At 59.4% G+C, this 53662-nt stretch carries 57 protein-coding genes; 18 read left to right on the top strand and 39 right to left on the bottom strand.

Features of this window, described 5'->3' with window-relative positions; genetic code table 11:
• Nucleotides 1-212: 212 nt before the first annotated feature.
• The 5 genes from AD949_RS03090 to gmk form a co-directional block, all read right to left on the bottom strand.
• Entirely contained in the window at nt 213-1160 is a 948-nt protein-coding gene (locus tag AD949_RS03090; protein ID WP_048836862.1) for a hypothetical protein, read from the bottom strand.
• Between the two features lie 311 nt (nt 1161-1471).
• A complete protein-coding gene (locus tag AD949_RS03095) occupies nt 1472-2986 on the bottom strand; it encodes a replicative DNA helicase (protein WP_048836861.1) in 1515 nt (504 codons plus the stop codon).
• A gap of 134 nt (nt 2987-3120) precedes the next feature.
• On the bottom strand, nt 3121-4341 hold the full coding sequence (locus tag AD949_RS03100; RefSeq protein ID WP_052944600.1) for an AGE family epimerase/isomerase: 1221 nt from the start codon (nt 4339-4341) through the stop codon (nt 3121-3123).
• Nucleotides 4338-5771 (bottom strand): D-glycero-beta-D-manno-heptose-7-phosphate kinase, encoded by a 1434-nt coding sequence (gene rfaE1 / locus AD949_RS03105; RefSeq protein ID WP_048836860.1) that lies wholly within the window; start codon nt 5769-5771, stop codon nt 4338-4340. Before rfaE1 ends, AD949_RS03100 begins: the two co-directional genes overlap by 4 nt.
• A 5-nt stretch (nt 5772-5776) precedes the next feature.
• The gene (gmk, locus tag AD949_RS03110; protein WP_048836859.1) at nt 5777-6427 is read right to left on the bottom strand and encodes a guanylate kinase; all 651 of its coding nucleotides are present in this window, start codon (nt 6425-6427) and stop codon (nt 5777-5779) included.
• A 120-nt stretch (nt 6428-6547) separates the two neighbouring features.
• Between gmk and AD949_RS03115 the strand changes: the two genes are divergently transcribed.
• Nucleotides 6548-7366, top strand: coding sequence for an SDR family NAD(P)-dependent oxidoreductase (locus AD949_RS03115; protein WP_048836858.1), 819 nt, complete (start codon nt 6548-6550; stop codon nt 7364-7366).
• Between the two features lie 175 nt (nt 7367-7541).
• Nucleotides 7542-8852 (top strand): purine-cytosine permease family protein, encoded by a 1311-nt coding sequence (locus AD949_RS03120; RefSeq protein ID WP_048836863.1) that lies wholly within the window; start codon nt 7542-7544, stop codon nt 8850-8852.
• Here AD949_RS03120 and rlmB read toward each other — a convergent pair.
• On the bottom strand, nt 8786-9622 hold the full coding sequence (gene rlmB, locus AD949_RS03125) for a 23S rRNA (guanosine(2251)-2'-O)-methyltransferase RlmB (RefSeq protein ID WP_048836857.1): 837 nt from the start codon (nt 9620-9622) through the stop codon (nt 8786-8788). The genes AD949_RS03120 and rlmB overlap by 67 nt on opposite strands.
• A gap of 210 nt (nt 9623-9832) precedes the next feature.
• On the opposite strand from rlmB, the gene AD949_RS03130 reads away from it, so the two are divergent.
• From AD949_RS03130 to lptB, 7 genes are all read left to right on the top strand, one after another.
• Nucleotides 9833-10339 carry a YaiI/YqxD family protein gene (locus AD949_RS03130; protein WP_048836856.1) on the top strand — a complete coding sequence of 169 codons (507 nt, stop codon included), beginning with the start codon at nt 9833-9835 and terminating at the stop codon, nt 10337-10339.
• A gap of 256 nt (nt 10340-10595) precedes the next feature.
• Nucleotides 10596-11159, top strand: a complete 564-nt coding sequence (locus AD949_RS03135; RefSeq protein ID WP_244463449.1) for a DedA family protein — start codon at nt 10596-10598, stop codon at nt 11157-11159.
• Nucleotides 11160-11349: 190 nt separating this feature from the next.
• Nucleotides 11350-12009, top strand: a complete 660-nt coding sequence (locus tag AD949_RS03140; RefSeq protein ID WP_048836854.1) for a ribonuclease D — start codon at nt 11350-11352, stop codon at nt 12007-12009.
• A gap of 27 nt (nt 12010-12036) precedes the next feature.
• Nucleotides 12037-13044, top strand: coding sequence for a KpsF/GutQ family sugar-phosphate isomerase (locus tag AD949_RS03145; protein ID WP_048836853.1), 1008 nt, complete (start codon nt 12037-12039; stop codon nt 13042-13044).
• Nucleotides 13041-13775 (top strand): LPS export ABC transporter periplasmic protein LptC, encoded by a 735-nt coding sequence (gene lptC / locus AD949_RS03150; protein ID WP_061504624.1) that lies wholly within the window; start codon nt 13041-13043, stop codon nt 13773-13775. The genes AD949_RS03145 and lptC overlap by 4 nt, the downstream gene beginning before the upstream one ends.
• Nucleotide 13776: 1 nt before the next feature.
• The gene (locus tag AD949_RS03155; RefSeq protein WP_082064721.1) at nt 13777-14964 is read left to right on the top strand and encodes an LptA/OstA family protein; all 1188 of its coding nucleotides are present in this window, start codon (nt 13777-13779) and stop codon (nt 14962-14964) included.
• Nucleotides 14965-14967: 3 nt separating this feature from the next.
• On the top strand, nt 14968-15789 hold the full coding sequence (gene lptB, locus AD949_RS03160) for an LPS export ABC transporter ATP-binding protein (protein ID WP_096430334.1): 822 nt from the start codon (nt 14968-14970) through the stop codon (nt 15787-15789).
• 200 nt (nt 15790-15989) lie between these two features.
• Here lptB and AD949_RS03165 read toward each other — a convergent pair whose 3' ends face one another.
• Nucleotides 15990-16274 (bottom strand): hypothetical protein, encoded by a 285-nt coding sequence (locus AD949_RS03165; RefSeq protein WP_141325346.1) that lies wholly within the window; start codon nt 16272-16274, stop codon nt 15990-15992.
• A gap of 325 nt (nt 16275-16599) precedes the next feature.
• Between AD949_RS03165 and hpf the strand changes: the two genes are divergently transcribed.
• Nucleotides 16600-17211: a ribosome hibernation-promoting factor, HPF/YfiA family gene (hpf, locus tag AD949_RS03170; RefSeq protein WP_048835795.1), complete on the top strand. Its 612-nt coding sequence runs from the start codon at nt 16600-16602 to the stop codon at nt 17209-17211.
• A 162-nt stretch (nt 17212-17373) separates the two neighbouring features.
• Here the strand turns inward: hpf and AD949_RS03175 are convergent, their stop codons facing one another.
• Together AD949_RS03175 and AD949_RS03180 are read right to left on the bottom strand one after the other, a co-directional pair.
• Nucleotides 17374-17640 (bottom strand): DUF1150 family protein, encoded by a 267-nt coding sequence (locus tag AD949_RS03175; RefSeq protein ID WP_048835796.1) that lies wholly within the window; start codon nt 17638-17640, stop codon nt 17374-17376.
• A gap of 74 nt (nt 17641-17714) precedes the next feature.
• A complete protein-coding gene (locus AD949_RS03180) occupies nt 17715-18206 on the bottom strand; it encodes an Hsp20 family protein (protein ID WP_048835797.1) in 492 nt (163 codons plus the stop codon).
• Between the two features lie 242 nt (nt 18207-18448).
• Between AD949_RS03180 and def the strand changes: the two genes are divergently transcribed.
• The 3 genes from def to truA are packed head-to-tail and all read left to right on the top strand — an operon-like array spanning nt 18449 to nt 20838.
• The gene (def, locus tag AD949_RS03185; protein WP_174766755.1) at nt 18449-19009 is read left to right on the top strand and encodes a peptide deformylase; all 561 of its coding nucleotides are present in this window, start codon (nt 18449-18451) and stop codon (nt 19007-19009) included.
• Between the two features lie 18 nt (nt 19010-19027).
• Nucleotides 19028-19975 (top strand): methionyl-tRNA formyltransferase, encoded by a 948-nt coding sequence (gene fmt, locus AD949_RS03190; protein ID WP_048835798.1) that lies wholly within the window; start codon nt 19028-19030, stop codon nt 19973-19975.
• Nucleotides 19972-20838, top strand: coding sequence for a tRNA pseudouridine(38-40) synthase TruA (truA, locus tag AD949_RS03195; RefSeq protein ID WP_082064705.1), 867 nt, complete (start codon nt 19972-19974; stop codon nt 20836-20838). The genes fmt and truA overlap by 4 nt, the downstream gene beginning before the upstream one ends.
• Before the next feature lie 32 nt (nt 20839-20870).
• Here the strand turns inward: truA and AD949_RS03200 are convergent, their stop codons facing one another.
• Nucleotides 20871-21965: an NAD(P)H-dependent flavin oxidoreductase gene (locus AD949_RS03200; RefSeq protein ID WP_048835891.1), complete on the bottom strand. Its 1095-nt coding sequence runs from the start codon at nt 21963-21965 to the stop codon at nt 20871-20873.
• Between the two features lie 11 nt (nt 21966-21976).
• The gene (locus AD949_RS03205; protein WP_048835799.1) at nt 21977-22858 is read right to left on the bottom strand and encodes a LysR family transcriptional regulator; all 882 of its coding nucleotides are present in this window, start codon (nt 22856-22858) and stop codon (nt 21977-21979) included.
• Between the two features lie 105 nt (nt 22859-22963).
• Here AD949_RS03205 and AD949_RS03210 point away from each other — a divergent pair, with 105 nt between their 5' ends.
• A complete protein-coding gene (locus AD949_RS03210) occupies nt 22964-24037 on the top strand; it encodes a YeiH family protein (RefSeq protein WP_048835800.1) in 1074 nt (357 codons plus the stop codon).
• A 164-nt stretch (nt 24038-24201) separates the two neighbouring features.
• Here the strand turns inward: AD949_RS03210 and AD949_RS03215 are convergent, their stop codons facing one another.
• The 8 genes from AD949_RS03215 to rpmH all read right to left on the bottom strand — a co-directional run bounded on the left by AD949_RS03215 (nt 24202) and on the right by rpmH (nt 31291).
• On the bottom strand, nt 24202-24834 hold the full coding sequence (locus AD949_RS03215) for a hypothetical protein (protein WP_244463363.1): 633 nt from the start codon (nt 24832-24834) through the stop codon (nt 24202-24204).
• Nucleotides 24831-26027 (bottom strand): succinyl-diaminopimelate desuccinylase, encoded by a 1197-nt coding sequence (dapE, locus tag AD949_RS03220; RefSeq protein WP_082064706.1) that lies wholly within the window; start codon nt 26025-26027, stop codon nt 24831-24833. The genes AD949_RS03215 and dapE overlap by 4 nt, the downstream gene beginning before the upstream one ends.
• A 24-nt stretch (nt 26028-26051) precedes the next feature.
• On the bottom strand, nt 26052-26900 hold the full coding sequence (gene dapD / locus AD949_RS03225; protein WP_048835802.1) for a 2,3,4,5-tetrahydropyridine-2,6-dicarboxylate N-succinyltransferase: 849 nt from the start codon (nt 26898-26900) through the stop codon (nt 26052-26054).
• Between the two features lie 277 nt (nt 26901-27177).
• On the bottom strand, nt 27178-28083 hold the full coding sequence (gene argB, locus AD949_RS03230; RefSeq protein ID WP_048835803.1) for an acetylglutamate kinase: 906 nt from the start codon (nt 28081-28083) through the stop codon (nt 27178-27180).
• Nucleotides 28084-28120: 37 nt separating this feature from the next.
• A complete protein-coding gene (yihA, locus tag AD949_RS03235; RefSeq protein WP_048835804.1) occupies nt 28121-28798 on the bottom strand; it encodes a ribosome biogenesis GTP-binding protein YihA/YsxC in 678 nt (225 codons plus the stop codon).
• Nucleotides 28798-30564, bottom strand: a complete 1767-nt coding sequence (yidC, locus tag AD949_RS03240) for a membrane protein insertase YidC (RefSeq protein WP_048835805.1) — start codon at nt 30562-30564, stop codon at nt 28798-28800. The genes yihA and yidC overlap by 1 nt, the downstream gene beginning before the upstream one ends.
• Nucleotides 30565-30713: 149 nt before the next feature.
• Nucleotides 30714-31133: a ribonuclease P protein component gene (gene rnpA / locus AD949_RS03245; RefSeq protein ID WP_048835806.1), complete on the bottom strand. Its 420-nt coding sequence runs from the start codon at nt 31131-31133 to the stop codon at nt 30714-30716.
• 23 nt (nt 31134-31156) lie between these two features.
• Nucleotides 31157-31291, bottom strand: a complete 135-nt coding sequence (rpmH, locus tag AD949_RS03250) for a 50S ribosomal protein L34 (RefSeq protein ID WP_025829074.1) — start codon at nt 31289-31291, stop codon at nt 31157-31159.
• A 151-nt stretch (nt 31292-31442) separates the two neighbouring features.
• On the opposite strand from rpmH, the gene AD949_RS03255 reads away from it, so the two are divergent.
• Nucleotides 31443-31970, top strand: a complete 528-nt coding sequence (locus tag AD949_RS03255) for a hypothetical protein (RefSeq protein WP_048835807.1) — start codon at nt 31443-31445, stop codon at nt 31968-31970.
• A 50-nt stretch (nt 31971-32020) separates the two neighbouring features.
• On the opposite strand, the gene gloA is transcribed toward AD949_RS03255, so the two are convergent.
• The 20 genes from gloA to folK all read right to left on the bottom strand — a co-directional run bounded on the left by gloA (nt 32021) and on the right by folK (nt 51125).
• Nucleotides 32021-32413: a lactoylglutathione lyase gene (gloA, locus tag AD949_RS03260; protein WP_048835808.1), complete on the bottom strand. Its 393-nt coding sequence runs from the start codon at nt 32411-32413 to the stop codon at nt 32021-32023.
• 31 nt (nt 32414-32444) lie between these two features.
• Nucleotides 32445-33287, bottom strand: coding sequence for an LpxI family protein (locus AD949_RS03265; protein ID WP_048835809.1), 843 nt, complete (start codon nt 33285-33287; stop codon nt 32445-32447).
• Nucleotides 33284-34141 (bottom strand): acyl-ACP--UDP-N-acetylglucosamine O-acyltransferase, encoded by an 858-nt coding sequence (gene lpxA / locus AD949_RS03270; protein ID WP_048835893.1) that lies wholly within the window; start codon nt 34139-34141, stop codon nt 33284-33286. The genes AD949_RS03265 and lpxA overlap by 4 nt, the downstream gene beginning before the upstream one ends.
• A gap of 135 nt (nt 34142-34276) precedes the next feature.
• Complete coding sequence (fabZ, locus tag AD949_RS03275) at nt 34277-34714, bottom strand: 3-hydroxyacyl-ACP dehydratase FabZ (RefSeq protein WP_306308936.1); 438 nt, start codon at nt 34712-34714, stop codon at nt 34277-34279.
• 85 nt (nt 34715-34799) lie between these two features.
• Nucleotides 34800-35885, bottom strand: a complete 1086-nt coding sequence (gene lpxD, locus AD949_RS03280; RefSeq protein WP_048835810.1) for a UDP-3-O-(3-hydroxymyristoyl)glucosamine N-acyltransferase — start codon at nt 35883-35885, stop codon at nt 34800-34802.
• Between the two features lie 2 nt (nt 35886-35887).
• Nucleotides 35888-36772: an OmpH family outer membrane protein gene (locus tag AD949_RS03285; protein WP_082064708.1), complete on the bottom strand. Its 885-nt coding sequence runs from the start codon at nt 36770-36772 to the stop codon at nt 35888-35890.
• 4 nt (nt 36773-36776) lie between these two features.
• Nucleotides 36777-39218 carry an outer membrane protein assembly factor BamA gene (gene bamA, locus AD949_RS03290; protein WP_048835812.1) on the bottom strand — a complete coding sequence of 814 codons (2442 nt, stop codon included), beginning with the start codon at nt 39216-39218 and terminating at the stop codon, nt 36777-36779.
• Between the two features lie 129 nt (nt 39219-39347).
• On the bottom strand, nt 39348-40460 hold the full coding sequence (gene rseP / locus AD949_RS03295; RefSeq protein ID WP_174766758.1) for an RIP metalloprotease RseP: 1113 nt from the start codon (nt 40458-40460) through the stop codon (nt 39348-39350).
• Nucleotides 40461-40491: 31 nt separating this feature from the next.
• On the bottom strand, nt 40492-41649 hold the full coding sequence (gene dxr / locus AD949_RS03300; protein WP_048835896.1) for a 1-deoxy-D-xylulose-5-phosphate reductoisomerase: 1158 nt from the start codon (nt 41647-41649) through the stop codon (nt 40492-40494).
• A 63-nt stretch (nt 41650-41712) separates the two neighbouring features.
• Entirely contained in the window at nt 41713-42543 is an 831-nt protein-coding gene (locus AD949_RS03305) for a phosphatidate cytidylyltransferase (protein ID WP_048835813.1), read from the bottom strand.
• Nucleotides 42540-43220: a polyprenyl diphosphate synthase gene (gene uppS / locus AD949_RS03310; RefSeq protein ID WP_209421656.1), complete on the bottom strand. Its 681-nt coding sequence runs from the start codon at nt 43218-43220 to the stop codon at nt 42540-42542. Before uppS ends, AD949_RS03305 begins: the two co-directional genes overlap by 4 nt.
• Nucleotides 43221-43333: 113 nt before the next feature.
• Complete coding sequence (frr, locus tag AD949_RS03315) at nt 43334-43855, bottom strand: ribosome recycling factor (RefSeq protein WP_048835898.1); 522 nt, start codon at nt 43853-43855, stop codon at nt 43334-43336.
• A gap of 144 nt (nt 43856-43999) precedes the next feature.
• Entirely contained in the window at nt 44000-44737 is a 738-nt protein-coding gene (gene pyrH / locus AD949_RS03320) for a UMP kinase (protein WP_048835814.1), read from the bottom strand.
• 113 nt (nt 44738-44850) lie between these two features.
• Entirely contained in the window at nt 44851-45750 is a 900-nt protein-coding gene (gene era, locus AD949_RS03325) for a GTPase Era (protein ID WP_048835815.1), read from the bottom strand.
• Nucleotides 45743-46489, bottom strand: a complete 747-nt coding sequence (gene rnc / locus AD949_RS03330) for a ribonuclease III (protein WP_048835816.1) — start codon at nt 46487-46489, stop codon at nt 45743-45745. Before rnc ends, era begins: the two co-directional genes overlap by 8 nt.
• A complete protein-coding gene (lepB, locus tag AD949_RS03335) occupies nt 46486-47295 on the bottom strand; it encodes a signal peptidase I (RefSeq protein ID WP_048835817.1) in 810 nt (269 codons plus the stop codon). Before lepB ends, rnc begins: the two co-directional genes overlap by 4 nt.
• Before the next feature lie 76 nt (nt 47296-47371).
• A complete protein-coding gene (gene acpS, locus AD949_RS03340) occupies nt 47372-47779 on the bottom strand; it encodes a holo-ACP synthase (protein WP_048835818.1) in 408 nt (135 codons plus the stop codon).
• Nucleotides 47776-50094, bottom strand: coding sequence for a RelA/SpoT family protein (locus tag AD949_RS03345; protein WP_371277363.1), 2319 nt, complete (start codon nt 50092-50094; stop codon nt 47776-47778). The genes acpS and AD949_RS03345 overlap by 4 nt, the downstream gene beginning before the upstream one ends.
• 45 nt (nt 50095-50139) lie before the next feature.
• On the bottom strand, nt 50140-50511 hold the full coding sequence (gene rpoZ, locus AD949_RS03350) for a DNA-directed RNA polymerase subunit omega (protein WP_048835819.1): 372 nt from the start codon (nt 50509-50511) through the stop codon (nt 50140-50142).
• A 77-nt stretch (nt 50512-50588) separates the two neighbouring features.
• Entirely contained in the window at nt 50589-51125 is a 537-nt protein-coding gene (gene folK / locus AD949_RS03355; RefSeq protein ID WP_048835820.1) for a 2-amino-4-hydroxy-6-hydroxymethyldihydropteridine diphosphokinase, read from the bottom strand.
• A 126-nt stretch (nt 51126-51251) separates the two neighbouring features.
• On the opposite strand from folK, the gene AD949_RS03360 reads away from it, so the two are divergent.
• The 3 genes from AD949_RS03360 to AD949_RS03375 form a co-directional block, all read left to right on the top strand.
• Nucleotides 51252-51887, top strand: coding sequence for a LabA-like NYN domain-containing protein (locus AD949_RS03360; RefSeq protein ID WP_048835821.1), 636 nt, complete (start codon nt 51252-51254; stop codon nt 51885-51887).
• A 272-nt stretch (nt 51888-52159) separates the two neighbouring features.
• Nucleotides 52160-52843 carry a carbonic anhydrase gene (locus AD949_RS03370; protein ID WP_048835823.1) on the top strand — a complete coding sequence of 228 codons (684 nt, stop codon included), beginning with the start codon at nt 52160-52162 and terminating at the stop codon, nt 52841-52843.
• Nucleotides 52844-52865: 22 nt separating this feature from the next.
• Nucleotides 52866-53662, top strand: a 797-nt coding sequence (locus AD949_RS03375) for an endonuclease/exonuclease/phosphatase family protein (protein ID WP_061504625.1), incomplete at its 3' end; no start/stop codon positions are given.

Genomic DNA, 53662 nt, shown 5'->3' on the forward strand with positions numbered 1-53662 from the left:
ACGCTCATCCGTGACTTTTCAAACAGGCTCTAAGGAATATATTTCTCCACTTGAAATTGTAGGATATTAGAAAGGATATTTACGTTTAAATGATAGATATTCAATAAGAATATCAGAACTTTATAAGAAATTTATGAAAATTTTATTAGCCACAAAAATTAATAAAAAAATTCTTATACACCATAAGTATTTATGCCTTATCAAACAATACATTACTTTTCTAGCACACCAAAACGCGCATTTCTCCTAAGATCCAACACAACCGTGGAGTCAAGGAATGCTGCATTGCCGACGATCCCATCCGGCCGCGCTGGATAATCAGACAACGCATGAGGGGCAATCCAGACCTCCCTCCTGTCCCGACGTTGACCGCCTATGGTTACAGAAACGACAGACGGAGCCCCGTAGAGTGTTATTGGTTGACCCCACGCCTTGCCACTCAGGTGTAGAGTAGCCTCCAGCCTACTGGTTTTCCCAGTCAGTCGCTTCCACGTCTCTTCAGGAACAACAAGTTCAAAAAGGCTGGCTCCGGTGTCAAACGCCACAAGTGAGGGGCGCTCACCACCCAGATCAGCCTTAATGAGCAGCCACCCCCCTCTCATTTGTGTGGGTTGCCACTGCACTTTTCCAAATATTCTCTTATTTTTTTGGTCGCGATAAAAACAAATACGCTGGTTCCGATAATCAAGCGTTGTCACAAGACCAGCAAGCAGATTTAAACCCGCAGTTCCATAGACTGATTGCTGTATTGCGGCCTGTCTGCCTTGCGTTAAAAACTTTGCATGATCCCATATCATTCCGCCAATTTGTAACTGATGCTCACTCATTTGAGGCGGAAACTTTGGCGCAGCAACATCACCCTGTTGAAACCTGAGAAATGATTCAGGGGACGCCGTGTCGAGTTGCAGTGCTATTTTCTTACCGTCAAGAAAGCCCGTAAGGATAAGAAATGCTTTATCATCGCGATTATGGGGATTTCCTGCCCAGAAAAAAGCTGTGCATTGCCCGCCAGTTTTTTCAGCCGCAGATGCCTGCGTAAACGCGAAACCAAAGACGGAAATGAAACACAGCAGAAGAGAGAGACTTAATATTCCAGTCGTTGAATACGGGGGTTTCTGCAAAATATTGTCTCTATCACCTTTTTTATTAGCCCTCTTCATAGCTTGAATTTATGTATGAGTTTATTAAATTTATACGAAAAATCACCCAGCTCTACATTCGCAATTTACTGAACGGATCTGGACAGCATCATTCACCAGCAGCCTGTTAGGCGTGAGACGTTAACAGTCGAAATCAACGCTCCCATATACAATCAGCTCTTTGTATAAAAAACATCTCATTGAAAACGTTAGTTCAAAACACAAAGACTGGCGACAGATGACAACCAGACATGACTGACAGGCCTATACATTCATATCTACAACCCATATCATTGCCGCCTTCATCTTCTATCTGAAAAACGGGTCTGCGCTTAATGATGCGGGTCCTCATGCAAGACATCAAGGTCCGCAAAACGTGTGAACTCACCTTCAAAGAACAGATGCACGACACCGGTGGGGCCATGACGCTGTTTTTCCAGAATGAGCTCAGCCTTGTTATGCACAAGGCTCATCTTGCGCTGCCAGTCATCCAATGCTGCGCCGTATTTTTCCATGGAATCAAAGGCCGTTTCCTTGGGCATGCGCTGCTGGAGATAATATTCGTCTCGGTACACAAACATCACGGAATCCGCGTCCTGCTCAATGGAGCCGGATTCACGCAGATCCGAGAGCATGGGCCGTTTATCTTCACGGCTTTCCACCTGACGAGACAACTGGGAAAGGGCAATAACAGGCACTTCCAGTTCTTTCGCAATTGCCTTTAAGCCCTGCGTAATCATGGAAATTTCCAGAACGCGGCTTTCTGGGCGGGTACCGACGGACGGGCGCATCAACTGGAGGTAATCCACCACCACAAGGCTCAACCCTCGCGTCCGCTTCAGGCGGCGGCAGCGCGTCCGCATGGCGGACAGGGAGATGGCCGGTGTATCGTCAATCACCAGTGGCAGACGGGAGAGTTCACGACTGACGCGCACAAAGCGGTCAAACTCTTTCTGGCCAATGTCACCGCGACGGATTTTCTCACCAGACACTTCCGCCTGCTCAGACAGGATACGGGTCGCCAACTGTTCGGCGGACATTTCCAGCGAGAAAATGGCAACGGTGCCTGTGGGTTCTACCCCCGGCCCTTTGTCTTCCGCCTCGATCATCAGCGCACGGGCAGCAGAGAAGGCGATTTTCGTGGCCAGCGCGGTCTTGCCCATGGCAGGACGTCCGGCAAGAATCATCAGATCTGATGGATGCAGACCGCCGGTTTTCTTATCAAGATCCCGCAGGCCGGATGTCAGGCCGGACACATGCCCTTCCCGCCGGAAGGCGAGTTCAGCCGTTTTAATGGCGTCGGTCAGGGCGCGGTCAAACACCACAAAACCGCCATCCTGCCCCTTCTCCGTCGCCAGACGGAACAGGGCTTCTTCCCCCGCGGCAATCTGATCAGGGCCGGAGAGATCAGAGATTGTGCCAAACGCGCTGTTCACCACGGTCTCGCCAATATCAATCAACTGGCGGCGGATCCACGCATCATGAATAGCGCGACCGTAATCCCCGGCGTTGATAATACCCACCATGGAGGTCAGCAGTTTGGCCAGATAGACCATGCCGCCCACATCATTCAGGATACCGGAATTTTCCAGTTCAGCCCGCAGCGTGACAGGATCCGCCAACTGGCCGTTTTCAATCCGGCGAGCAATGGCATCATAAATCCGGCCATTCACCTGATTGGCGAAATGCGCGCCGGTCAGAAAGTCCGAAACGCGGTCATACGCCCGGTTGTTTGTCAGCAGCGCGCCCAGAAGGGCCTGCTCTGCTTCCAGATTGGCAGGAGGATGGCGAAGGGAGAGCGACAGAAGCGTTTCTTCTTCCTGTCGCGCGGGTTGGGTCTGGGTCATACTCACGCCATGGGTTCTATCAGATCTTGATACACACGTCTTGCGGCATTACCGACAAGACGCATGCGCCCCCGCTACATGCGGGAGAGGGTCTGGCAGCAACCAGACCCAGAGTCTCATGCACTCAAACCAGCCTAAAGACCGGAATAAGAGGGTTTTGTAGCCAGATTTGCCGCCTGATTAAGTGAATCAAACGCGGTGATGATGTGGTAGAGCGAACTGGTGGGAATTTTTGTCACCGTAGGCGCGCCCGCCGCATCAAGCTGGTCTACCCATGTGCCGACGGGGCAGCCTGTAAAGTAATCGTCCAACAAATTAGTTGCCAGACGCGCCGCTATGCCGCGACTGTCCTGCTTGTCCTGACACAAGATGCCACGCAGGGCCTCCCCCTGCACCCACAGACGCGAGCCACCCCGAAGGATCGTGCCGTCCCGGCGCAGCACATCCCGCACCCGGCCTGTTTCCGGCACAAGGCCAAAACGTGTGGCAAAGCTGGCAAGCCGCATGGCGGGTTCGGACGTGTCCACCCCGGCCAGACGATGATATTCGCCCAGCAGCCAGACCCATTCAAAGTGATGCCCCGGCTCCACCCACTGCCCGTCCTCACCCGCTACGGGTTGCCAGTCCTTTGTAAAGAACTCGCCGAGCGTGCCCGTAACAGGCTCAAAAAAATGCGTGCGGAACAAGCGGTATAGCGTATGGGCCAAAGCCAGATCAGCCTCATGCTCCGTCGTGACATACAGGGCCAGAACCGCTTCCAGCAGATGCATGTGGGGGTTCTGCTGCCGCGCAGCACCATCATCGGGCAGGCAGTTGAGAAAGCCACCTTCCGGCGTAGACATGTGCTGCTGAATCCAGCCCAGCGTTTCCCGCGCAAGAGCTTCCGCCCGGCCAGAGCCTTCCAGCCGCCCGTACCAAGCTAGCGCGAACACGACAAAAGCGAGGTCATACAGGTCCGCCGTACCATCCAGCACAGCGCCTTCCCGCGTGAGGGTCCGCGCCCAACTGCCGTCCTCCCCATGCGCCCGCTGCATGAAGCGGAAAATACCGTGAGCGCGAGATACACCTTCTTCCCACCCCTGCAACGCGGCCCATGAGAACGCAAACAACTGCCGCGCCTGCACTCGCAACCGCTTGAAGGGCGGCAGAGCGGGAACGCCCGCCAGAGTCAGACATTCCTGTGCGCCGAGGGCCGCCATATCCTGCGCGATGCCATCACACCCCGTTGTGGCCCATAAGGGGAGCGCCTTCTGGAACAGCCAGTTAGAAAATCGGTCCCGTACCGCCACCAGCGGCACCGGCGCGCCGTCTGTCCGCGCATCTGTCAAAGGGGCAGGAGGACGTGTGCTGCTCATGATGCTTGTATCCGTCCAATAGTGGCTGTTGTGGAATGTCCCTGCGCCAGATTAGCAAGCACCAATCGGCCGCCATTGCCCATGACAAGATCCGCCCCCACAACCTGCTCCGGCTTATAATCCGCCCCTTTAATCAGCACATCCGGCATAAGTGCCCGGATAGTTTCCAGAGGTGTGTCTTCATCAAAAGACACGACCGCATCGACATAGCGGATGGCGGCCATGACGCGAGCACGGGATTCCAGGTCATTCACGGGCCGCATCGGGCCTTTCAGGCGGCTGACACTGGCATCCGTATTGAGGGCGACCACCAGCCTGTCACACGCCGCGCGGGCTTCCGCCAGCAGACCGACATGGCCGGGGTGGATAATGTCAAAACACCCGTTGGTAAAACCAACTTTCAGCCCTTGCGCCTGCCAGCGCCGCACCTGTGCGCAGGCGGCGGATAGGGGCAGAAGATGCGGCATGTCATCCGGGCCAGACTGTTCTTCGAGCTCGTGCAGCACTTCCTGAATGTCCGCCGTGGCCGTGCCCAGCTTGCCCACCACGACACCCGCCGCGGCATTGGCCACACGCATGGCCTGCTCGAACGACATCCCGGACCCAACGCCAAGCGCCATGGTGGCGATCACCGTATCGCCCGCACCGGAAACATCGAACACTTCCCGCGCCCGTGCAGGGACGGACAGAGCCGGGGCATCCTGCCGCACCAGCATCATCCCTTTTTCGGACCGGGTGGCGAGAATGGCCGTGGCATCCGCCTGCGCCATAACAGCGCGGGCGGCCAGTTCCGCCTGCGCTTCCGTCCCCACTGGCATACCGGAGGCCAGAGCCAGCTCCTTCGCGTTGGGCGTGATGCAGGTCGCCCCACGATACTGGGTGTAATCCGCAGTTTTGGGGTCCACAAACACCGGAACCCCACGGGCACGGGCTACGGCAAAGATATGCGTCAGCACAGTAGGGTTGCACACGCCCTTGCCGTAATCAGACACCACAACGGCCTGAACCCGCTCAATCTGTGCATCAATCGCGCGGCACAGCGCCTCGGCTTCCTCCGGCTGGAGCGGGCTTCGGCTTTCCTCATCCGCACGCACCACCTGCTGGTTCACGGCAATAAACCGTGTCTTGCAGATGGTGGGGCGCATGGCGGAACAGACGGTTGCGTCTACCACACCAGCCTGATGCACAAGAGCATTGCGCAGTACGGCCCCGGCATCATCCTGCCCCACCAGCCCGACCAGAATGGCGCGGCCACCCAGAGAAATGATGTTATTGGCAACGTTCCCAGCCCCGCCGGGCATTTCCCGCCGAGACTCCAGCAACAGCACTGGCACCGGAGCTTCTGGTGAGATGCGTTCCATGGAACCGTACAGGAAGCGGTCCAGCATCACGTCCCCAAGGCAGAGAACCGAAACTGACGAAAAATCCATAACCTTCAGGCTCCGAATGTGTGCACAAACTCCGCCAGCCCCGTCTGCCGCCGCGTGAGCAGACGTCCGGCTGTCAGCACCGCACGGGCTTCAAAAATCGCGCGGTCCAGTTCTGTATTCACCACCACATGATCAAACTCCCGCCAATGGGAAATTTCATCCCGCGCGGCGGCCATGCGGCGAGCAATTTCATCCGGGTGGTCCGACGCGCGGGAATGCAGGCGGCGCTCCAGTTCAGCCAGAGAAGGCGGAAGCACAAACAGGCTCACCACATCATCCGGCAGGGCCGCGCGAATCTGCTGGTGGCCCTGCCAGTCGATATCAAACACCATATCGTGCCCGGCGTTCAGCGCCTCTTCCACCGGACCGCGCGGCGTGCCGTATCCCCGGCCGAAAACCGTGGCCCATTCCAGCAACTCGTTCTGGGCCGCCATCTCCTCAAATTGTTCCATAGTGCGGAAGTGGTAATGCACACCTTCCTTTTCACCGGGGCGCGGCTGGCGCGTGGTGACGGACACAGAATGCCGCAGCTTGGGTTCGGACGCCCGCAGCGCATTGGCAATAGTGGATTTCCCGGCCCCGGACGGTGCGGAGATTACAAAGCACACCCCCCGCCGCTTGATGGTCTTACCCTGTTCAGCCGCTGCGTCAGACATCCTGCCGTTCCACCCTGTTCACTATTCTCAACTCACACTCCACCCGGCGTCTCTGCCACAAGTGCCGTCTGGGTGCCATAATGGGGAGTTCTTCTAACAGTCTCAGGGTAAGAGGGCGACATGAAACACGATACCGTTCTGATTACCGGCGCGTCATCCGGCCTTGGACGTTCGCTGGCACTCACACTGGCCCGGCCGGGCCGCAGGTTGTTTCTGGGCGGCCGCAACCGAGACCGCCTGACAGAAACAGCCCGCCTATGCATCTCCCGTGGTGCCGCAGCGGATATCCGACTCTGTGACGTAACGGACCGCAACGGCATGGAAGACTGGGTGCACAGCGCCGGCCCGCTGGACATGGTTCTGGCCTGCGCAGGCATTACCGGTGGCACCCGCCGCGCCACCGCGCCCGACGGTGCCCCCTATGAGCCGGATGCACAGGCGCGCCGGATGTTTGCCACCAATGTGGAGGGCGTGCTGAACACCGTGCTGCCTGCACTCCATGTCATGCAGGGCCAGCCGCGCGCGGCGGATGGCCTGCGCGGGCGGATTTGCGCCATTTCCTCCGTCGCGGGCATTGTCTCCTACCCCGGAACACCGTCCTACAGCGCCTCCAAGGCCGCCGTGGACCGCTTTATGGTGGCAACCGGCGGGAACATGAAGCAGGCGGGTATTTTGCTCACCTCCGTTGTCTGCGGGTTTCTCAACACGCCCATGGTGGCGGGTAATCACTTCCCCATGCCGGGGCTGACGGACGTGGATAACGCCAGCCGCCGCATTCTGCGTGGACTCAGGCGGAATGAACGGCGCATTGTGTTCCCACGCTGGCTGGTAGCCGGGTCCCGCTTTATGGACCTCCTGCCCATCCGTCTGGCGGAAGCCTATTACACCAACCAGCCCACCGGGGCAGCGGGCAGCATGCCGGAACCGGACCTGTCCTGAGCCACCGCTGCCCCACACGTAACCGCTCACGCGGATGGTCCGTTTTTTCAGGACACCTCGTTTCAGGACTTTATTCGGCATGACCAAGCCTCCGGCCCCCTCTGGCCAGCCCAGTTCTCCAGACCCCAGCCAACCGGCCTCTGCGCAGGCCCGACGGCGCGCGCCGTCGCGCCTGATGGAAGAGCTTTCCGAAGCCTCTGTGCGGGAGCCTGTGCCTGCCGCGCAGAAAACCATGGCTCTGGACAAGGTGTTCTGGAGCCACTTTTCCCCCAATCTGGGGCCGGGCGGCTGGGTGACGGGAGCGTTGCTGGTCAGTCTGGGGCTGGATTTTAAAACCGGGGTGCTGGCCGTGCTGCTGGGCAATCTGATTGGCGCCCTGCCAGTTGCCCTTGCTGCCTCCATTGGCCCGGCCACGGGCCTGACGCAGATGGAAGCCTCCCGCCGCGCCCTCGGGCGGTTGGGGGTGCGTCCTCCCGCGTTCCTCAACTGGATTTACTGCGTGGGGTGGGACGCGGTGAACAACGTGCCCGCCGCCACTGCCCTGATGGCGCTGTTGATGCTGGCGGGTCTCGCCCTACCCTTCTGGCTGGCGCTGGCGGTTCTGGCCTCCGTGCAAATGGTGGCCTCCATTTACGGGCACCATGTGGTGCAGGCCGTGCAGAAATATCTGGGCGGGTTGCTGCTGGTCGTCTTCATTCTGATGGGCGTGGTGTTTGCCATGCGGGGGGCTGCCCCTCTTGCCGCGCACCACCCGGTCAGCCTGTCCACCTTCCTGCTGGCCATGGGAATTCTGGTTAGTTTCAATTTATCTTGGGCGTCCTATTCCTCGGACTACACGCGCTATCTGCCAGCCGACACCAACCCGAAAAAGGTGGTCTGGCTGGCTCTGGCCGGGTTGCTGAGTTCCGCCATTCCCTTCCAGATTCTGGGGCTGATCAGTGCTGGGAGTGTCGCCAATCCGTCTCCCACCGCCGTCATTGCCTCGCTCCAGCAGGCGATGGGGCCGCTGGGGGCTGTGGCGCTGGCGGCCATTGCGCTCTCCTCCATCACCGGTAATTCATTTAACGATAATACAGCCAGCTACAGCCTGATTTCCGCAGGTCTGCACGTCCCGCGTGTGACGGCCGCCATTCTGACCGCCCTGCTGGGCTACGGTCTGGCCGTGGCGGGTGCGGGGCGTTACGCCTCGCTCTATACGGACTATCTGCTGGTCACGCTGTACTGGATTGCGCCGTGGATCGGCATTGTGCTGGCCGACTGGTATTGCGGCACCCGCCAGCCGCGCCCGGTGCCACCGGGCTGGACCTATGGGGCCACGATTTTTGCCGTGACCTCCGTGCTGACCATCCTGCTGTTTTCAGACAGCCAGCTTTACACCGGCCCCATCGCCCGCTGGCTGGGCGGCGCTGATATCGGCTCTTACGTGGGCTTCTTTGTGGCTGGTGGCTGGTATGTGCTGGGCATGCGTTCCCGCGCCAGTTCATAAAGCCCAACGGCTGCGGCCACAGACACGTTCAGGCTTTCCATTTCGCCGGGCATGTACAGCCCGGCAATCTCGTCACAGCTTTCCCGCGTCAGACGACGCAGGCCCTTGCCTTCCGCCCCCAGCACCAGCGCCACGCGGCGGCCTTTGAAGGACGGACCATCCAGCAGGCCGCCGCCCGCATCCAGCCCGACTGTCCAGCAGCCGCCTTTCTGCAGCGCCTCAATCGCACGGGAGAGATTAACTTCCCGCACCATCGGCACCGTCTCCAGCGCGCCGGAAGCCGCTTTAGCCAACACGGCGGTTTCCTCCGGCGCGTTGCGGTCCTGCACCACAAGACAGGCCGCGCCAAAAGCCGCGGCGGAGCGCAGGATTGCGCCAACATTGCGCGGGTCCGTCACCTGATCCAGCACCAGCACGGGGCCGGGGCGTTCCAGCGCTTCTTCCAGCGTCAGGTTCGGCAGCGCCTTGACCAGAGCCGCAACACCCTGATGCACGGCCTCTGCCCCCAGCAGGTCATCCAGCCGGACGCGCTGCACAATTTCCGGCTCTATGCGGATGACAGCTCCGGCCTCCCTCGCGGCCAGAAGGGCTGGATGTTCAGGCTCCGTCACCATAAGGCGCTGGAACACGCGGTTCGGGTTGGCCAGAGCGGCGGCAACGGCATGTGTGCCAAACAGCCAGCAGGTACCAGCGGCTGCGGCCCCCTCACGCCCTGCGGGAGAAGAGCCACGCGAGCGGCGGGACGGACGGCCAGAACGGGGAGGACGCATGAAAAACCTTGAGCTGTCTTGTTCAGCCCCCTCCCTACCGCAAACTGCCCCCGCCGGGCTATCCCTTTTGCCGTGGCGTTTCACGCCGAAAAGGCAGCGCGGAACAGGTGCCAACACTACCGAGCAGGCGCACCACGCAACATGAGGCAGGCTCACACCGCCCCGCGCCTCCCTTGCCAGCACGTTGTGGCAGGGCCTAGGAGTCAGGCCATGATACGTATTTTTATAGACGCCGACGCCTGCCCCGTGCGGGACGAGACCTATCAGGTGGCCACCCGCCACGGGCTGAAAACCTATGTTGTCTCCAACCGTCTGCTGGCCGCCCCGGCATCTCCTCAGATTGAGCGGATTGTCGTGACAGACGGCATGGATGTGGCGGATGACTGGATTGCCGAACACGTCCAAGCGCATGACATCGTTATCTCCTCCGACATCCCGTTAGCCGCCCGCTGCGTGGCAAAAGGAGCGTGTGTGCTGAACCCCACGGGCCGTATTCTGGATGAAAACGCCATCGGCATGGCGCTGGCCATGCGGAACCTGATGGAAGACCTCCGCTCCACCGGCACCATGACAGGCGGAGGGAAAAGCTTTACCAAAAAAGACCGCTCCGCCTTTCTCTCCGCACTGGATACCGCCGTGGTACGCGGCAAAAAACAGGCCGCCAGCAGTCTTCTGGCCACGCGCCTTGCAGCACCACCGGGTGGCCGGACTCTCTGAAACCGGTCTCTCTGAAAAAGGCACACTTGAGGCAGACCTACCGAAGGACTGCCATGCCGCTGCCTCTCTTCTGAATTGCCCCTGTTTACGGCATGGTCTGCGCTTTGTGGGATCAACTCACGCGCCACGCCCTTTGTGAGCCGATAACCCGGTCAGCCTCCAGCACAAGGATAACAGACCCCTGCTGCACCATCTCGACACGCTGCTTCAGCATTACGGCTACGGCATTGTCACTCTGATCGTCATGATGGAGAGCATGGGCTTACCCGTGCCTGCCGAAACCTGCATCATCACGGCCTCGCTCTACTGCCTGAAAACCCATCACCTCGCCATTGGTTGGGTGGCGGTCGCGGCGATCGCGGGGGCTATTATCGGGGATAATTTCGGCTACCTCATTGGCCGCAAGGTGGGGCTGCCCCTGCTGAAAAAATATGGCCCGCGCGTTGGTCTGACATCCGACCGGATGATTCTGGGGCAATATCTCTTCCACCACCACGGAAGCGCCATTGTCTTCTGTGGGCGGTTTGTTTCCGTAGTGCGGGTGTTTGTCGCCGTGCTGGCCGGAGCCTGCCGGATGCGCTGGCCGCGCTTCATGCTGTTCAACGCGCTGGGGGGCACCTGCTGGGCGGGTGGATACGCACTTGGCACTTACGCGCTGGGCCGCAAGATTTCAGAAGTTTCCGGCCCAGTAGGCATCGTTATTGGCATCACCGCCCTTGCCGGAATGTTCGCTATTGGCCGCTTTTTGAAGAAAAATGAAGCCCATCTGACGCAGCTTGCCTTGCAGGAACACCAGAGCGGCGCACTTCCCGCTTCCTGAAAAACGGTGCCTGCTTTTCCAGATTATTCCGTGCCCCTCTAAGCAGGCGCATCAGGGCTCAAGCCGAATGTGGCGCCCGTGCCGCCCTCACCATCAAATCGCCCGAAAGCTCGGGCAGAGTGTGCGGAATGGACATTCCGCCATCCCGGCTGTATCCGTCTGAGCCTGATCAACAAGGCAGGAGCGGGTCATGAACGCACCCCGGACCTCTTCCGAGGGAAGCATTACTCTTCATCGTAACGACCTGCCCGACGGGCTAACCTTCACCGGGTCCGTTGCCGTGGATACAGAAACCATGGGCCTCAACCCCCATCGGGACCGGCTGTGCCTTGTGCAGCTTTCCGCAGGAGATGGCACGGCGCATCTGGTGCAGATCATCCCGGAATCCCTTGGCGGCAAAGGGTATGACTGCCCGAACCTCAAGCGCCTGATGGCGGACCCCGCCGTGACCAAGATCATGCATTTCGCGCGGTTTGATGTCGCCATTCTCCAGCATGCGCTGGGCATTACCGTCAGCCCCGTGGTTTGCACCAAAATTGCCGCCCGTCTGGTCCGCACCTTTACGGACCGCCACGGTCTGGCCGCCCTGTGCCGCGATATTCTCGGCGTGGAACTGAGCAAACAGCAGCAGACTTCTGACTGGGGGGCTGAAACCCTCAAGCCCGAGCAACTGGCCTATGCCGCGTCGGACGTGCTGTATCTGCATGCGCTGTGGGAAAAAATGGATGCGCTGCTGCTGCGTGAAGGCCGCCGGGAACTGGCGCAGGCCTGCTTCGACTTCCTGCCTGCCCGCGCGCGCCTTGATCTTCTGGGTTATGAAGACCCGGATATTTTCTCTCACCGCGCCTGATCCCGCCCGGACCGGAGCCCGCACCGCATGACAGACCCCGCCACACTGGCCCCGCTCCCCGCTCTGGCGCGGGAAGCCGCAGACGTTATCCAGACCGAACGCGCCGGACTGGATGCGCTGGCCCACGCGCTCCAGAACCCGGAAGGGCTGGGCGGCGCGTTTGCCCGTGCGGTGGATATTCTGTTGAACGTCTCTGGCCGCGTGGTGGTGACGGGCATTGGCAAATCCGGCCATGTGGCGCGGAAAATTCAGGCGACACTCTGCTCCACCGGCACCCCAGCCCTGTTTGTCCACCCGGCTGAAGCATCCCACGGGGATTTAGGCATGGTGCAGCCGGGAGACGCGGTGCTCGCCTTCTCCAATTCTGGTGAGACCACGGAACTGGGTGACATTGCCGCCCACACCCGGAAGGCAAACCTGCCGCTCCTGGCCGTGACCAGCCGGGCTCAGTCCACACTGGCCTGTGCGGCGGATGTGGCCCTGACCCTTCCCGCCATGCCAGAAGCCTGCCCGATGGGGCTGGCACCCACCACCAGCACGCTGATGCAACTGGCGTTTGGCGATGCACTGGCCGTCGTCCTGCTCCAGCAGCGCGGCTTTACCGCCAGTGATTTTGGCACGTACCACCCCGGTGGCCGTCTGGGCAGCAGGCTGCGCACCGTGCAGGACCTGATGCATACCGGCCCGGATATCCCGCTCGGGCGCGAAGATACGCCCATGCGGGACGTGATTATGGAAATGACATGCCGGGCTCTAGGCTGCATTGGCATTCTGGACCATAATGGCCGCTTGGCGGGCCTGATCACGGATGGTGACCTGCGCCGCGCGCTGGACCATGATCTGACGACCACGCAGGCAAAGGATGTCATGAACCGTCACCCTCTGACCATAGGGCCTGACATTTTTGCGGCGGACGCGCTGCGTCTGATGAATGAACGCGACCGCCCCATTACCTCCCTGTTTATTCTGGATGCAGACCGCCGCCCGATGGGCGTTGTGCATGTGCATGATCTGCTGCGGGCTGGCGTGGGATGAGTGACCCCACCGACCGCCCCCCGCAGCGGGATGATTTTGCCCGCTCGGAAGAGACTGTCCGCCAGCAGCGCGAGCGGCTGGCGCCCTCCGCAGCCCGCCGCCTGCCGCCGGATGCGGCGGAACTTGCCCGCAGGCGCACACTCCTACGCTGGGCAAAATGGGTTCTGCCCGCCACGGCGCTGCTGCTGCTCAGCTCCATTGCCGTCTGGCCGGAAGTGGACCGGCTGATTAACGCCAATAAAGCGGCACTTAAGGAGTTTTCCAAGGTCAAGATTGAAAGCGGCAATCTGATTGGCGCCACCTATCGCGGCGTGGATGAGCACAACCGCCCCTTCATGATTACAGCCGACAGCGCCCATCAGGCCAACCCGGAACGGATGGACCTTGATAATCCAGTGGCGGATATCCTCAGTCAGGGTGGAAGCTGGCTTCTGGTCCGATCAGAAAAAGGGGTCTACATGCAGCATGCACAGATTCTTGACCTGACGGGAGAAGTCACCCTGTATCGTGATGATGGCCTTATGATGCGTAGCCCGGTGGCGGATGTGGATATTCACACCGGCATTATTGCCTCCGATTCATGGGTGCGGGCAGAAGGGCCATTTGGCGTGCTTGATGCAAAAGGATATCTGGTGTCTCAGCATGAAGGCATTGCCCAGTTCCGCGGGCCGGGCCGACTGATCCTGAATGATGACCGCGGCAGCCATCCGGCTGATGGGAAAGCCTCCTGATATGTTTTTGAACCTCTCCTCAGCCCCTGTGCCTCCGGCGCGTGCCCGCACACCCCGCCTGCGCCAACCTCTGCCGGGATCCGTGCTCGCACTCGCCGCGCTGCCGCTACTGGCCACCCTGTTCTGTGGCACGGCCCACGCGCAGTCTATCGACCTCTCGCACGGAGGGCAGATTACAGTTACCGCCGCCGGTGGGTTTGACTGGGACCAGAACCAGAAAAAAGTTACCGCTTATGATCAGGCAAAAGCGGTACGGGGTGACGTCACTGTTACGGCTGACAAACTGATTGCCTATTACCGCAAGAAAACCGCGCCAGACGGCGCACCAGCCCCCGCAGAGCAGGACAACGCCGCCGGGCAGCAGGCCGGACAGCAGACAGGCGGCCTGACCAGCACAACCGCCAGCGCCAAACCCGGCACGGACACACAGGCAGCCCCATCCGGCCAGCCTCCGGCTCCGCCAAGCACACCGGCTCCAGCCCCAACAACGCCCCCCGCGCCGACTGATGCCAAAGCGGCAGACAGCAAAGCAGGAAGTGGAGACCCGGATTCCTCCGGCGCGAATGAAATCTACCGGCTGGAAGCTATCGGCCATGTGCATATCTACACCCAGACCGATCAGGGCTGGGGGGATAAAGCCGTGTATGACATGGATCAGGCCGTGCTGGTCATGACCGGCAAAGCCCTGAAGCTGACAACCCCGCAGGATATTCTGACAGCGCGGGATTCTATGGAATATTACTCGCAGCAGCGTATTTCCATCGGGCGTGGCAATGCGACCGTCACCACCAATGATAACCGGCAGATCCGCGCGGATGTGCTCGTTGGCTACAGCGCCCCGCCGGACCAGTCCGCCCCGCCTGCGGACAAGCCTAAAGACGCAAACCAGAACTCTTCAGACCCGCTGGCCAACGGCTCCGGCAAGCTGGAAAAGGTCAATGCGTTCGGGCATGTGTGGGTCCGCACCCAGACGGAAACCGTCACCGGGGACCGCGGTGTGTATGTGCCTGATACAGGGATTGCCCGCGTTGTGGGGAATGTCCACATCACCCGTGGCCCCAACCAGATTCAGGGCGCAGCGGCCATCATCAACATGCATACTGGTCTGGCAACCATGACAGAACGCCCCGGCAGCCGCGTGAGCGGTCTGGTTGTGCCCAACAGTGGCGACGGATCGGACAGGAAATAACAGATGACACAGGAGATCAGCTGGACTTCGGAAGAAACGGTGGAAGATCAGGTCATCGGGCCGGGTCCTGAACCAACCTCTCTGAACGCCCTTCACGCGCCGGGCCACGGCCTGTTTGCCCACGGTATTGGCAAATCCTACAAAAAGCGTGAGGTGGTGAAGAACGTCTCCATCGAAGTACATCGGGGCGAGGCCGTTGGTCTGCTTGGCCCGAACGGAGCCGGGAAAACCACCAGCTTTTACATGATTGTCGGCCTTGTGCAGCCTGATACCGGCTCCATCACACTGGACGGCGCGGATATTACGGAACTCCCCATGTACCGCCGTGCGCGGCTGGGCATTGGCTACCTGCCGCAGGAAGCCAGTATTTTCCGTGGTCTGAATGTCGAACAGAACATTATGGCGGCTCTGGAAGTAGTGGAGCATGACCCGGACCAGCGGGAAGTGATGCTGGATGGCCTGCTGAGCGAATTTGGTATTTCTCACCTCCGCCGGTCTCCTTCTCTCGCCCTGTCAGGCGGGGAGCGGCGGCGTCTGGAAATTGCCCGCGCACTGGCCAGCCAGCCGCATTACATCCTGCTGGACGAGCCTCTGGCAGGGATTGACCCCATCGCGGTGGGGGAAATTCGTGATCTGGTCTCACACCTGAAAGATCGCGGCATTGGCGTGCTGATTACCGACCATAACGTGCGTGAGACGCTGGAAGTTATTGACCGCGCGTACATCATGCACAGTGGACAGGTGCTGATGCAGGGCGTGCCGGAAGAAATTGTCGCGCATGAAGATGTGCGCCGAGTCTATCTGGGCGAGAGCTTCTCGCTCTAAAGCTAGGCGCTTCCCCACCGGAGGTGCCTCTTCTCCTATCCCCAGTCCTGCGGCCTGTTTGAGCCTGCAAGACCAGCCTTCCTGCCTCGTGTGGCATACTTCATGCTTCATGCCATGAGCAGGGACACATTTGCATCTAAACTCGCAATCCCCTGTCGCCCTGCCTCTCCGGCCCTGTTGCGGCAAGGGTTGCTACGCTCTCAATGCCGTTTTTTGATAACAAGCTGCGGTGGGGCCATATCCGGCACTTGTGGGGCGGGCGCGAGTTCAATGGGCGGTACAGGCAGCGGCGCGGTGTCCGCCTTTGGCTTCTGAGGCACCACCTCAACTGGTATCACCACTTTTTCCATGGGCGGCTTATAGTGCGTCATATACCACATGATGCTGCCGTAAGCGGCGGCAAGTGCCAGCAGGATCATCGCTTTAACCCGCCATTTGCGGCGCATTCTGGGCATGTTGACGGGCGGGCTGGATCTTAAAAGCATGGCATCCTGTCTGGCTTGCAACTCTATCTTGTGTTGTATGCGCCAGCTTTCCGGCTCAGCAACCCCGAAAAAGGCGGTTTTTTGAAAAGCCGCCCCATTTGCCCCGGCGCAACGCTTCGGCCCCCTTGTGGGTTCCTGTATTAAAACTGTCATAAAACCGTAGACAGACAGGCCCGGAACATGCCCAGATAGCAGAAGGTAGGAGGGAGACACCCCTCATACCTAACGAGTCAAACCGCCTGCGCCTGAGAATGGCTGCATCTGTTACGGCTCCACGCTCAGGCAAAAGACGGTCCTGCTTTGAACCAGCAAGGAGCGACATCTGATGCATATTCATGTTTCCGGTAAACAGATTGATCTGTCCGATGCTCTCAAGCACCGGGTCAACGCTCATTTGGGCGGCCTTGCAGAACGCTACTTTGACAAGGCGTTGGAAGCCAAAGTGACTTTCAGCAAAGCCCGTTCTTTTTTCACGTGTGACATTAACGTGCATGCAGGCCGCGGCCTGACCCTGCGAGGCGAGGGCGAGGCAGCCGATGCCAACGCCGCCTTTGATGATGCCGCCGAGCACATTGCCAAGCGCCTGCGCCGCTACCACCGCCGCGTAACCACCCATGCCCGCACCAGCAAAGCCGATACCACGCAGGAAACCGGGCGCTCTTACGTTTTGAAGGCGACTCCTCCAGCCCCCGCTGCAAAAGCGCGGCAGGAGACAGGTCTCGACCATGATGCCGAAGCTGAGGCCGAAACCTACGCCGCGATTATTGCTGAACACACCACAGATATTCCAGCCCTGAGTGTGAGTGAGGCCGTGATGCGGCTAGACCTCGCCTCCTGCAAGATCCTGCTGTTCCGCAACCGCAAAAACCAGCAGATCAATCTGGTTTACCAGCGCGATGACGGCAATATCGGCTGGGTGGATACGGGGCCGTCCTGAAGGACGGCCCAACCGCCTTTTTCAACAAAACCCCTGTCATAATAAAAATCTCTGCCGTAATAAAAAACCCTGTCACAAAGCGGATCATTTCTCCGCCCCGTGACAGGGTTTCTTTCAGGGCGTCCGCTTAACCAGAACGCTCCTGCATTTTCCAAAAACTGCTTACTGGAGGGTCGCTGGCACCATATCGTGCTGGAGAATGACACCCCACGCGGTTTCCATATCCTCCACCACCGCCAGCGGAGAGCCATCGGCTGCGTGAATGGCGCAGCCTTCCTCGCCATCTTCTGTCAGTGCTGGGCGCACATAAGCGACATTGGAAACACCCAGAGACCGAAACTGGTTTTCGGAAAGTGTATGGACATCCAACAGTTTATCCGATTCGTCAGACGCAAGGACAACACGTCCGTTCCGGGTCGTGACTTTCATGATGTCTCCTTTCCGTTTCTAGGAAAATCAACGCAGCCCTGCGGAAAAAGATCCCCAGCGCCGCGCCGGACCTTTCAGTCCTCCACTACCGTATGCAGCATACGGGAGGACCGTGGTTTCAGCCCGCTGCTGGCAGCAGCAGCCGTTTTCGCGCTACCGGACTGCATGATCTCAATCCGTTTCACGCGCACTTCCGGCTGGGGGCGGAACAGGTCAATATGCAGCAGGCCATTATCCAGCCATGCTCCACCAATTTCTATACCCTCGGCCAGCACAAAAGCCTTCTGGAACTGGCGGGAGGCAATGCCACGATGCAGATAGACGTGTTCCTCACCGTCTTCCACCTGTCGGCCACGGATCACCAGTTGGTTGTCTTCCTGCGTTATCTGGAGGTCATCCATGCGGAAGCCAGCCACGGCTAGGGTAATGCGCAGCCCGTTGGGGGCAATTTGTTCAATATTATAGGGCGGGTAGCCATCACCGTTCCCTTTGCTGGCCCGCTCAAGCATCTGCTCAAGATGGTCAAACCCCAAAAACATCGGTGAGCCGAATACTCTGCCAGACATAAAGCCTCCCCTTTCTGAGCGAGACAGAAACCGGGCCCTTCATGGCACCCGGCTTCCCTCACGATATGGGAGAGACACGGAAAAACGCAAGACTGCACGCAGGCGGGCGCAGGCCTGAGCAGGCTGCACGGGCGGCCTCCCCCTATGTTCTGGACAGGAGTGCGGCATATTTCCCACGCTTTTTGTGTCCTGCGCCCCATCTTCCTCTGGCGTAGCGGAGCGCGGGAGGTTAAATCGGGCCTATGACAGACGCAGCCATGACAGATGCAGCTTTTTCCGCTGCGGCGGCAGAGGCCGCCCCCATGCCCATCCTCATTGCCCCGCATGCCGTGCTGCGGCGCAAGACGCGTGAGGTAAAACCGGAAGATATGGCGGACATTCGCCGGGTTCTGCCCAGCATGTTTTCCGCCATGTATGCCGCCCCCGGTATCGGGCTGGCCGCCCCACAGGTTGGCCTCAGCCTGCGCTTTGCGCTGGTTGATCTCGGCGAGGAAGACGCGCGGGAACCGATCGTGATGATCAACCCGGAAGTCATTGCCGAGACAGAAACGCTGTCCGTGCATGAAGAAGGCTGCCTTTCCCTGCCAAACCAGTACGCGGACGTCACGCGCCCGGAAAAAGTGCGCGTCCAGTGGCGCACTGTGGCGGGCGATGTGATGGAGCGTGAAGTGGATGGCCTGCTGGCCACCTGCATGCAGCATGAAATTGACCATCTGGAAGGCATCCTGTTTGTGGACCACCTCTCCGTGCTGCGCCGCAACATGATCCTGCGGCGGCTGTCCAAGGAACAGAAGCGGAAATAAGCCGGAGGGCTGGATACCATGCGCCTTATCTTTATGGGCACGCCGGACTTTGCGGTGCCTGCCCTGCACGCCCTCCATGCCGCAGGGCACGAGATTGTCGCTGTCTATTCCCAGCCCCCGCGCCCCGCTGGCCGAGGCAAGGCGCTGCGGGCTTCCCCCGTGCAGCAGGCGGCGGAAGCCCTCGGCCTGCCAGTGCGCCACCCGGAAAAGCTCCGTAAAAACGAGGAAGAATGGGCCGCCTTCGCAGCCCTTGAGGCCGACGCCGCCATTGTGGCCGCCTACGGCCTCATTCTGCCACAGGTCATGCTGGATGCCCCGCGCCTTGGCTGCCTGAACATCCATGCCAGCCTGCTGCCGCGCTGGCGCGGGGCCTCCCCCATTCAGAGTTCCATTCTGGCAGGGGATACAGAAAGCGGCGTGACCATCATGCAGATGGAAGCCGGGCTTGATACCGGCCCCATGCTACTGCGTGAGGCCGTGCCCATTACCGCAAAGACCACCGCCACCAGCCTGCATGATGCCCTGAGCGCCATGGGTGGGCAACTGGCCGTACGTGTTCTGGCTGAACGCCCTGCCCCCACACCCCAGCCCGAAAATGGGGTGACGTATGCCCCAATGCTCACGCGGGAGGATGGACGACTGGACTGGTCCCAGTCCGCCACGGCGCTGGATTTGCGTATTCGTGCCCTCACCCCATGGCCCGGCACCTTTACACTACAGGCCGACGGCACTGTGCTGAAAATCGGCGCGGCCATCCCGCTGCCTGACCACACACATAATGCCTCCCCCGGCACCGTGCTGGATGAGAATCTGACCATTGCCTGCGGTACAGGCGCGCTCCGCCTGACCCGCCTGCAAAAACCGGGGCGCGGCATGATGGAGGCAGACGCCTTTCTACGCGGCCAGCCTATGCCAGTAGGCACGCGCCTCTATCATACGGCCTCAGCCGCCTCAGCACCCGAATGACAGAGCAGCAACCGTTCTCCCTCGAACAGTCTCCCGTCTTTCCTGTTGATCCACATGCGGCCCATGAGGCCGATTTTCCGTTCCAGCGCTGGGCGGTAAAAATCGAATATGACGGTACAGGTCTGGTAGGCTGGCAGAAGCAGAATGACGGCACCTCCGTGCAGGGCCTTCTGGAAGCCGCAGCCATGCGCATGGCTAACGGACGCCGCATTTCCAGCATTACCGCCGGGCGAACAGATGCCGGGGTTCATGCCACCGGGCAGGTTGCGCATCTGGACTTTCCCGCGGATATGAACCTCGCCCCCCACATCGTGCGGGATGGTTTGAGTTATCACCTCAAGCCCAACCCGGTTGCCGTGCTTCAGGCCGCGCGAGTAACGGAAAAATGGAGTGCGCGGTTTTCCGCCACATGGCGCTCCTATCTATACCGCATCATCAACCGTCCGGCCCCCCCGGCCCTTGGGGCGACCCATATGTGGCATGTTCGCGCCCGCCTGAATCTGGACCGGATGCGGCAAGGGGCCGAGAGACTTGTTGGCACGCATGATTTCACATCGTTCCGCGCCGCCGCGTGTCAGGCCAGAAACCCCGTCCGCACGCTGGACAGCCTGACCATCGAGCGCGTGGGGGAGGAAATTCACATCCGCACCCGCGCCCGGTCTTTCCTGCATCATCAGGTGCGCAATATGGTCGGCACCCTCGTGCTGGTCGGCAGAGATCGCTGGGAACCGGAACGCATCAGCACAGCGCTGGAAGCCCGCTCCCGCACCGCCGGTGGCCCGACCGCACCGCCAGAAGGTCTGTACCTAACCGGCGTTGGCTACAACCCGGATCCGTTTTCAGACGACCCACCCGCCGCGTAACACGGGGCTACGGCTGGTCTCCCAATATAGCGTTAAACGTGCGGCGGTCGTTGAACATCCCGCACCCGCTGTTTTAAAATATCTTGATATTCTGCAAGAATTTCCCGCATCAGGCGGCCTGCTGGCAGAGCGCGGACCAGCGGTGCCCCCTGCCCCGCCCAATAGGCGCCAAAACCTGCGTCTCCTTGTGCCCGAGCCGCACGGGCAAGAGCTTTCCCGGCATCATACGCCACTGGATAATCCGGGCACGGGGGTTTGTCGGGGCTATCCGCCAGAGCTGTAAACCTGTTGGGCAAACCCCGCGCGGGCCTGCCTGAAATCAGGCTGACGAGACGGGTGTGAAAAGCCGCCTGCCCTATCAGGGTTTTTCTATACCCCTCTTCCAATGCTGTTTCCGGACAGAGCAGAAACGCCGTGCCCATCTGTGCCGCCACAGCACCTAGGTCCAGTGCCGCCGCAAGACCTGCGCCATCCATAATCCCGCCAGCCGCAATCACTGGCCCGTGGCATTGGCGGCTGAGCAGACGCACCAGCGGCAGGGTGCCCAGCGTGTCATCCGGAGCATCTGGATCAAATAGACCCCGATGCCCTCCGGCCTCAACGCCTTGCGCAATCACGCCGTCCATTCCAGCGGCTTCCGCTGCCAATGCTTCGGCAGGGCTTGTCACTGTTGCCAAAAGCACAGCACCCGTCTGCTTAAGGGCTGTCACGCAGGAGGCCGGAGGCAGGCCAAAATGAAAGCTGACCACCGGGGGTTTCACCTCCAGCAGAAGCGCCATCATTTCCGGGTCATCTTGCAGACTTGTGTATGGTGATGAGAGTTTTTCAGGAGCACGCTCACCATACTCTGCAAAAATAGGTGCGAGCCACTCCAGCCAACGCGCCTCACGCTCCGGGTCCCGCTTCGGCGCCTGATGCACAAAGAAATTAACGTTGAAGGGCCGGTCCGTTCTGGCACGCACATCCGCTATCAGGCTGCGGGCCTGCTCAGGTTTTGCGGCCCCCAGCCCCAGCGCCCCCAACCCTCCTACGTTCGACACTTCTGCGGCCAGATGAGGTGTGGCCACGCCAGCCATCGGAGCCTGAAAAACCGGCACCGTCAGCCCAAGCTGTGCAAGGATGTCCATGCCCATTTCCCTCACTTCGCGGAACGTTGTGCGATAAAATCCGTCAAAGCCTCAACGACCTGACTCCGATACCGTTCCTTATGCCGCAGCCCAAAAAACACACGCGGCCCGAAGGTAACAGGCGCCGCATACAGCGTGCCCGCCGCGAGCGCAGGTGCGACCACCAGTGAGGACAGACCCGCAAGTCCTGCCCCGGCCTCCACAGCCGTGCGCACACTCTCATTGGAGGGCAATACCAGCGCCTCCTGCAATGTTTCTGGCACCACACCAATCTGGCGCAAGCACTCGTCCAGCGTGGAACGGGTGCCGGACCCCTGCTCCCGCATAATCCAGCGGGCTTTCTGCAAAGCCTGAGGCGTGCAGTCCTCGGCTTTAAACGGCGAGACCTGCACCAACACAAGCTGGTCCTGCGCAATGGGCCACTGCGCCAGAACGGGATTGTCTACCTTACCTTCCACAATCCCGAGGTCAGACTGGCCAGCCTGCACATGGGCAGCCACCTGCATGGTGTTGCCAATTTCAAGCATGATGTCGATATGCGGAAACCGCTCCCGAAACGCCGAGAGCACAGGCGGCAGCCAGTAGGCCGCAATGGTCTGGCTGGCCACCACACGCAGCGTGCCGCGCTTCAAACCACTTAGATCATCCAGCATGGCTTCCGCCACGCGAACACGGTCCAGAATGATCCGCGCTTCTGCCAAAAACAGCGTTCCCGCCTCAGTCAGCACAATCCCACGACCAACACGATGAAACAGGCGGACCCGGTGTCTGGCTTCCAGCGCGGCAATGGCGGCAGACACAGCCGACTGCGTGACATTTAAGGCACGCGCGGCCTCTGTCATGTGCTCGCGCTCAGCCACACACAAAAAAATACGAAGCTGCTCAAGCGTCACGGCTGCTCCTCCTTATCAATCATTTTTACTGATTAAAATGAGAAAAACAATGCGTTGGATTGATTGATCTTCTGCGCCTAAATCAGAGCGCAGAAGGAAATTCAGATGCCCTACCCTGCCCATTTCGCTCTACTCCGCACTACTCGCAGCCTCCTACCCGGCGTTGGCTTATGCGTCGCCATCACCGCTGCGGCCTACGCCCTTCAGTCGCTCGAAGTGCTGCTGTTTGGCAAGGCATGGCTGGAAGCCCTCGTACTGGCCATTCTACTTGGCACCTGCGTGCGCAGCCTGTGGACGCCGAACACACACTGGCATGAAGGCATTGCTTTCAGCGCCCGTACCCTACTGGAAATTTCTGTCGTGCTGCTAGGGGTTTCCATTAGTGCGGCGCGGGTGATGTCTCTCGGCCCGATGTTGCTGGCTGGCATTGCCGCCGTTGTCGCCACTGCCATTCTGGTTAGCTTTGGTATCGGCACGGTGCTGGGCCTGCCGCCCCGCATGGCGCTGCTTGTGGCCTGCGGCAATGCCATTTGCGGGAACTCCGCCATTGCCGCCGTCGCCCCCGTTATCCGCGCGGATGCCAAAGATGTTGCGGCCTCCATCGCCTTTACCGCCGTTTTTGGTGTGGTGGTGGTTCTCGGCCTGCCATTACTGGGGCTTGCCGCTGGCATGACGGGCTTATCCTTCGGGGTTTTTGCCGGGATGACCGTCTATGCCGTGCCACAGGTGCTGGCCGCGACAACCCCACTTGGTACGCTGGCGGTGCAGACGGGTACTGTCGTCAAGCTGGTACGGGTGCTCATGCTGGGGCCGGTCTGTTTTGTCCTCTCCCTCCTCGCCCCCCGCATGGCTCCCGAAGCACCCGATGGAAGTGACGTAACCGCTGGCCCAGCCCCCACCAAACGCGCAGGCTTTGCACAGTTTGTCCCGTGGTTCATTCTGGGCTTTCTGGTTCTTATGCTGTGCCGCAGCTTTGGTCTGGTGCCAGTAGGGCTGGTCGCGCCAACCAATCAGATCGCCACAGTACTGACCGTCATCTCCATGGCGGCCCTCGGGCTCGGGGTGGATGCCCGGACTGTCACGCAAGCCGGAGGACGGGTAACAATGACTGTCATTTTGTCACTCGCCGGACTGGCCGTATTGAGCCTGCTGCTGCTGGACTTTACGCATCTGAAATAAATTCAGAACACCAAACGCCTGTGCGCCCAGAAAATCCGCGTCAGGGCATAGAAGCAACAAAAAAGCCTGCGTTGTCTGAGAAAAAATTCCTCAGCGTGACGCAGGCTTTTCAAAAACAAAACGTAGCGACTTTTCCCCGACTTACTTTTCTATAATCCGCCAGATCAATGGGACGGCTTGATGGAAATCATCGGCTGGAGCAGGTCTTTCATCACAACATAATGCGGCGGCAGCAGAGCCGCGAGGCCATACAGAACCAGTGTTGCGAGCAGCACCGAGACATAGAGCAACGCGGCGCGCCCCCGGCTCAGCCCGAGCCCGACGCGCGCCACATACCATTGCAGCCACATTTCGTAGAGAGAGACCGTAACCATCAGAGAGGCCATAAAGCCTGCCTGATGCAGAAGCGGTGGGAATAATACCCCTGCCAGAACCGTGGCCACCACGGATATAAGCACCACAACCCAGCCGCACCATGTTGCCGCTGTAATGTAACGCAGCCACAGCGCATCCCGCCCCCATTTGTGGGCATAGAACTGAGAGACCACCGCAGGTAGCAGCACCACACACAAGGAAAGCAGGAGTTTGGTAAAGCCCAGCGCCTTGTCTGGCTGAAGGACAGCCTGAAAAACACCAACCAGCAAAAACGCCAGTTGCGGTGCCAAAGCCGCGCCAAAAGAGTCCCGCGTGCCCTGAAAACACCCGATTCCCTCCCGTCGCCCGCTGGCCAGCAGGAGCATCCCCTGCAAAATTCTACGAACGTTACCCTGCTTGCCAGAACCTGAACTTGAAATCACGCCATGACCCCTTCCAGAAAGGTCTTATAAATCGTCGTCAATGTTTCCAGATCAGCCAGTGTGGTGTGTTCATCCACCTTGTGAATACTGGCCCCGACCAGACCAAACTCGGCTACCGGACAATAGAGTGCAATAAAGCGGGCATCAGACGTACCGCCGCCCGTATCCAGTTTAGGGGTTCGGCCCGTCACCGTCTGCACCGCCTGTGCCAGTTGGTCCGTTGCCGGGCCGGGCGCTGTCAGAAAAGACTCCCCGCTAATCCGCACATCCACCCGTGCGGTGGGCGCGTGCTGGCGGCAGAGGGTCTCCAGCCAGCCTTTTAGGCCCGCGCCGGTATGCAGGTCATTAAACCGGATATTCAGTCGCGCTTGCGCTGTCGCAGGAATAAGGTTGGTCGCGGTATTCCCCACATCCATGCTGGTAATTTGTAGGCTGGAGGGTTCAAACCAGTCAGAACCGTTATCCAGCGGCGTCTCACGCAAGGCAGTGAGCACGGCCAGCAGTTTATGCACCGGATTATCCGCCCGATGCGGATACGCCACATGCCCCTGCACCCCCTCCACCACAATATGGGCATTCAGGCTGCCACGGCGGCCGATCTTGATCATATCGCCCATAACGGCAGGGTTGGTCGGCTCACCCACCACGCAAAAATCAGGAATCTGCTCCTGCTCCGCCATCCATTCCAGCACCTTACAAGTGCCATAGGTGGCCGGGCCTTCCTCATCTCCGGTAACTAGCAGGCTAATGGAACCGGACAGCCCGCCTTGCCGCACACAGCGCGCCACGGCGGAAACAAACGCCGCAATGCCGCCCTTCATATCACACGCGCCACGCCCGTAGAGAATACCGTCCGCAACTTCCGCCGCATAAGGCGGGTAGGTCCACGCACTCTCCGCACCGGGGGGCACAACATCGGTATGCCCCGCAAAACAGATATGCGGCCCTTCTGTGCCCAGACGGGCGAACAGATTGGGCGTGCGCTCCGCGCCCTCGCCAAACGGCAAAGAAATAACGCTAAAGCCAAGCGCCTCCAGCATGGACGCCAGAACCTGCTGGGCTGGGCCGGGATCGGGCGAGACAGAGGCGTGACGAATCAGCGCCTGCGTGACCGCCACCGGATCCGTCAGGTCAGGCAAAAGCCCGGCCTGCGGTTCGGTTGAGATGGTCTGGTCTGGCGCTGAAGAGATCATGCGTTCTGCCCGAGAAGAGTCTGCTTAGTCGCGCAGCAGGTCATTAATGGAGGTCTTGGAGCGTGTGCGCTCATCCACCCGCTTTACAATCACAGCACAGGCCAGATTGGGGTTCGGGCGGCCATCCGCCCCAACCGGGTTGGAAGAGGGCAACGTGCCCGGCACCACGACGGAATAAGCCGGGACGCGGCCCATGAAGATTTCGCCCGTCGCACGGTCCACAATTTTGGTGGATGCCCCGAGGAACACGCCCATGGACAGCACGGACCCACGCTCCACAATCACGCCTTCCGCTACTTCGGACCGCGCACCGATAAAGCAGTTATCTTCAATAATCACCGGGGCAGCCTGCAATGGCTCCAGAACGCCACCAATGCCAGCGCCGCCGCTAATGTGGCAGTTGCTGCCAATCTGCGCACAGCTTCCAACAGTCGCCCACGTATCGACCATCGTGCCGCTGCCCACATGGGCACCGACATTCACAAAGCTCGGCATCAGCACCGCACCCGGCGCGATGTAAGCGGAGTAGCGGACCATGGCCCCCGGCACCACGCGGAATCCGGCTTTTTCAAAACGCGCCTGATCCCAGCCCTGAAACTTGACGGGAACCTTATCAAACGCCGGGCCGCCAGCCGCAGCGTTGGGCATGACAACGCTGTCATTCAGACGGAAAGAAAGCAGAACAGCTTTTTTCAGCCATTCATGCACCATCCAGCCATTTTCACTAGGTGCCGCAACACGCAGACGCCCGGAATCAAGCGCTTCCAGAGCGGTTTCAATCGCCTTGCGGTCTTCACCCGTCGTGGCGGAGGAAACCCGGTCACGGGCTTCCCACAGGGTTTCAATGTGAGCGCGGAGAGTTTCTTCAGTCATGGGACAACACCGTCAGACAAGATGAACAGAGGGTCAGGGCAACGCCACCAACCGGCAAAAAGAGGTAGGGAACCATGCGGACAGGGCACGCTCCTGTCAACGCGCCGGAGTGGGACACCTGCCATTAGCCTGCATCAAAACCGGGCAGACCCCGGACGAGATGCCGATGCGGCTAACCCGACAGCACTGGCGAGAGACACGTCAGGCAAGCCCATACAGTCCGGGCCTACACGAGCATGTCCACGCAAACCAGCCCGCAGGAACGAGCCCGCGCGGCTTACTCGGCGCGAATAAGGGTGCCGGAGCCGGATGCCGTAAACAATTCCAGCAGACAGGCATGGGGCGTGCGACCATTGATAATAACCGCAGCCCGCGCCCCGGCCTGCACGGCCTGAATACAGGTTTCCACCTTGGGAATCATGCCGCCGGTAATCACGCCATCCGCAATGGCCTGACGAGCCTGCTCGGCGGTCAGCTCCGGGATAAGCTTGCCGTCTTTATCCAGCACACCCGGCACGTCCGTCAGCATCAACAGGCGCGTGGCATGCACGGCCCCGGCGACAGCACCCGCAGCGGTATCGGCATTGATGTTATAGGTCGCGCCGTCTTCACCCAGACCGACCGGCGCAATGACCGGGATAAGGCCAGAGCCAGACAGAGCGTAAATCACCCGAGGGTCAACCTTCACCGGCTCCCCCACAAAGCCCAGATCCAGCACACGCTCAATCTGGCTGTCCGGGTCCCGCACGGTACGGGCCAGCTTGCGGGCGGTAATCAACTTGCCGTCCTTGCCGGAAATCCCCACCGCCAGCGCACCAGCCTGACTGATAAGCTCCGCCACTTCCTTATTGACGGACCCGGCCAACACCATTTCGATCACGTCAACCATGCTGGCGTCCGTCACGCGCAGGCCGTCCACAAACGTGGAGCGGATATCCAGCCGCTCCAGCATCTGGTTGATCTGCGGGCCGCCGCCATGCACCACAACCGGATTGATACCAACCAGCTTGAGCAGGGCAATATCCCGCCCGAAGGTCAGCGCAAGTTCCGGGTCCCCCATGGCGTGTCCGCCGTATTTGACCACAATCGTATCACCCGCATAGCGGCGCAGATACGGCAGCGCACCGGCCAGCACAGCAGCTTCATGCTGCACATCAGGCAAGGAGGAAGAAGGGTTGGTCATGGGCTGAAAATCCTGCTCGATAATTCTGCCGGGAAACTTATTGTGGAGGCACCGCAAAGGCCGCGAGTTCTGCCCGCAACTGCTCAATACCCAGCCCGGTCTCACTGCTGGTCAGGGACAGGAAGGGGCATGCCGCAGGGTGGCGTTTGTTCAAAGCCAAGACCTCTTCTTCCTTGCGGGCCATGGCGGCTGGTTTCACCGCATCACACTTGGTCAGCACCACCTGAAAGCTGACAGCCGCGCGGTCCAACAGCTTCATCATGTCCAGATCATGCTGTTTGATTTCAATCCGCGCATCCAGCAGCAGCATCACCCGCCGCAGGCCGGGACGGCCACGCAGATAGTCAAACATCATCTCCTGCCAGTCTTCCTTGACCGATTTGGCCGCCTTGGCAAAGCCGTAACCCGGCATGTCCACCAGCATCAGCCGGTTGGCGAGATCAAAAAAGTTCAACTGCTTGGTGCGGCCCGGCTCGGAAGAGGCCCGGGCCAAGGCCTTCCGGCCCGTCAGCGCATTGATCAGGGAGGACTTGCCCACATTGGACCGCCCCGCAAAGGCAATTTCAGGCAGAGTCTGCGGCGGCAGTTGCCCGAGCTTCTGCGCCCCGAAAATAAAATCGCAAGACCCGGCAAAAAGCAGCCGTCCGTCTTCCAGAGCGGCGGCAATCTGCTCGTCATTCGTCAGGTCACGAAAGTCTGTTCCGGCTTCAGGCATCAGCGCTTACTCACTACCGTCGTCTTGCCATCGGCATTTTTGTCAGCCGCCTTAAAGCGCCCGAGAATAATGAACTGCTGCAACGCCGTCAGCAGATTGCTCCATGCATAGTAAATCACCAGACCAACTGGCTGATGCGCCATAAAGAAGGTGAAGACCAGCGGGATGAATGTCATCACCTTCTGCTGCGCCGGGTCCATGTTGGTGGAACTGGAGCTGATTTTCTGCATCAGGAACATGGTCGCCCCGTACAGAATAGGCCATGCACCCAACGAGAGAATGGACAGCGCGTGTGCTGGGTCAAACGGAATCAGACCAAACAGGTTAAAGACGTTCGTCGGGTCCGGCGCGGAAAGATCCTTGATCCAGCCAAAGAACGGCGCGTGGCGCATTTCAATGGTGACATACAGATCCTTATACAGACACCAGAATACCGGAGCCTGAATAAGCAATGGCAGGAAACCGCCAAACAGGTTCACACCCTCTTCCCGATACAGTCCCATGATGTGCTGCTGCATCACCATCGGGTCATCTTTGTAGCGAGCGCGAATCTGGTCCACTTTCGGCTTGAGCCGAGCCGTCTTCCACGTCATGCGCATCTGCTTGATGGTCAGCGGCAGGAACAGCAGCTTCACAATCACGGTAAAGGTCAGCAGGGCTAGACCAAAATTACCCATCATGGTGTAGAGCCAGTCCAGCACGAAGAACACCGGGCGCGTCAGGAACGCCAGCCACCCGAAATCCACGGCTTTCCAGAACATGGGCACATGCAGAGCATGCTCATACCGGCCAAGCAGACGCACTTCCTTCGCACCAGCAAAAACATGCGCCTCGGAAGAGCCCGTCTGCCCTGCCGCCACCTGCACCGGCGCTGTGGCCGTAAAGCCGACCTGATACAGATTCTGGCCCGGCAGATAGGTATAAGCCCCCACGGCCTGCGCAGTCTGGTCCGGCAGAACTGCCATCAGCCAATATTTATCGGTAATGCCAGCCCAGCCGCCTGTGCCCTGATGGCTCCATGAGACATTCCCCGGCGGCACGCCTTCGGTCCGTAGCGTCTTGTAGGACCCTTCATTCAGGCGGCCATCAATGACGGAAATGGGGCCTTCATGCACCAGCATCCCGCCATTCGTCTCCGGCGTATAGCCACGGTTGACGCGATAGTAGGGATACAGCGCCACTGCCTGCCCCGTGGCGTTATGCACGCGCTGGGTGACGGTGAACATGAAGTCCTGATCCACCGCCAGAGCAATTTCAAACGTCAGGCCCTGCCCATTATCCCATGACAGCGTTACCGGGTGCGTAGCATCCAGCTTTGTGCTGTCCGCTTTCCACAGGGTGTGCGCATCGGGCAGATGCACGGAAACGTCCGCCGGGGCGCGCCAGCCAAAGTCGATATAGTCCGGTCGGCTGCTTCCGCCCTGAGACAGAACGCGCACATCCGGGCTGTCCGGCTTGACCGTTTCCCGATATTTTTTAAGGACCAGATCATCCAGCCGCGCACCGCGCAGATTGATGGAGCCCTGTACAGCAGGGGCGTCAATCACCAGATGGGCGTCAGGCCCATCGGCTTCACCCGCTGCCCCAGCGGCAGGCAGTGCGGATGCTGTGGAGGAAGGCTGCGCGGCACCAGACGGCGGCGCAGAAACACTTTGCGTTGTCTGCTGTGTGACAGGGGCCTTGGGCGCCTGCGGGAAGAAATAATCAAACCCGATGAGAACCACAGCTGACAGCAGTGTTGCCAGTATCAGACGTCTTGTATCCATTGCTGGCCTGCTGGCCCCCCTGCACGAAACGGAACAGATAATTCAACCGCGAAACACGGAGTCTTCACGACACTCTGGTTTCCAGCGCAGGATGAGCAAGAATGCAAGCCGGGAAAGTATCTTCCTGCCCCGCAGGACAGGCAGAAATCTTACTTGTGGCCGGGCTTTGCGCCCCGGTCAGCCTGAGAAAGACACTGCTGCAAGGCTTTGCGAAAATCTGCCACCAGATCCGTAAAAGAGCGGGACAGGGTTGCAGCGCGGCCAATCAGAACCAGATCAAGGCCGTTAAGAGGTGTTTCGGTTTCCACAATGCGGACAACCTCGCGCAGCCTTCGGCGGGCGCGGTTGCGAACCACAGAGTTTCCAACTTTTTTTGTCACGGTAAAGCCAATGCGCGGCGCATTGGAGTCGGCCCGCCGAAAAAGCTGAAGCACCAGCCCCCGCACGGGCGCTTTACGCCCACGCGCGGCCAGAAAGAGAAACTCTTTCCGCTTTTTCAGGCGTTGGGAACGAACAGGCCCAAGCTCGGCCCAAGCTCCCGCTCCCTCCAGACTGTCATGCGGCTGCATGATGTCCGTAAGCCAGAAAAAGCTTAAGCGGAGAGGCGCTTACGGCCTTTGGAACGACGGTTGGCAATAACCTTGCGGCCACCAACAGTTGCCATACGTGCGCGGAAACCATGGCGACGCTTGCGGACCAGCCGAGACGGTTGATAAGTGCGCTTCATTACGGCACTCCCTTCATTGATACAGATATGCAGGCAGCCCAAAGCCACCTGTCTTGAAGGGGCGGCTTATAATGTTCAGAAAGGAGAACGTCAATCATATCGGCAGAGTCTCAGCACACTCTGTGCCGACAAAAAGAAGGGCTGGTTCTCCATGAGCACCTCACAATCCCCCCTCAGCATCGTGCTGCTTCTAGTCTGCCTCCCTCTTCTGGGGGCTTTAACCGCTGGCCTGCTGGGCCTTTCCTTCCCCATCGGGCTTCTGCCCGTCGCGTTAACCGCCGGGGTAGGAGCATGGCTAGGCACCCGTTTTCGGCACCCCACTCCCGCCGCGCCTGCCCGCCCCGCGGCACCGAATCCCGCAGAATCGTTAGCGCAAGGCGCGCCCATCCCGACACATCCTGCGCAAACACCAGCCCTGAGCGCCGAATCAGTAGGTCAGCCGGATACACACAATGCGGCTTTTGAGGACGCCTCTATAGGCACAGCAGAGCCTGCCCCGATCGCAACCGAGGCAGACCCCAAACTCCGCCATGATATCCGGAATATCCTCTCACCAGCCATGCTGGCCGCCGAGCAACTTGCCACCAGCACGGACCCTCTGGTGCTCAAAGCTGTCAGAACCATTGACGAGTCTCTGGACCGCGCCCTGCTCCGCCTGAAGCAAAAGCCGCAGTCCTGACACTTCTGTAAACTGACCACAGGCTCCCTGCCGCCTGTGGCGGTCGTCCCTCAGGCGGGGCGCTGGATCAACTCGATCTTGTAGCCGTCGGGGTCTTCCACAAACGCAATGACCGAGGTGCCGAACTTGACCGGCCCAGCCTCCCGCGTGACTTTCCCGCCCCCAATGCGCACCTGCTCCACGGCAGCCGCCACATCAGGCACGCCAATGGCAAAATGGCCAAAGCCGGTGCCCACATCGTACCCGTCATCCTGCCCCCAATTATAGGTCAGTTCGATTTCGGCCTCACCAGCGGCATTGTCCGCATAACCAATAAAGACGAGCGTATAGCGACCATCCGGCACGTCACGCCGGCGGAGTTCATGCATTCCCAGAAGTTTGTAGAAAGCGATGCTCGCGTCCAGATTTTTAACCCGAACCATTGTGTGCAGATATCGTACCATAGCGCCTTCTCTCCTCTATTTCGCTGCCATGTTAGCGCGCAAGAGGCTCCGGGGTTACCGCAATCAGGAATAAACCTACCTGATCAGCTTCCCGCACGCAGGCGTCCCGGTCCGTCAGCAGAGTATGCCCCGCTTCAAACGCAAGTCCCCGCAGCCCCGCAAGATGCGCGTTCCGCACGGTAGCAGGCCCGATGGTAGGCATATCGGCCCGCTTGTCTTGCCCCGGCTTGAGGAGCTTGACCAGCACCCCGCCCTCACCCGGCTGGCGACACTCGCCAGCCCGCGCCAACATGCGGTCCGTGCCTTCCATGGCTTCCACAGCCAGCACCAGACCATGCTGCACCACGCAGCCCTGCCCGATATCCATGCGGCCTAACGCATGCACAACCTCAATACCACGCTGGATATCCGCCATAGCCTGCTCATCTGGAGCAACACGACCCAGAATACCCGGTGGCACCACGGCATGCGCAAGAAATTCATGCGCACCGCGAACACAAAAGCCTTCATCACCCAGAATACGCACCAGAGCCGCCAGAAGTCCGTCATCCCCGGCAAATAGCGCCCGGCCCAGACGGGCCAGTATCCGCGCACCTTCTGCATCCGGGTACAGGCTCCGCAGAGAGGGGCGACGGATCGGGCCAATCAGCACAAGGTCCGTGCACCCATGCGCACGCAGGAGGGCAAGCATCTGACCGGCTGCGCCAAGGCGGACAAATCGATGCCGCCATGGGTTGATAACCTCTGGCTCCGCAAACCCTTCAAATCCGAGAATAAAAACCGGCCGCCCCGCCGCCACAACCGCTTCCGCAACCCGTGCCGGAAGCGGACCGCCCCCGGCCAGAATACCAACAGCGCCGGGCTGAGCGCTCACGCGCCCTCGGTTTCCGCCGTGCTGAAATCACCCCGCGCAACGCGCACAAGGCCGCGCCTGCTGGGTGCATCAATAAAATTGAGAATTTCCCGCACGCGGGGTTCATCCCCAAACTCATCCCGCATGACTTCAAGACGGGCCGCAAACGGGCCATCCTCAGAAGCGCCTTTGGGATAGAGCGTCAGAAACGCCTTGCGCATCCGATGAATTTCGGCGGATGTCACACCATTCCGGCGCAACCAGATCCAGTGCAGGCCAACAAGACGCGCGCGGTTCCCCAGTACGCTGCCGTAGGGAATAACGTCGGCTTCAACGCCTGCCACACCGCCCACCAGCGCCGCATGCCCAATACGTACAAACTGATGAATGGCCGCAGAGCCCATCACCCGCGCATCATCCTCAATCGTCACATGGCCGCCCATCACGACGTTATTGACGATAATCACCCGGTTCCCCAGCGTGCAGTCATGCGCCACATGGGCGTTGGCCATAATCAGCACATCGTCCCCAATGCGCGTCAACCCGGTACCAACCGCCGTACCGCGATGGATGGTCACATGCTCACGCACCACCGTACGGGCGCCGACCTCACACCGGGTCGGCTCACCTTTATATTTGAGATCCTGCGGGGCCATGCCCACGGTGCTGAACGGAAAATAGCGGGACCCGGCACCAAGCCGCGTGTGCCCATCCACCACAACGTGGGAAATCAGCTCCACATTGTCTTCAATCACCACATGCGGACCGATGGAGCACCACGGGCCAATCACCACGCCGCGTCCAAGCTGAGCGTCCGGTGCAACAATGGCGGTAGGATGAACACGCGCCTTCCCGTTTTCTCCTACTGCATGCACCCGTTCCACTCCTCTTTCACCTGTCTGTTTCCCGTGCGTAATACGGACTACACGGGAATATCTGCCCCAGAAAACAGGCGTTTTCCGGGCAGATCAGGATTATTTTCAATAGTTAAGCTGAAAAGATTACGGGGCTCAACCCATGATCATGGCGCTGAAGGTCGCTTCCGCAACGGACACACCATCAACTTTGGCCACGCCGCGGAACTTCCACACATTAGCGCGGTGGCGTTCCTTCACAACATGAATGCGCAACTGGTCACCCGGCGCTACAGGCCTACGGAATTTGGCGTTCTCGATTGTCATGAAATAGACAACCTTGCCTTCAAAAGCCTCACCCAACGTCAGCACCACCAGCGTCGCCGCCGTCTGGGCCATGGCTTCCACAATCAGCACACCGGGCATGACAGGCTGCACGGGAAAATGACCGGGGAAGAACGGCTCGTTAACAGAGACATTCTTGATGCCGGTTGCTTCTTCCCCCAGCCTGATATCCACCATCCGGTCGATAAGAAGGAAAGGATATCTGTGCGGAATCGCCTGCATAATCCGCGTGACGTCAATCGCTTCGATTGTCTGAACGTCCTGCTGCGATTCGTGTTTCGTCTCCACGTCCCCTAGACCACCTTGTTTCCGCCGGGCAGAGCCCGGTACCTGTTCACCCTTTGCCCGAACCGCCTTCTGCCGGTCCAGACGCTTTTTTGGACAGTTTGCGCAACACCGCCACATTCCGGAAAAATTCCCGGAACGGCATGGCAGGACTGCCAATCACATCAGCGCCGCCCTCAACATCGGACATCACGCCACACTGTGCCCCAATACGCGCCTTGGCCCCAATGCGGATATGCCCGATAAGGCCTGCCTGTGCTGCAACCGTCACATAATCTTCCAGCACAGTGGACCCGGAAATCCCAGCTTGAGACACCACGATACAACACCGCCCAAGCTGGGCGTTGTGGCCGATCTGGACCAGATTGTCGAGCCGGGAGCCCGCACCAATAACCGTATCATTAACAGAACCGCGATCAATCGTGGTGTTTGCCCCGATCTCCACGTCATGTTCGAGCACTACCTGCCCTAACTGCGGTACTGTTTCAAACCCGTTCGGCCCCACGGCAAAACCGAAACCATCCTGCCCGATGCGCGCACCCGGCAGGATAATCACCCGCTCACCCAGCGTGGCGTGTGAGAGGGTGACATGGCAGCCAATGCGGCAGTCCGCCGCCAGCATCACACCATCGCCTACCACGGCATGCGCATTGATAATACAACGTGGGCCGATCTCAGCCCGTGCCCCGATAACAACAAACGGGCCAATTTCAGCCGACGGGTCGACCACGGCCGTGGCATCCACAACTGCCAAGGGATGAATGCCCCCCTGCGCCGGCGCTTTGGGGTGAAACATCCGCGCAACGCGCGACCAAGCCAGATACGGCGTAGCAGAAATTAGCGCCGCGGAATGGGGGGGCACCTTGCCCGCAAACGCCGGAGCGACAATAACCAGCCCCGCCTTTGTGCCCTCCAGAAGGTGAGCATAACGGCGGTTATCCAGAAAGCTGACATCCTGAGCGGCAGCAGCCTGCAAAGGCGCAATACCGGCATACCCCTGCGCGGGAAGGCTCCCGTCCCGCGCAGGAACCAGCTCGGCTCCAGCGGCGTCCGCCAGAGCCTGCCCGTCAAACGGACCAGAACGCGTAAAGAACCGGGGGTTTGCTGGCCCGGTAGTCTTCTGGTGGCTGGTCATTCTTACTTATGCGTAGCTGGAGCAGCGGGGGCTACTTCGGGAGCCGGACCCGTTGCTGGCATATTCTGGTTCTCATCCGCCGTCGTCGGCATTTTACCAGACTTTGCGAGCACTTCCGGGTCCACATTGGCATCCGGAATAAAGACTGACGGCAATATGGTGTTCAACTGCTTGGCAACTTCGTTGGTAATATCCTGCCCGTCCACATGCAGAGCAATCTGCTCACTGTGCAGCACCAGATTCATACCATGAGAGGCCGCCACTTTCTGAATAACCTGCACCAGTTCACGCTCGATCTGACCCAGAGAAACCTGAGCGGCTTCCTGAATAATCCGGTTGCGATTGCGGAAATCCCGCTGCGCTTTCATCACGCGGTTCTGAAGGCTGCGCTCACGGCTCTGGATCTGGTCCGATGACATGGACTTGGCCTGAGCCTGCAGGGTCTGCTGCTCATCACGCCATCCAGCCTGCTCTTTCTGCAGGTCCTGTGCCAGCGCATCACGACGCCCGCCCAGCGTCCGTTCCACCTGCATGGCAGCCATGGACTGACGCATAACGCCGGAGACACTGATCACACCGATCACAGTAGCAGGCGGTGCGCTCCCTTTGGCTATATCCGGCATGGCAGGAATAGGCGGCAGCGGGAGAACCGGCGGGGTCTGCTGGTCTGCTTCGCTGCTATCTGACGGAGCAGCAGGCAAAGGAACAGGAGACGGAGCCCGACGCTGGGCATGAGGAGCCGCCGGTGCAGGCTGCTGCTGGGTTGCCTTAGGCACAAACCAGCCGCCGCCCCCAGCATTCTGAGCCATGGCGGACGGTGCAAGCACAACGGACATTGACAGGAGAGCCGCAGACAGAGCGGCTGTTCTGTTAAATTTAGGCATCATTACCTCAGAATTGCTGGCCGAAGCCAAAGCGTAGGAGCTGTGTACGGTCATTATGGCTGCGCATGACAGGCACACCAAGATCGATATTCAGCAGGCCAAATGGACTTTTCCACGAGAAACCTGCACCCGCGCTAACACGCGGCCGCAGCGTATCACCGGTAACACGCGTATAATCCGGACGGTCCGTGACAGGGTTAGTCAGGTTACGGCGCACACGCAGACCGGCGAGGCTGCCTGAGTCAACAAACGCACGGCCCTTAACACCCATGTCCGACAGGAACGGGATGGGGAAGTTAAGCTGGGCTGACGCCGTATACATGAAACGGCCACCAATCAGATCTTCTGCTGAATGCCCGTAATAGCCAACACTTCGCGGACCGGCACCACCGTCAAGGAAGCCGCGCAGGTTGTTACCACCCAGATAGAAGTTATCGATAATATCGTGGCGACCACCACCCCAGTCTGTCATGTAGCCCATGCCAGCACGGAAGGAGGCGGTCCAGTCATGGCTGTTTGTCAGATCATCCAGCGGGATATAGTAGGCCGCGTTGACCTTACCACGCAGATAACGCTCGTTCCCGCCAAGACCAGCAAAATCGCCGCCGACGGACACCATGTAACCGCTATGCGGCACCATATGGTTGTCACGCGTATCATACACCAGATTGGTGCTGAGCTGGGAGAGCGTGGAATGGCCTTTCTGATCCAGCACATACCAAGAGGACTGATCCCACGTGTTCCCAACACTACGGCGGATCAGGCTATAGTTCCATGACTGTGACAGATAGCGGTTATACGCGTACCCCATACGAAGGGTGAGACCATACCGACTTTCAGAATAGTTCTGATAAGTCATATACTTATTCTCAATCCCGAACAGGTCTATACCAGCAACAAGGTTACGGTTGAGGAACGCCGGATCTGTTACAGAAAGATCGACCTGCTTCTGCCACATGGACATGGTGCCAGACAGACCGGCATCAACACCCGTGCCCAGCAGGTTATGCTGCTTGAGACCGATATTCCCCAGCACGCCAACGTCCGTTGAATAGCCGCCACCAAGCGAGAATTCGCCAGTCGGCTTTTCTACCACGTTAACAGACACGTTCGTCCGATCCTGCGCGGAGCCCTGATTTTCGTTCAGCTCAACGGTTTTGAAGAAGCCGAGATCTTCAAGGCTCTGCTTGGCATATTTCTTGTAGCTGGGGGTGTACGGATCCCCTTCCGCAAACGGCAACTGACGACGGATAACGTTATCCTGCGTGACGGTATTCCCGTTCACGTCAATCCGTTCAATATACCGGCGTGGGCCTTCGCTCACATCAAACAGCAGATTGACGGTGTGCTTTTCCGGGTTGCGCGCAATTTCCGGACGCACCATGGCAAACGGATGCCCTTGGGCCTGAAGGGTTTCCTCCATATCCGTAGCGTTATCCTGCACAGCCTTACCGTCGTACCACTGATGGGCAAACAGCTCGACATATTTACGCAGAGACTTCGCGGGCACATGGCGCAGGCTGGAACGGATATCCACCTTCCCCAGACGGTAGCGAATCCCTTCGTTCAGCGTGAACGTCACGTAGAAGGACTTGCGGTCGGGAGAAAGCTCGCCGGTGGCGTTCTTCATCTCGAAATCAACATACCCATTCGCCAGATAGAAGCGGCGCAGCAGCTCCGCATCGTATTTCAGGCGGTCAGGGTTATATTCATCAGAAGAAGAGAAGAAGCGGTACCAAGCGGTTTCCTTGGAGGAAACCACGCCTCCCAGACGCGCTTCGGAAAACGCCTTGTTCCCGACAAAGCTGATCTTGCTGATCAGCGTCTGCGGGCCTTCGTTAATCTGGAAGACGACATCCACGCGGTTATGCGCCAGACGCACGATCTGCGGTGTCACCACAGCCGCGTAGCGGGCCTTCTGCGCATAGACGTCCAGAATTTTCTGCCGGTCGTCCGCCGTTGTTTCTGCCGAATACACGGCACGCGGGCGCAGGGCGATGACCTTGCGCAGGTCCTCATCCTTCGCGGCGTGGTTGCCTTCAAACACGATGCGGTTGACGATCGGGTTTTCCACCAGACGCACATGGAGGACTCCTCCCTCACGCCGCATGGACACATCCTTGAACAGCCCCGTGGCATAGAGCGTCTTCAAAGAGCGATCCAGATCTTCCTGACTAAAGGTATCTCCCGGACGCACCACCATGTAGGACAGCACGGTGTTGGTCTCGATACGGGTATTCCCGGAGACCGAAATATCTTCAATCACCCCGCCGGAGCGTCCGGACGTAGTGGAGGTTGACGCCGAGAGTCTGGCCTGCCGTGCGGCAGAGACGGAGGCAGGTGCGCGTGCACCGTCATCCGTGGCTGCGGCCCGTGCACCTTTTCCTTCCGTCAGAAAGAAAGGCAGCACGCAGACAGAAACAAAAAGGGCTGAACGCTTACCCGTCAAGATTTGCCATCCTCCATCCGGGTCGTTCCCATTTCAGGAGACCATCCCCTGTTGTTCTGTCGCCCGCAGGGGGACGTATCCGATATAACCCGTCTCACGCAAGTTCTTCCGTTCCAACCCGGCTGTAATTCAGCTTACGAGCGATGCAATCCATTTAAACAGTCCGAAACCAGACAGATCATTAAACGTCGAAAACAAGAACAGACCAGCAAGAAGTGCGAAACCAACCTGAAAACTGATTTCCTGAATCTTCTTTGAAACCGGACGCCCTCTTACAGCTTCTATGGCATAAAAAACCAGACGTCCGCCATCAAGAAGCGGTACCGGGAACAGATTTATTAGCCCCAGATTGACAGAAAGCAAAGCCATGAACGAGAGCAGGCTGGCAAAACCATACTGCGCCACCTGCCCGGAAAGCTGCGCGATCTTGAGCGGGCCGCCCAGATCCTTGGCTGTGTGGCGGCCCGTCAGGATTTGCCACACACCATCCAGCGTCTGCACGGACGTTGTCCACGTTGCCTTCACCCCGGCCACGACCGCGTTGGGGACGGAAAGCGGCTTGCCCGCCTCCGTTGCAAACATCACGCCAAGCTGGCCATGCGGCGTGGTTGAGGACGACTCCGTAGCCGTCCCGATCGTTACTGGCAGGTCCACATCCTGCCCGGCCCGACGGACCGTCAGCGTGGTTTTGACCCCGGCTTCTCCCTGCACAGTCGCCTGAACGTCCTGCGCGTCCGTCACCTGATGGGTGCCGATTCTGCGGATAACATCTCCCGGCTGCACACCAGCCACCGCCGCCGGGCCGTCCGGCAGGACAGACGCAATCTCGTTACGCACGGAAGGCTGCCCAGCAGACGCGAAAATGATGGTGAACAGGAGAATGGCGAGCAAGAAGTTGAACACAGGCCCGGCGACAATCACAATCGCCCGGGACAGGACAGATTTATCATGAAACGTCCGCCCCGGAATCCACGCAGCTTTCTGCTCTTCCGTCGCATCTTCCGGGTCTTCAAACCCATGGGGCCGAACGTACCCACCCAGCGGAATGGGGCAGATGCGCCATTCAGTTCCGCTGCGGTCATGCCAGCGGAACAAGGCCGGACCAAAGCCCAGAGAGAACACTTCCACATGCACCCCCCGCCAGCGCGCGGCCAGATAGTGGCCCAGCTCGTGAATAGTCACGAGCACGCCAAGCACAAAGGCGAAGGAGAGGAGTGTACGGAGGTATTCGTGTATCATGATCATCCGGATATTGGCTCAGGGAGCCTTTTTCTCAAGCAGACAGGGCAAGAGTATGGCCACGGGCACTCTTACGGGCCTCGGCATCCCAATGCAGCACGGCCTCCAGCGTATCGGCCGGAGGCGCGCCAAGAGCCGTCATGGTCTGCTCAACCACACGGGCAATATCGAGAAAGCCGATCTGTTCTTTCAAGAAGGCTTCCACCGCAATTTCATTGGCAGCAGACAGAATGGCCGGAGCAGCGCCGCCATTCCGCAGAGCTTCACGCGCCAGACGCAGGGCCGGGAACCGCACCATGTCCGGCGCACTGAATTCCAGCGTGGCAAACGCGGCCAGATCCAGATGGCTTGACGTTGTGCTCATCCGCTTCGGCCAAGCCAGCGTATGAGCAATGGGGATACGCATGTCGGCAGAGCCCATCTGCGCAATCAGGCTGCCATCCGTGTACTGCACCAGCCCATGCACAACGGACTGCGGATGCACCAGCACGTCAATCCGGTCTTCCGTCAGGCCGAAAATGCGGGCGGCCTCAATCACTTCCAACCCTTTATTGAACATGGTCGCAGAATCGATGCTGATTTTCGCGCCCATGCTCCATGTTGGGTGCTTCAACGCCTGCGCGGGTGTTGCGGCTTCCATCTCTTCCAGAGAAGATTTGCGGAAGGGGCCACCGGATGCTGTCAGGATGATTTTAGCAACCTGATCCGCCTGCTTATCCGCCATAGCTTGTGCCACGGCATTATGCTCGGAATCCACCGGCAGAAGCGTGGCCCCGGCGTCCGCCACGGCGCGGAGCATGACATCCCCCGCGCACACCAGCGCTTCCTTGTTGGCCAGCGCGATGGACTTACCATTTTTGACCGCCGCCAGCGTGGGCTCTAGCCCGGCAGCACCCGTAATGGCCGCCATGGTCCAGTCCGCTGGCAGGGCCGCCGCCGCAATCACGGCTTCACGCCCACAGGCAACCTCGGTTCCGCTACCTGCCAGCAACGTGCGCAGTTCTTCAAACGCTTTTTCATCCGCGACAACAGCCAGTTCGGCGTTCAGGCTTTTTGCCTGCTCAGCCAGTTTGGCCGCGTTGCTACCGCCCACCAGTGCCCGCACTCGGAACTGGTCACGCGCCTGCTCCAGCAGATCCACGGTTGAACAGCCAATGCTGCCTGTGCTTCCCAGAACGGTAACGGTTCTCATGCGCTTTCTTCCAAACCAGACAAAGGCGGAGCGCCCCCACAGGGCCATACCGCCTGTTGAGACTCACCCCGGCATTTTTCCTGCCAGAAAAGCAAAAACAGCGTGGGCACCGGCCACCCAGAACGGAGCCGGAGCCGCCACGCATAAAGACACCAACGCCGCCGCCGGAGCCGCGACCACCAGACCGTCAAACCGATCCAGTAAGCCGCCATGACCGGGCAGCAGAGTGCCGGAATCCTTAACGCCCAGCGCGCGCTTCATGGCACTTTCCGCCAGATCACCCGCCTGCGCCACAACGCCCAGCACAGCACCCCAGAACGCCGCCGTGGCCACACCACCCAGCCCGGAGAGAGCCGCTATCAGGCAACCGCACAGCACAGCGCCCACAAGACCGCCCACGGAACCAGACCATGTTTTTCCCGGAGAAATACGCGGAGCCAGCTTTGGGCCGCCAAACAACCGGCCTGTCAGATAGGCCGTACTGTCACTCGCCACTACAACGGCCACCACAAACAACACCGGCCACACGCTCTCCAACCGCAGCCAGACCAGCGCCGTGCCAGCAAAGACAATAACGCACATAACCGCGCACAACTGCGCCCCGAACACGATGGACGCCAGACAGAACACCGGGAACGCATCCCATCGGCCTGTCACGGCCGCAAGACCTGCCCCTATAGCCCACAGCACATACACACTGCCCCGCCATGACTTGGGGGAAAGCCCGAACAGTAAAGCCGCCTCCGCTGCCATGCCGCCCATGACACCCAGAATCAGCGCATCATAAAGCAGACCGCCCATACCAATGCACAGCCCGGCCACCAGCACCAGCACACAGGCGGACAGCAGGCGGGTGCGCAGGTCTCTCCATGCAGACGTATCAGGCTGCGTCATAACGCAGACGGCCTTGTGCCAAACCGGCGCTCCCGGCGGGCATACGCTTCCAGCACGGTCGCAAAATGCCCTTCATTGAAGTCGGGCCAGAAAATATCGAGAAAAACGAGTTCCGCGTAAGCACTCTGCCACAACAGAAAGTTGGAGAGACGGAACTCGCCGCTGGTCCGCACCACCACATCCGGGTCTGGCACACCAGCGGTCCATAATTTATCCGCAAACAGGGTTTCATCAATCTGTTCGGGCTTCAGGTCGCCCTGCTGCACGGACTGCGCCAGCCGACGCGCGGCCTGCACAATATCCCCACGTCCGCCATAAGACAGGGCTAACAACAGGGTCAGACGCCCGTTCTCTTTTGTCAGGGCTTCCGCACGCGCGAGCTCTTCCCGCAGACTGGCGTCAAACCGCGCGAGATCTCCAATAAAGCGGATACGCACACCCTCGCGGTGCAACTCCGCCACCTTGTGCCGTAGATAATAGCGCAGCAGGCTGGTCAGATCCGCCACTTCCGCAGGCTCACGGGACCAGTTTTCGGAAGAAAACGCATACAGCGTCAGATACGTCACGCCACGGTTCATGGCGGCACGCAGGCAGCGGGAGACGGCTTCCGCCCCCGCTTTATGCCCTGCAAGGCGCGGCAGACCTCTCTCCAGCGCCCAGCGCCCGTTGCCGTCCATAATGACCGCAACATGCGTAGGGACGACAGGCTTCCTGTCTATGGTCCCGGAGGATTTTGTCGACACGGCTTCACCACCACGGGCCAGAGAGAGGAATCCCGACGCCACGCGCGTCAGACCTGCTTAATCTCGCGGTCTTTGTCAGCCAGCATGTCATCAATTTTTTTCACATACTGGTCGGTGAGTTTCTGGATGGCATCAGACCACGTCTTGACGTCATCCTGACTGATGTCACCTTTTTTCTCAAACGCCTTGGCTTTATCCATGCCATCACGGCGCACGCCACGGGCGGCAATCTTGGCGCCTTCCGCATAGCGGGCAGCCGCCTTGGCCAGTTCATGGCGGCGTTCTTCCGTCAACTGCGGGATCGGCACGCGGATCAACTGGCCATCAGAGGCCGGGTTCAGGCCCAGACCGGCATCCCGAATGGCGCGCTCAACAGCCCCCACCAGCACACGGTCCCACACCTGCACGGTAATCATCCGCGCTTCCGGCACCGCGATGGAGCCAACCTGTGTCAGCGGCACTTCACCACCGTAGGCTTCCACCCGCACCGGCTCCAGCAGGGCCGGGCTGGCGCGGCCAGACCGCAGACCGGCAAAGTCACGACGCAGACTTTCCAGAGCGCCATCCATGCGGCGCGTTAGGTCATCCAGAAGGGCATTCAGATCAGACACGGTCTCTCTCCCGTTTCCCGGACGGGCACGCTGGCCCGCCTTATCACTCTCAACAACAGCGTCCAGCACAATGATACGCCAGACAGGACTTTCCGGCCGATTTTACGCGGTTTCAATAATCCGCGTAAACGGACCCTCTCCACGCATCACACGCGGGAAGGACCCCGGCTCGCCAATATTGAACACAACAATCGGCAGACGATTTTCACGCGCCAGACTAATGGCTGCGGCATCCATCACGCTCAGCTGGTTGGAGAGCACATCCATATAGGTCAGCTCTTCATACCGCACGGCAGACGGGTCATGCTTGGGGTCAGCGGAATAAACGCCGTCCACCTGTGTACCTTTCAGCAACACGTCACATTCCATTTCCGCAGCGCGCAGGGCCGCGGCAGTATCGGTCGTGAAGAAGGGGTTGCCCGTGCCTGCGGCAAAAATCACCACGCGGCCTTTTTCCATATGCCGCACGGCGCGGCGACGGATATAGGGTTCCGCAATGGAGGACATGGCAATGGCGGACATCACCCGTGTCGGCAACTGCTCGCGCTCCAGCGCGTTCTGCAGAAGCAGCGCGTTAATCACGGTGGCCAGCATTCCGGCATAGTCACCCTGTGCGCGGTCCATTCCTTTGGCGGCTGCGGCCAGACCCCGGAAGATATTGCCACCGCCCACAACAAGGCAGACTTCCCATCCGCTGCGCACAACCTCGGCAACATCAGCGGCAATACGCTCAACCGTCTGCTGATCGACGCCATAAGCGCCTGTGCCCATCAGGGCCTCGCCGGAAACTTTGAGCAATACGCGTTTACGGGGTGGCATCTCGCCAGTGGAAGCAGTCATTGGCCCTCAATCACGCAGATCGTCTGAAAAACGCCCTGCCTCCGGGAGGGGGCAGGGCAAGTCGCCCTTCTCTTATCCTTCATGCGGCGCGGCCACAAGCGGCCAGAGCCGCCTTATGGCACATCATCCAGACCAATAGCGCGCAGGCGCGCGCGCTCCTCATCCCAACCAGACCGTTCTTTTACATTCAGAAACAGGTGGCAGGGGCGTTCCAGCAGGCCGGAAAGCTGCTTGCGGGCGCGTTCGCCAATCTGGCGGATTTTCTGCCCGCGCTCGCCAATCAGAATCGCCTTATGCCCTGCGCGGCCCACATAAATGGTCGCGTCAATCCGCACGGAGCCATCCGGGCGTTCTTTATAGCTTTCTGTCTCAACCGTTGCGCCGTACGGCACTTCCTCATGTGTTTGTAGGAAAATCTGCTCGCGCACCAATTCGGCCGCCAGCAGACGGTCGGGCAGATCCGTCAGGTCGTCTTCCGGATAGAGATACGGGCCTTCCGGCAGGCTTGCCGCCAGACGGTTCAGCAGATCTTCCACCCCGCTGCCAGATTTGGCGCTAACCATAAAGACATGCTCGACCGTCAGCTTCTGCGTAATCTCCTTTGTCAACGGCAGGAGCCGCTCCGGGGAAACAAGATCGGTCTTGTTCAGCACCAGCCAGACCGCGCGACCTGTGCTGGCCAGACGGTCAATAATACTGGTCACAGCATCCGTCAGGCCGGAGCGCGCATCCACCAGTAGCAGCGTGATGTCCGCATCTTCCGCGCCACTCCACGCCGCCGCCACCATGGCACGATCCAGCATCCGGCGTGGCTGGAAAATACCGGGGGTATCCACCAGCAAAATCTGCGTGGAACCACGCATCAAAATCCCCAGCACGCGCGCGCGGGTTGTCTGCGCCTTGGGGCTGACAATGGAGAGCTTTGCCCCCGCCATCTTGTTCAGCAGTGTGGATTTTCCGGCGTTTGGCGCCCCCACCAGAGCGGCAAACCCGCAGCGTGTTGTCTCACCCATGGTTCGGGCCTCCAAGTTGTTCAAGCAGATCCGCTGCTGCGGCACTTTCGGCAGCCCGTTTATTCCCGGCCCGCCCTTCTCCACTCCGGCCACCAGCGGTCACCTGCACCACAAACAAGGGCGCGTGGGAGGGACCATCAGCCCCGATTGTTTCATAAACAGGCAGGCTCTGCCCGCGCCCCAAAACCCATTCCTGCAAGGCTGTCTTAGGGTCTTTGGGCGGGCGGGCCTGTGCATCTAGCATCGGCTTCCATGCCGTGCGCACAATAGTCCGGGCCGGGTCTAGCCCACCATCCAGAAAAATCGCGCCCAGCACGGCTTCCAGCGCATCGGCCACCACATTGGCCGTGCTTTGCACCCCAACGCGCGCCTCATGCGTCGCAACAGCCAGACTGGCGGGTAGATCAATCCGTTCAGCAATTTCAGCCAATGTCACGCGGGAAACCAGATGCGCCAGACGGGAGCCAAGTGCCCCTTCCTGCTCCGCCGGATAACGTTCCAGCAACCATTCGGCCATCAGCAGGCCGAGCACACGATCCCCGATAAACTCAAGACGTTCATTGGAGCCCATGCCCCGCGCCTTTTGTGGACGCCGCCGCCCTCCCGCGTTCTGATGCGCAGCGGAACGATGCGTCAGCGCCTCATGCAGCAGAGCAGGATTGGCGAACTGATACCCAAGCCGCCCCTGTAAAGCCGTTACGGCAGCAGCCTCTCCGGCAAAAACTGCGGGGCGTTTCACGTGATACTCCGAAAAATCCGCGCCCAGCGAATTTCCGTGGGCCAGTACCACACCTGCCAGAACGGATGCGCGGATTCTACGGAGAAGAACACCCGCTGCGCATGACCCACCAGATTTTCCATCGGTACAAAACCAAGGTCTTTCGGGCCATCACCCATAAAGCGGCTGTCCGCGCTATCATCCCGGTTATCGCCCATGGCGAAGAAGTAACCCGGCGGCACAACGTAATCCGGCGTGTTGTTCTGGGCGCCATCATCCATCAGCTTCAGCACCTGATGCGCCACAACGCCATTGCCGCCACTGGCGGGAAGCTGCTCATCACACGCCTCCCCTTCCATCGGCACGCGGGATTCATCCATGGCCGTGTACGGATGCGGCGCAAGGCAGGGCACTAGCTGGTTGTTCAGATACAAGTGCCCTTCCGTTACGCGGATATGGTCACCCGGCAGGCCGATAATCCGTTTGACGTAATCAACCGATGTATCCTTGGTAAAGCGGAATACAGCAACATCACCCCGATGCGGCTCCGCGCCCAAGATACGCCCCTGAAACAGGTTGGGCGAGAACGGGAAGGAAAAGCGGGAGTAACCGTAACTATATTTGGACACCATGATGTAATCCCCCACCTGAAGGGTCGGGATCATGGAGCCAGACGGAATAACAAAGCTTTCAAACAGAAAGGTGCGGAACAGTGTGACGACCAGCACCACCCCGATGATGGTTCTGGCGTAATCCAGCACGAGCTGCCCGAGCGTTGCCGGCTCCCCTGCGCCTGATGCTGTGGGAGTCTGGTTCGGGTTGGTCATGTCCTGCACCGCCTGTCTGCGTCGTTAGGAAAGAAAAGGGAAATCGGCGGGATCAAGCCGCGCACCCTGCCCGATGTCAAGCCGGGTGCCCTGAGATAAGGACCTCGGCAAAAGCATAGGGATGCTCATCCGTCATGCTCAGAACCAGATGCGGCACCTGCCCGGCGGGCATTATCTGCTGCAACCGCAGCAGAGCAGCCCCTGTCAGCACCAGCGTCGGCTGGCCAGACGGCAGATTTTCCACCCCAATCTGGCTCTGCGCCACGCCTTGCGCAAACCCCGTGCCGAGTGCTTTGGCGCAGGCCTCTTTAGCCGCCCAGCGCTTGGCGTATGCGCCAATACGGGCCTGACCATGCCGCCGGTCCGCGCGCGCGCGTTCCGTCTCGGTGAAAACCCGATCGAGGAAACGCTCCCCAAACTGCTCCATCACACGCTCAATCCGGCGCATGTCACACAGATCCACCCCGGCAGCAATTACACTCACGCCCGCGCCCTGTCTGCCTGAGAAATACCCTGCACGACCCGGAGTGCTGCAATAACGGAGGAGAGATGCCGCAGGTCCCGCACCTCCACATCCACAAGGATTTCCATGAAATCAAGCTGCCGATGCACAATTTTCAAGTTCACGACAGAGGCATCTGCTTTGGAGACCGTGTTGGTAATGGCCGCCAGCACGGCGGATTCATTTTCCGCTACAATGGTAATCCGCCCGACCCGCAGTTCGCCGCTGCCAGAGCGGGCCATGGCATCATAATCCCAGTCCACATCCAGAAAACGCTCCGGTGTGGCGGCAAAGCTTTCCAGCGTCGGACAATTACGGGTGTGAATGGTCACGCCCTTGCCGGTTGCGACCACGCCTACAATCCTATCCCCCGGCAGAGCATGGCAACAGGCGGCAAAATGCACGGCCACGCCGGGGCCTAGCCCGACCAGCGGAATTGCCCCGCCAGAACGCCCACTGCCTGCCCCACTTGTCGCCCGTGGACGCGGCCCGGCCGTGCCCAGAACACCGGGCAGCCCTGCCACCATGCGCGGCGCGCGTGTAGCGCGGCGCAGTTCCGGGTAGGCCGCATGCACAACATCCCGCGCTCCGAGATTGTTGTTCCCCACCGCCACATACAGATCCTGAAGCGAGCTCTGCTTCAGCGCCTTGAGTGTGGTTTCAATAATTTTTTCGGACCCATCGACCCCTTCCTGACGGAAGGCCTTGGCCAGCGCGGCACGCCCGCTATCCAGATAAGTCTGGCGCTGCTGGGCCGCCACGTAACGGCGGATACGAGCCCGCGCCTTACCAGTGACGACAAACCGCTCCCACGAGGGAGACGGCGCGCCCCCGCGTGCGGTCATGATCTCGACCTGATCCCCGTTCTGCAACTCGTGCCGCAGCGGCATCAGGCGACCATTGATTTTGGCCCCGACGCAGGAATCCCCAATCTGGCTATGCACCGCATAGGCAAAATCAACCGCCGTCGCCCCACGCGGGAGCGAGATCAACTGGCCTTTAGGCGAGAAGCAGAAAACCTGATCCTGATAGAGTTCAAGCTTGGTGTTTTCCAGAAACTCATCCGGCGCGGAGGACGCCTCCAGAATTTCCAGCAGATCCTGCACCCAGCGCGGACGACGGAAACCGGCAATGCCGCCCCCAGCCTCTTCCTCGCCTTCCTTATACGCCCAGTGCGCCGCCACGCCGTTTTCGGCAATGTCGTGCATGGCTTCGGTACGGATCTGCACCTCAATTTTCTGGTTGCGCGGCGAACGCAGCGTCACCCCGGTATGTAGGCTCTGGTATCCGTTGGCCTTGGGGGTGGAGATATAGTCCTTGAAGCGTCCGGCAATAACCGGATAGGCCGCATGCACAGCGCCAAGCGCCATGTAGCAATCCTCACGCGTATCCACCACCACACGGAACGCCATGATGTCGGAAAGCTGCTCAAACGCCACATTCCGGCGCTGCATCTTCTCCCAGATGGAATAAGGTGATTTTTCCCGCCCGGAGACATGGACGTTTTTTAGCCCGGCCTCTTCACACAGGCGCAGCAATTCCCGCCGCACCTCTTCAATCACATCAGCACCCTGCCCGCGCAGGTAATTCAGGCGCGCGCGAATGGTGGCATCCGCTTCCGGCTCAAGCTGCGCGAAGGACAGGTTCTGCAACTCTGTCTTGACCCGGTCCATACCGATACGTTCGGCAAGGGGGGCATAGATATCGAGTGTTTCCCGCGCAATGCGCTGGCGGCGGTCCACGCGCTCCACAAAATGCAGTGTGCGCATATTGTGGAGACGGTCCGCCAGCTTAACCAGCAGAACGCGGATGTCCTTGGACATCGCCAGCACGAGTTTGCGGAAATTTTCGGCCTGCTTGGTCCGGTCTGACTGAAGCTCCAGCCGCGTCAGTTTGGTAACGCCATCGACCAGATCCGCCACTGTCGGACCAAACTGCGCCCGCAGGTCCTCCTGCGTTACGCCGGTATCTTCAATGGTATCGTGCAGCAGGGCCGTAAGAATGGAGGGCACATCCAGCCGGAAACCAGCCAGAATCATCGCAACCGCCAGCGGATGCGTTATATAGGGGTCACCATTATCACGGAGTTGGCCTTCATGGGCCTTTTTCGCCACGTCAAACGCGCGACGAATAATTTCCACATCGGCATTGGGCGCGTAACCGCGCACAATATTAACCAGCCGATCACACGTAACATCACCCCGTCCGGGCAGTTCCGGGGCAACCAGAACGGGCGCATTACCCCCCGTTGCAACAGGCAGAAGTGGTGAACCAGCCGGAGCGTCTACTTCAGACACCAAAGCTCCGGTCCTGTTATCGCCTCCTGCCTGCGTCACACGCTCTTACCGCCGCGCACGCCCACTCAGGGCCGCTTCAATCGCACCGGCATCGTCAGAGGCTTCTTCTTCAGGAGACACTTCCTGAAGGCCGAAGATATTCTGTTCCGTCGGAACCAGATCCTGCACTTCTTCATCCACAGGCTCGGGCTCGGGCTCGCGCGCCTGAGAGCGGATCAGGTCATTGCGCAGTTCAGGCAGCTTGACAGTTTCATCCGCAATTTCGCGCAGGGCGACAACGGGATTCTTGTCATTATCCCGGTCAATGGTAAGCTCTTCTCCACGAGAGATGTTACGGGCGCGCTGCGCCGCATACAACACCAGCTCAAAGCGGTTCGGGACTTTCTCAACGCAGTCTTCGACAGTGACTCGTGCCATTACGAAGAGCCTCCAGACAATTCAGCTAAAAATAAAGAAGGGACCTTGTAACGCATCGCCTCAATCCAAGGAAGTGCTTATTCCTGAATCCGGCGGATTTCCTGCCCTGCAACATCCGGCAGCAGTTCAGCCAACGTCCTACCACTTACAGGATGGACCCACTGCGGAGCCACGTCCTGCAACGGAAGCAGGACAAAAGCCCGCTCATCCGCGCGAGGATGCGGAAGGGTGAGTTGCGAATCAGTCTGACACAGGTTTCCAAACGTGATAATATCAAGGTCAAGCGTGCGGGCTGCGTTCGGAATGGAACGCTCACGTCCAAATTGCGTTTCTATAGCCTGTAACGCCTCAAGGAGAGCCATAGGCTCAATCCATGTGCGCGCCCGAACCATACCATTAATATAAGGAGGCTGCCCGGACGGTGGCACAGGAGCACTTTCATACCAAGAGGAAACGGCCTCTATATCCAGCCCCGGCACATTCCGCAGTGCAGCGACAACATCCCGGCATGTCTCACGCGCTGCCTGCCCAGCGTAAGGTAGGTTTGCCCCTATCGCGATAAGGACGGTTGGTGCCCCCACAAAGCGTTGTGTCAGACCTGATTTATTTACCATTGCTAATGTATCTTTTTTTCTGAACGCAGGTATAATCCACTAAGATTATACCTAAACCCCTGAACGCGATAGATTTTTTAATCCATATTGCACACAATAATTCGTATCATTTAGAGGAAAAACCGAATGAATCTCAAAAAAGAAGAAAGGACTTGCCTCTTTATTGACGGTTCAAGCCTTTACTCTACCTCCCGCGGTCTGGGCTTTGATGTTGACTATAAAAAGCTGCTAGACTTCTTCACATCCAAAACGCACATCATCCGCGCCTATTATTACGCCGCTATTCTCGACACGGAAGATTATTCCCCCCTCAAACCGCTGACGGACTGGCTCTCCTATAACGGTTATTTTCTGGTGACCAAACCGGCCCGCGAATTTACCGACTCCACCGGCAAACGCCGCGTAAAAGGCAATATGGAAATCGAAATTGCCGTGGATATGATGGAAATGGCGCCGCATATCGACCACGCCATTCTCTTTACGGGTGATTCCGACTTCCGCCGCGTGGTGGAAGCCGTGCAGCGTCAGGGCACCCGTGTGTCCGTTGTGTCCTCCATGCGCTCCTCCCCGCCGTTGATTGGCGATGACCTACGCCGTCAGGCCGACAACTTCATGGAACTGGCAACCATCGCCAGCAACTTCACCCGTCGCCAGCAGGCAGAAACGCAGCGCCCCCGCACAGGCACAGGCAACCCCGCCCCCATTCGCCACCCGGCGGACCAGATGAGCGAGCCTGATCTGGACGAGGATGATATCCTTTAAGACACCTGCTCTCTACGTGGCCGTACGCTCAACACGGCCTCTAACATGCCTGATAAAAATATCCCCTGACCAATACTTCCGGTTTTCCCGGCTGAGTGGCAGGGGTATTTTTTTGGCTGAATATCCTGCCACTCTGAGTTTCTTTAAAAAAAAATTCAGAGTCAGGGAAAAAAAGCCGATGCCATGCGTTTCAATCAACTCTAATGTGCAGCGCGTAAGGTCTTGGTCAGGACCGAATCCTGCACCCACCTGAGTTTTTTCTGGAGAAGCCTATGCCTACTTGTTCTGAAGCCCGAGACAGCCTCCTTTCGCTGCTGCGTGGCGTTGAACACTTCAATACTGAGGTTTTCCCGGCCAAGCAGAACCTTTTTGCCACGCTGGCAGATGGTCAGTCCCCCAACGCGCTGTTCATTGCCTGTGCAGACAGCCGCATTAACCCGAGCCTGATTACCCAGACAGAACCGGGTGATCTGTTCATTCTGCGCAACATTGGCAACATTGTTCCGGCCTATGGCGAAATGCTGGGTGGTGTGTCGTCCGCTGTGGAATACGCCGTTGCCGGGCTGGGCGTTTCCGCCATTATCGTGTGCGGCCATTCCGATTGCGGCGCCATGAAAGCTCTGCTGGCCCCGGAGAAAAGCGGGCTGGACAAGATGCCCACGGTCCGCAAATGGCTGCGTAATGCGGAGGCGGCCCGTGCAGCACTGGGTGACCTGAAAGCGGAAGATGCTGGCCCGGCCAACGTCCGCACACTGTCTGAACAGAACGTACTGTTGCAGCTTTCCCACCTTAAGACGCATCCGTCCGTAGTGGCTGGCATGGCGCGCGGCACGCTGTTCCTGCAGGGCTGGTTTTATGACATCGGAACAGGTGAAATCACCATTCTTGATGAACAGACCCGTAAAACATGCAGCATTTCGGATGCCATTGCCCAACTAGAAGCCGTGCCCGCCTAAAAGGCGGAACAGTTTGCTTTCCATGCACATCAAGACCGGCGGAGCGCAAGCCTCGCCGGTTTTTGTGTTTGTGAAGCGTTTGTCAAAATACCTGCCACGCATCGGCGCAGCAGTGTGCCTCGCAACCGCGCTGTGCAGTACATGCGCTCCCTCTGCTTTTGCTGGTTTGAGAGATGGACAAGAAACGCCAACCGCCGCTCCACCGCACACGCTCAAGCTAGCGACATGGAACATGGACTGGTTGATGGCAGAGAACGGGCCACTTACCGCGACCGCACCCCCTGACCGCCCCCGCCGCACGGCTGCCGATTTTGAAAAACTTGCATCTTACGCCCAGCATCTTGATGCAGACATTATCGGACTACAGGAAGTTGACTCTCCCGCCACGGCGGAACAGATCTTTCCCGCCAGCGCCTACCAGATTTTCATCACAAAAGATGCCCTTCTCCAACATCCGGCTCTGGCAGTACGCCGCACTTTAAAAGTGCATCAAAACCCTGATGTAACCGCTCTGGATGTCGCTCCGCCCACTGCCGAACACCAACTGCGCCGTGGCTTGGATGTCACAGTTGAAATCGGCGCAATCCCGCTGCGTATTCTGGTGCTGCACCTCAAAACCGGCTGCTGGGACAATCCGGTCTCTGAAAGACAGCATAGCTGCCCAACACTCCTCCAGCAGTTTGGCGTATTGGAAGACTGGATCAGCGCACGGGCCGCAGCGCACGAAGCTTTTGTAATCATGGGGGACTTCAACCGACGTTTGACGGTGTATGACCCGTTTTTCCTGATCCTCACCCACACAGCCCCCCTCACCCTGAC

It is taken from the genome of Acetobacter orleanensis (assembly GCF_001581005.1).
Classification (GTDB): domain Bacteria; phylum Pseudomonadota; class Alphaproteobacteria; order Acetobacterales; family Acetobacteraceae; genus Acetobacter; species Acetobacter orleanensis.

Bases quoted from the DNA above. Each gene is read 5' to 3' on its own strand.
- AD949_RS03090 (WP_048836862.1), bottom strand. From the start codon at position 1,160: ATGAAGAGGGCTAATAAAAAAGGTGATAGAGACAATATTTTGCAGAAA.
- AD949_RS03095 (WP_048836861.1), bottom strand. From the start codon at position 2,986: ATGACCCAGACCCAACCCGCGCGACAGGAAGAAGAAACGCTTCTGTCG.
- AD949_RS03100 (WP_052944600.1), bottom strand. From the start codon at position 4,341: ATGAGCAGCACACGTCCTCCTGCCCCTTTGACAGATGCGCGGACAGAC.
- rfaE1 (WP_048836860.1), bottom strand. From the start codon at position 5,771: ATGGATTTTTCGTCAGTTTCGGTTCTCTGCCTTGGGGACGTGATGCTG.
- gmk (WP_048836859.1), bottom strand. From the start codon at position 6,427: ATGTCTGACGCAGCGGCTGAACAGGGTAAGACCATCAAGCGGCGGGGG.
- AD949_RS03115 (WP_048836858.1), top strand. From the start codon at position 6,548: ATGAAACACGATACCGTTCTGATTACCGGCGCGTCATCCGGCCTTGGA.
- AD949_RS03120 (WP_048836863.1), top strand. From the start codon at position 7,542: ATGGAAGAGCTTTCCGAAGCCTCTGTGCGGGAGCCTGTGCCTGCCGCG.
- rlmB (WP_048836857.1), bottom strand. From the start codon at position 9,622: ATGCGTCCTCCCCGTTCTGGCCGTCCGTCCCGCCGCTCGCGTGGCTCT.
- AD949_RS03130 (WP_048836856.1), top strand. From the start codon at position 9,833: ATGATACGTATTTTTATAGACGCCGACGCCTGCCCCGTGCGGGACGAG.
- AD949_RS03135 (WP_244463449.1), top strand. From the start codon at position 10,596: ATGGGCTTACCCGTGCCTGCCGAAACCTGCATCATCACGGCCTCGCTC.
- AD949_RS03140 (WP_048836854.1), top strand. From the start codon at position 11,350: ATGAACGCACCCCGGACCTCTTCCGAGGGAAGCATTACTCTTCATCGT.
- AD949_RS03145 (WP_048836853.1), top strand. From the start codon at position 12,037: ATGACAGACCCCGCCACACTGGCCCCGCTCCCCGCTCTGGCGCGGGAA.
- lptC (WP_061504624.1), top strand. From the start codon at position 13,041: ATGAGTGACCCCACCGACCGCCCCCCGCAGCGGGATGATTTTGCCCGC.
- AD949_RS03155 (WP_082064721.1), top strand. From the start codon at position 13,777: ATGTTTTTGAACCTCTCCTCAGCCCCTGTGCCTCCGGCGCGTGCCCGC.
- lptB (WP_096430334.1), top strand. From the start codon at position 14,968: ATGACACAGGAGATCAGCTGGACTTCGGAAGAAACGGTGGAAGATCAG.
- AD949_RS03165 (WP_141325346.1), bottom strand. From the start codon at position 16,274: ATGCTTTTAAGATCCAGCCCGCCCGTCAACATGCCCAGAATGCGCCGC.
- hpf (WP_048835795.1), top strand. From the start codon at position 16,600: ATGCATATTCATGTTTCCGGTAAACAGATTGATCTGTCCGATGCTCTC.
- AD949_RS03175 (WP_048835796.1), bottom strand. From the start codon at position 17,640: ATGAAAGTCACGACCCGGAACGGACGTGTTGTCCTTGCGTCTGACGAA.
- AD949_RS03180 (WP_048835797.1), bottom strand. From the start codon at position 18,206: ATGTCTGGCAGAGTATTCGGCTCACCGATGTTTTTGGGGTTTGACCAT.
- def (WP_174766755.1), top strand. From the start codon at position 18,449: ATGACAGACGCAGCCATGACAGATGCAGCTTTTTCCGCTGCGGCGGCA.
- fmt (WP_048835798.1), top strand. From the start codon at position 19,028: ATGCGCCTTATCTTTATGGGCACGCCGGACTTTGCGGTGCCTGCCCTG.
- truA (WP_082064705.1), top strand. From the start codon at position 19,972: ATGACAGAGCAGCAACCGTTCTCCCTCGAACAGTCTCCCGTCTTTCCT.
- AD949_RS03200 (WP_048835891.1), bottom strand. From the start codon at position 21,965: ATGGACATCCTTGCACAGCTTGGGCTGACGGTGCCGGTTTTTCAGGCT.
- AD949_RS03210 (WP_048835800.1), top strand. From the start codon at position 22,964: ATGCCCTACCCTGCCCATTTCGCTCTACTCCGCACTACTCGCAGCCTC.
- dapE (WP_082064706.1), bottom strand. From the start codon at position 26,027: ATGATCTCTTCAGCGCCAGACCAGACCATCTCAACCGAACCGCAGGCC.
- dapD (WP_048835802.1), bottom strand. From the start codon at position 26,900: ATGACTGAAGAAACTCTCCGCGCTCACATTGAAACCCTGTGGGAAGCC.
- argB (WP_048835803.1), bottom strand. From the start codon at position 28,083: ATGACCAACCCTTCTTCCTCCTTGCCTGATGTGCAGCATGAAGCTGCT.
- yihA (WP_048835804.1), bottom strand. From the start codon at position 28,798: ATGCCTGAAGCCGGAACAGACTTTCGTGACCTGACGAATGACGAGCAG.
- yidC (WP_048835805.1), bottom strand. From the start codon at position 30,564: ATGGATACAAGACGTCTGATACTGGCAACACTGCTGTCAGCTGTGGTT.
- rnpA (WP_048835806.1), bottom strand. From the start codon at position 31,133: ATGCAGCCGCATGACAGTCTGGAGGGAGCGGGAGCTTGGGCCGAGCTT.
- rpmH (WP_025829074.1), bottom strand. From the start codon at position 31,291: ATGAAGCGCACTTATCAACCGTCTCGGCTGGTCCGCAAGCGTCGCCAT.
- AD949_RS03255 (WP_048835807.1), top strand. From the start codon at position 31,443: ATGAGCACCTCACAATCCCCCCTCAGCATCGTGCTGCTTCTAGTCTGC.
- gloA (WP_048835808.1), bottom strand. From the start codon at position 32,413: ATGGTACGATATCTGCACACAATGGTTCGGGTTAAAAATCTGGACGCG.
- lpxD (WP_048835810.1), bottom strand. From the start codon at position 35,885: ATGACCAGCCACCAGAAGACTACCGGGCCAGCAAACCCCCGGTTCTTT.
- AD949_RS03285 (WP_082064708.1), bottom strand. From the start codon at position 36,772: ATGATGCCTAAATTTAACAGAACAGCCGCTCTGTCTGCGGCTCTCCTG.
- dxr (WP_048835896.1), bottom strand. From the start codon at position 41,649: ATGAGAACCGTTACCGTTCTGGGAAGCACAGGCAGCATTGGCTGTTCA.
- AD949_RS03305 (WP_048835813.1), bottom strand. From the start codon at position 42,543: ATGACGCAGCCTGATACGTCTGCATGGAGAGACCTGCGCACCCGCCTG.
- uppS (WP_209421656.1), bottom strand. From the start codon at position 43,220: ATGGACGGCAACGGGCGCTGGGCGCTGGAGAGAGGTCTGCCGCGCCTT.
- frr (WP_048835898.1), bottom strand. From the start codon at position 43,855: ATGGATGGCGCTCTGGAAAGTCTGCGTCGTGACTTTGCCGGTCTGCGG.
- pyrH (WP_048835814.1), bottom strand. From the start codon at position 44,737: ATGACTGCTTCCACTGGCGAGATGCCACCCCGTAAACGCGTATTGCTC.
- era (WP_048835815.1), bottom strand. From the start codon at position 45,750: ATGGGTGAGACAACACGCTGCGGGTTTGCCGCTCTGGTGGGGGCGCCA.
- lepB (WP_048835817.1), bottom strand. From the start codon at position 47,295: ATGACCAACCCGAACCAGACTCCCACAGCATCAGGCGCAGGGGAGCCG.
- rpoZ (WP_048835819.1), bottom strand. From the start codon at position 50,511: ATGGCACGAGTCACTGTCGAAGACTGCGTTGAGAAAGTCCCGAACCGC.
- folK (WP_048835820.1), bottom strand. From the start codon at position 51,125: ATGGTAAATAAATCAGGTCTGACACAACGCTTTGTGGGGGCACCAACC.
- AD949_RS03360 (WP_048835821.1), top strand. From the start codon at position 51,252: ATGAATCTCAAAAAAGAAGAAAGGACTTGCCTCTTTATTGACGGTTCA.
- AD949_RS03370 (WP_048835823.1), top strand. From the start codon at position 52,160: ATGCCTACTTGTTCTGAAGCCCGAGACAGCCTCCTTTCGCTGCTGCGT.